Source organism: Spirosoma validum, assembly GCF_014699035.1.
Classification (GTDB): Bacteria; Bacteroidota; Bacteroidia; order Cytophagales; family Spirosomataceae; genus Spirosoma; species Spirosoma validum.
Genome location: NZ_JACXAA010000024.1, coordinates 1 through 57,671 on the forward strand (window position 1 = coordinate 1; position 57,671 = coordinate 57,671).

Annotated in this window: 47 protein-coding genes (1 of these 47 running past the window's edge); 24 read left to right on the forward strand and 23 right to left on the reverse strand. The window is 47.9% G+C overall.

The genetic code is table 11. The features are described 5' to 3' along the window. Window positions 1–150: 150 nt before the first annotated feature. Window positions 151–861, reverse strand: a complete 711-nt coding sequence (locus IC230_RS31850) for a GNAT family N-acetyltransferase (RefSeq protein ID WP_191043131.1) — start codon at window positions 859–861, stop codon at window positions 151–153. A 364-nt stretch (window positions 862–1,225) separates the two neighbouring features. On the opposite strand from IC230_RS31850, the gene IC230_RS31855 reads away from it, so the two are divergent. Further along, window positions 1,226–2,536, forward strand: a complete 1,311-nt coding sequence (locus IC230_RS31855; RefSeq protein ID WP_191043132.1) for an MFS transporter — start codon at window positions 1,226–1,228, stop codon at window positions 2,534–2,536. 10 nt (window positions 2,537–2,546) lie between these two features. On the opposite strand, the gene IC230_RS31860 is transcribed toward IC230_RS31855, so the two are convergent. From IC230_RS31860 to IC230_RS31875, 4 genes are all read right to left on the reverse strand, one after another. Beyond that, entirely contained in the window at window positions 2,547–3,857 is a 1,311-nt protein-coding gene (locus tag IC230_RS31860) for a hypothetical protein (protein WP_191043133.1), read from the reverse strand. Window positions 3,858–3,955: 98 nt separating this feature from the next. Next, a complete protein-coding gene (locus IC230_RS31865) occupies window positions 3,956–4,768 on the reverse strand; it encodes a carbohydrate ABC transporter permease (protein WP_191043134.1) in 813 nt (270 codons plus the stop codon). A gap of 7 nt (window positions 4,769–4,775) precedes the next feature. Then, the gene (locus IC230_RS31870) at window positions 4,776–5,630 is read right to left on the reverse strand and encodes a carbohydrate ABC transporter permease (protein WP_191043135.1); all 855 of its coding nucleotides are present in this window, start codon (window positions 5,628–5,630) and stop codon (window positions 4,776–4,778) included. Next, entirely contained in the window at window positions 5,627–6,931 is a 1,305-nt protein-coding gene (locus IC230_RS31875; protein ID WP_191043136.1) for an extracellular solute-binding protein, read from the reverse strand. Before IC230_RS31875 ends, IC230_RS31870 begins: the two co-directional genes overlap by 4 nt. 307 nt (window positions 6,932–7,238) lie before the next feature. Here IC230_RS31875 and IC230_RS31880 point away from each other — a divergent pair, with 307 nt between their 5' ends. After that, window positions 7,239–9,167 (forward strand): DNA polymerase III subunit gamma/tau, encoded by a 1,929-nt coding sequence (locus IC230_RS31880; RefSeq protein ID WP_191043137.1) that lies wholly within the window; start codon window positions 7,239–7,241, stop codon window positions 9,165–9,167. An 8-nt stretch (window positions 9,168–9,175) separates the two neighbouring features. Here the strand turns inward: IC230_RS31880 and IC230_RS31885 are convergent, their stop codons facing one another. After that, window positions 9,176–10,291, reverse strand: coding sequence for a tetratricopeptide repeat protein (locus IC230_RS31885; RefSeq protein ID WP_191043138.1), 1,116 nt, complete (start codon window positions 10,289–10,291; stop codon window positions 9,176–9,178). A 98-nt stretch (window positions 10,292–10,389) separates the two neighbouring features. On the opposite strand from IC230_RS31885, the gene IC230_RS31890 reads away from it, so the two are divergent. From IC230_RS31890 to IC230_RS31930, 9 genes are all read left to right on the forward strand, one after another. Further along, on the forward strand, window positions 10,390–11,640 hold the full coding sequence (locus IC230_RS31890) for a M16 family metallopeptidase (RefSeq protein WP_191043139.1): 1,251 nt from the start codon (window positions 10,390–10,392) through the stop codon (window positions 11,638–11,640). A 109-nt stretch (window positions 11,641–11,749) separates the two neighbouring features. Next, window positions 11,750–12,229, forward strand: coding sequence for a 2-C-methyl-D-erythritol 2,4-cyclodiphosphate synthase (gene ispF, locus IC230_RS31895; protein ID WP_191043140.1), 480 nt, complete (start codon window positions 11,750–11,752; stop codon window positions 12,227–12,229). 20 nt (window positions 12,230–12,249) lie between these two features. After that, entirely contained in the window at window positions 12,250–13,383 is a 1,134-nt protein-coding gene (locus tag IC230_RS31900; protein ID WP_191043141.1) for an amidohydrolase family protein, read from the forward strand. 91 nt (window positions 13,384–13,474) lie between these two features. Continuing rightward, the gene (locus IC230_RS31905) at window positions 13,475–14,575 is read left to right on the forward strand and encodes a mandelate racemase/muconate lactonizing enzyme family protein (RefSeq protein ID WP_191043142.1); all 1,101 of its coding nucleotides are present in this window, start codon (window positions 13,475–13,477) and stop codon (window positions 14,573–14,575) included. Window positions 14,576–14,580: 5 nt separating this feature from the next. Next, a complete protein-coding gene (locus tag IC230_RS31910) occupies window positions 14,581–15,138 on the forward strand; it encodes a GNAT family N-acetyltransferase (RefSeq protein WP_191043143.1) in 558 nt (185 codons plus the stop codon). Window positions 15,139–15,198: 60 nt separating this feature from the next. Beyond that, on the forward strand, window positions 15,199–16,488 hold the full coding sequence (locus IC230_RS31915) for a serine hydrolase domain-containing protein (RefSeq protein ID WP_191043144.1): 1,290 nt from the start codon (window positions 15,199–15,201) through the stop codon (window positions 16,486–16,488). 53 nt (window positions 16,489–16,541) lie between these two features. Continuing rightward, window positions 16,542–17,183: a cysteine hydrolase gene (locus IC230_RS31920; protein ID WP_191043145.1), complete on the forward strand. Its 642-nt coding sequence runs from the start codon at window positions 16,542–16,544 to the stop codon at window positions 17,181–17,183. Window positions 17,184–17,304: 121 nt separating this feature from the next. Beyond that, the gene (locus tag IC230_RS31925) at window positions 17,305–18,351 is read left to right on the forward strand and encodes an aminopeptidase (RefSeq protein WP_191043146.1); all 1,047 of its coding nucleotides are present in this window, start codon (window positions 17,305–17,307) and stop codon (window positions 18,349–18,351) included. Between the two features lie 30 nt (window positions 18,352–18,381). Next, a complete protein-coding gene (locus tag IC230_RS31930; protein WP_191043147.1) occupies window positions 18,382–19,173 on the forward strand; it encodes a DUF3108 domain-containing protein in 792 nt (263 codons plus the stop codon). A 33-nt stretch (window positions 19,174–19,206) separates the two neighbouring features. Here IC230_RS31930 and IC230_RS31935 read toward each other — a convergent pair whose 3' ends face one another. Both IC230_RS31935 and dnaA read right to left on the reverse strand, forming a co-directional pair. Then, window positions 19,207–20,211: a GNAT family N-acetyltransferase gene (locus tag IC230_RS31935; protein ID WP_223860994.1), complete on the reverse strand. Its 1,005-nt coding sequence runs from the start codon at window positions 20,209–20,211 to the stop codon at window positions 19,207–19,209. A 120-nt stretch (window positions 20,212–20,331) separates the two neighbouring features. Further along, the gene (gene dnaA, locus IC230_RS31940) at window positions 20,332–21,741 is read right to left on the reverse strand and encodes a chromosomal replication initiator protein DnaA (RefSeq protein WP_191043179.1); all 1,410 of its coding nucleotides are present in this window, start codon (window positions 21,739–21,741) and stop codon (window positions 20,332–20,334) included. A gap of 323 nt (window positions 21,742–22,064) precedes the next feature. Between dnaA and IC230_RS31945 the strand changes: the two genes are divergently transcribed. The 5 genes from IC230_RS31945 (at window position 22,065) to IC230_RS31965 (ending at window position 28,673) form a co-directional block, all read left to right on the forward strand. Beyond that, complete coding sequence (locus tag IC230_RS31945; protein WP_191043149.1) at window positions 22,065–23,384, forward strand: methylmalonyl-CoA mutase family protein; 1,320 nt, start codon at window positions 22,065–22,067, stop codon at window positions 23,382–23,384. A 14-nt stretch (window positions 23,385–23,398) separates the two neighbouring features. Then, entirely contained in the window at window positions 23,399–25,549 is a 2,151-nt protein-coding gene (gene scpA / locus IC230_RS31950) for a methylmalonyl-CoA mutase (RefSeq protein ID WP_191043150.1), read from the forward strand. Window positions 25,550–25,621: 72 nt separating this feature from the next. Continuing rightward, window positions 25,622–25,795 (forward strand): hypothetical protein, encoded by a 174-nt coding sequence (locus IC230_RS31955; RefSeq protein WP_191043151.1) that lies wholly within the window; start codon window positions 25,622–25,624, stop codon window positions 25,793–25,795. Window positions 25,796–25,833: 38 nt separating this feature from the next. Next, window positions 25,834–26,241 (forward strand): putative toxin-antitoxin system toxin component, PIN family, encoded by a 408-nt coding sequence (locus IC230_RS31960; protein ID WP_191043152.1) that lies wholly within the window; start codon window positions 25,834–25,836, stop codon window positions 26,239–26,241. Between the two features lie 200 nt (window positions 26,242–26,441). Next, a complete protein-coding gene (locus tag IC230_RS31965; RefSeq protein WP_191043153.1) occupies window positions 26,442–28,673 on the forward strand; it encodes a S41 family peptidase in 2,232 nt (743 codons plus the stop codon). A gap of 59 nt (window positions 28,674–28,732) precedes the next feature. Here the strand turns inward: IC230_RS31965 and IC230_RS31970 are convergent, their stop codons facing one another. After that, entirely contained in the window at window positions 28,733–30,811 is a 2,079-nt protein-coding gene (locus IC230_RS31970; RefSeq protein WP_191043154.1) for a tetratricopeptide repeat protein, read from the reverse strand. Between the two features lie 96 nt (window positions 30,812–30,907). Between IC230_RS31970 and IC230_RS31975 the strand changes: the two genes are divergently transcribed. Next, window positions 30,908–31,789, forward strand: a complete 882-nt coding sequence (locus tag IC230_RS31975; protein WP_223860995.1) for a DNA/RNA non-specific endonuclease — start codon at window positions 30,908–30,910, stop codon at window positions 31,787–31,789. Between the two features lie 105 nt (window positions 31,790–31,894). On the opposite strand, the gene IC230_RS31980 is transcribed toward IC230_RS31975, so the two are convergent. From IC230_RS31980 to IC230_RS32030, 11 genes are all read right to left on the reverse strand, one after another. Further along, window positions 31,895–32,983, reverse strand: a complete 1,089-nt coding sequence (locus IC230_RS31980) for a fatty acid desaturase family protein (protein ID WP_191043155.1) — start codon at window positions 32,981–32,983, stop codon at window positions 31,895–31,897. Between the two features lie 147 nt (window positions 32,984–33,130). After that, window positions 33,131–34,027, reverse strand: coding sequence for a phosphogluconate dehydrogenase (NAD(+)-dependent, decarboxylating) (gnd, locus tag IC230_RS31985; RefSeq protein ID WP_191043156.1), 897 nt, complete (start codon window positions 34,025–34,027; stop codon window positions 33,131–33,133). A 74-nt stretch (window positions 34,028–34,101) separates the two neighbouring features. Then, window positions 34,102–34,458 carry a VanZ family protein gene (locus IC230_RS31990; RefSeq protein WP_191043157.1) on the reverse strand — a complete coding sequence of 119 codons (357 nt, stop codon included), beginning with the start codon at window positions 34,456–34,458 and terminating at the stop codon, window positions 34,102–34,104. An 8-nt stretch (window positions 34,459–34,466) separates the two neighbouring features. Continuing rightward, window positions 34,467–35,192 (reverse strand): gliding motility-associated ABC transporter permease subunit GldF, encoded by a 726-nt coding sequence (gene gldF, locus IC230_RS31995; RefSeq protein WP_191043158.1) that lies wholly within the window; start codon window positions 35,190–35,192, stop codon window positions 34,467–34,469. 111 nt (window positions 35,193–35,303) lie between these two features. Then, the gene (locus IC230_RS32000; protein ID WP_191043159.1) at window positions 35,304–35,825 is read right to left on the reverse strand and encodes a DUF4199 domain-containing protein; all 522 of its coding nucleotides are present in this window, start codon (window positions 35,823–35,825) and stop codon (window positions 35,304–35,306) included. Between the two features lie 23 nt (window positions 35,826–35,848). Next, the gene (locus tag IC230_RS32005) at window positions 35,849–36,400 is read right to left on the reverse strand and encodes a DUF4199 domain-containing protein (protein WP_191043160.1); all 552 of its coding nucleotides are present in this window, start codon (window positions 36,398–36,400) and stop codon (window positions 35,849–35,851) included. Beyond that, window positions 36,397–37,710 (reverse strand): dihydroorotase, encoded by a 1,314-nt coding sequence (locus IC230_RS32010; RefSeq protein WP_191043161.1) that lies wholly within the window; start codon window positions 37,708–37,710, stop codon window positions 36,397–36,399. Before IC230_RS32010 ends, IC230_RS32005 begins: the two co-directional genes overlap by 4 nt. A gap of 114 nt (window positions 37,711–37,824) precedes the next feature. Beyond that, window positions 37,825–38,208 carry a glycine cleavage system protein GcvH gene (gene gcvH / locus IC230_RS32015; protein WP_191043162.1) on the reverse strand — a complete coding sequence of 128 codons (384 nt, stop codon included), beginning with the start codon at window positions 38,206–38,208 and terminating at the stop codon, window positions 37,825–37,827. Window positions 38,209–38,335: 127 nt separating this feature from the next. Next, window positions 38,336–39,394, reverse strand: coding sequence for an aldo/keto reductase (locus IC230_RS32020; protein ID WP_191043163.1), 1,059 nt, complete (start codon window positions 39,392–39,394; stop codon window positions 38,336–38,338). A 62-nt stretch (window positions 39,395–39,456) separates the two neighbouring features. Beyond that, entirely contained in the window at window positions 39,457–47,055 is a 7,599-nt protein-coding gene (gene sov, locus IC230_RS32025) for a T9SS outer membrane translocon Sov/SprA (protein WP_191043164.1), read from the reverse strand. A gap of 313 nt (window positions 47,056–47,368) precedes the next feature. Continuing rightward, window positions 47,369–48,859: a cellulose synthase family protein gene (locus tag IC230_RS32030; protein ID WP_191043165.1), complete on the reverse strand. Its 1,491-nt coding sequence runs from the start codon at window positions 48,857–48,859 to the stop codon at window positions 47,369–47,371. Window positions 48,860–49,050: 191 nt separating this feature from the next. Between IC230_RS32030 and IC230_RS32035 the strand changes: the two genes are divergently transcribed. The 6 genes from IC230_RS32035 to IC230_RS34700 all read left to right on the forward strand — a co-directional run bounded on the left by IC230_RS32035 (window position 49,051) and on the right by IC230_RS34700 (window position 54,537). Continuing rightward, window positions 49,051–49,851 (forward strand): Rossmann-like and DUF2520 domain-containing protein, encoded by an 801-nt coding sequence (locus tag IC230_RS32035; protein WP_191043166.1) that lies wholly within the window; start codon window positions 49,051–49,053, stop codon window positions 49,849–49,851. Window positions 49,852–50,066: 215 nt separating this feature from the next. Further along, complete coding sequence (locus IC230_RS32040; RefSeq protein WP_191043167.1) at window positions 50,067–50,516, forward strand: hypothetical protein; 450 nt, start codon at window positions 50,067–50,069, stop codon at window positions 50,514–50,516. 11 nt (window positions 50,517–50,527) lie between these two features. Continuing rightward, window positions 50,528–51,025, forward strand: coding sequence for a hypothetical protein (locus IC230_RS32045; RefSeq protein WP_191043168.1), 498 nt, complete (start codon window positions 50,528–50,530; stop codon window positions 51,023–51,025). 87 nt (window positions 51,026–51,112) lie between these two features. Continuing rightward, the gene (locus IC230_RS32050) at window positions 51,113–52,138 is read left to right on the forward strand and encodes a WD40/YVTN/BNR-like repeat-containing protein (RefSeq protein WP_191043169.1); all 1,026 of its coding nucleotides are present in this window, start codon (window positions 51,113–51,115) and stop codon (window positions 52,136–52,138) included. Window positions 52,139–52,249: 111 nt separating this feature from the next. Next, the gene (locus IC230_RS32055) at window positions 52,250–53,365 is read left to right on the forward strand and encodes a glycosyltransferase family 4 protein (RefSeq protein WP_191043170.1); all 1,116 of its coding nucleotides are present in this window, start codon (window positions 52,250–52,252) and stop codon (window positions 53,363–53,365) included. Further along, window positions 53,362–54,537 (forward strand): glycosyltransferase, encoded by a 1,176-nt coding sequence (locus IC230_RS34700; protein ID WP_191043171.1) that lies wholly within the window; start codon window positions 53,362–53,364, stop codon window positions 54,535–54,537. The genes IC230_RS32055 and IC230_RS34700 overlap by 4 nt, the downstream gene beginning before the upstream one ends. Before the next feature lie 43 nt (window positions 54,538–54,580). Here IC230_RS34700 and IC230_RS32065 read toward each other — a convergent pair whose 3' ends face one another. Further along, the gene (locus tag IC230_RS32065) at window positions 54,581–55,459 is read right to left on the reverse strand and encodes a hypothetical protein (RefSeq protein ID WP_191043172.1); all 879 of its coding nucleotides are present in this window, start codon (window positions 55,457–55,459) and stop codon (window positions 54,581–54,583) included. Window positions 55,460–55,667: 208 nt separating this feature from the next. Here IC230_RS32065 and IC230_RS32070 point away from each other — a divergent pair, with 208 nt between their 5' ends. Continuing rightward, on the forward strand, window positions 55,668–56,711 hold the full coding sequence (locus IC230_RS32070) for a M48 family metalloprotease (RefSeq protein WP_191043173.1): 1,044 nt from the start codon (window positions 55,668–55,670) through the stop codon (window positions 56,709–56,711). Between the two features lie 69 nt (window positions 56,712–56,780). Here IC230_RS32070 and IC230_RS32075 read toward each other — a convergent pair whose 3' ends face one another. Next, window positions 56,781–57,116, reverse strand: coding sequence for a hypothetical protein (locus tag IC230_RS32075; RefSeq protein WP_191043174.1), 336 nt, complete (start codon window positions 57,114–57,116; stop codon window positions 56,781–56,783). Between the two features lie 48 nt (window positions 57,117–57,164). After that, window positions 57,165–57,671: the end of an ornithine--oxo-acid transaminase gene (gene rocD / locus IC230_RS32080; protein WP_191043175.1), read on the reverse strand. It continues 747 nt past the right edge of the window; the window shows 507 of its 1,254 coding nt (coding positions 748–1,254); its start codon lies beyond the right edge, outside the window; the stop codon is at window positions 57,165–57,167.

The window sequence follows — 57,671 nt, forward strand, 5'->3', positions numbered from 1 at the left end:
CCCGCTGAGTGCGTTTAACTTGTTGATTGACTGGGTTATCCATAAAGTAAGCTGAAGATAGTATCAACCTATTTTAGGACGGCTCATCTTAAACAAAAAAGCCCGAAGGATAATCCTTCGGGCTTTTTCAATTCGTTCTATAGTTTATCGTCAGGCTGGTTCCATTTCCCGCTCAGGTTTGCGGGAACGCGACCGGTCGGTCGGGTTGATACGTAGTAGAATACGTTTCTTAATACGCATCCATCGTTCGTACAGTTTTGATTCTTTGAGGAAATTCCACTTTTCGTCTTTTTCCTCTTTTTTATGCTCTTCCGGATCGTACAGCATACCCGTGCAGAGGCAATGTTTCCGATTTGTACGCGTCAGAATATCGAAGTTAGTGCAGGTCTGGCAACCTTTCCAAAAGGCCTCATCACCCGGCAGTTCACTGAGCGTTACGGGTTGGTAACCCAGATCGGAATTGATTTTCATGACGGCCAGACTCGTAGTAATACCGATAATCTTCGCCGTTGGAAACATCGTCCGCGACAGTTCAAACGCCTTGGCTTTAATGTGCGTGGCAATGCCGCTTTTCCGATAATCAGGATGAACAATCAGACCCGAGTTTGCCACGAACTTACCGTGGTCCCAGGTCTCAATATAACAGAAGCCAACCCACTCGTCTGCCAGCGTTGTGGCAACAATGGCTTTGCCTTCAAGCATTTTTTCCATCACGTAAATAGGTGAACGCTTGGCAATACCGGTTCCCCGGGCTTTCGCGCTCTCTTCCATTTCATGGCAGATAGTTTCGGCCAACCGCAGATGATTTTCATTGGCGACCTGAATGATGTATTGATTTTTAATTATTTCTGGGGTGACCATTGTCGTTTATTGGGCGGTTGTGAAGCCGCAAAAACGGAGACAGCGCAATCCGAGCTGGTTTGTTGTGAATACTAAAACGAGAAAAAATGTGAAAACGTCTACCGCATAGGCAAACAAAAGAGGATAGTCCTTTCGGACCTAAACCGAAATGGCGTAGTATGGAAGAAAGTCGGTAGGTAAACGAGCTTTGCCATTGGTTTTGTGCGAAAACGCGGACAATGTTAGACAGTTTATCCGGGTCTTGCAATATCATAACGGTTTTTTTTTAGGATAGTTCGTCAGTGGTCAAAACATAGTTATTAATCATTGAGTCCTATAATCCTGGTCGACCTTGTAATGATTCGTTGACGTACTAATTCGACGTATGCTAAGCTCCTTACCTTCATTGTCTTATCCGCTGGCGCTTAGTCGTAGTCGACCCTTACGGTACGGTGTCTTTTTTTATCTATACGTCATGCAGGGAATCCCAGCAGGATTCTCCTTGACAGCCTTGACCAACTACCTTACGGCTGAAGGCGTAAACCCTGCGACGATTGGTTCCTTCACCGCCATCGTCGGTTTACCGTGGGCGTTTCAGTTTGTCTGGGGACCACTTATTGACCGCTATCAGCATTCGGCGATGGGTCGACGAAAACCCTGGGTAGTGGGTGCTCAACTTCTGGCATTTGTGGCATCGCTGGGTGTTTTATTTGTGCATAATCCCTTAACACAGGTCGCTACGCTAGCCTGGTTTTTCTTTGGACACAGTGTTTTTGCGGCTATTCAGGATGCCAGTGTGGATGCGATGGCCATTTCAACTATACCCGAAAATGAGCGGGGACGTGTCAATGCGTTCATGCGGGCGGGCTTTCTGATTGGTACAGGCGTCGGTGCTGCCGTGTTTTCCCAACTTCTACGTAACTATGGATTCTTCAATGCCGCCCTTACGCAGTCGCTTTGTTTACTCACCTTAACCGTACTTACCTTTTTTATACGCGAACGACCAGAAGATCGCTTATTACCGTCATTCAACCATCGAGAAACCGCACTAAATCGGCCAATACCTCTTCAACGTACTCAACAGACGGATCCTAGTTTTCAGTGGCTGTTCACTGAGTTATTCAAAGGCTTATTTTCGAAACGGAGTCTGTTCCTGTTTGGGTCTGTGGTTGCGGCTTATGTCAGCATCAGCCTTTTTCTGCGGGCTTACAACTACCATCTAATTCAAAAGCTCGGCTGGGCCGATACGTCGGTTTCGTTGCTTACGGGCACGTATGGCATGATCGTCGCGACAATCGTGGCGCTGACCGGTGGTTTTATCGCTGACCGAATTGGCCCCCGGCGTCTGCTGGTCATTGTACTGAGTTTGGTAGCCGTCTATCTACTCACATTCAGTGCCTTGTCTTCTTTATGGATTCGTCGGGACGTAGCGCAGGTGGGGTTAGTAGCACTGTATTTCATGGACCCCAGCATTAGTATAGCGGCCATGCCCGTGCTGATGCTCTTATGCCGAAAAGGCGTCGAAGGTTCGCAGTTTACAACGTATATGGCGTTCATTAATCTATCCGACATTGCCGGATCATTTCTGGCTGGTCATGCATTGAGCTATGTCCAGGCACCGACCATTGGGCTGTTTGCTGGTGGCTTGGCAGCGGTGGCTATGATCGTTACGTGGTTTACGTTGCGTCACACATAAAGACCCGCCTTCACTTGTCTAACAATTTCATAACATCAGGATATTGCTCGATACGTTGAAATGTCCAGAGTGATTCAATCGTGGATTCAGCCCCTGAATTACGGTTTACCTGGCCGTTTGCTCCAATACCATCGTAACCCCGGCCCGATTTCCGATCATACATCGACGTATTGGCCGCATTTTTTCCTAAAAACCAGTTTGTGAGTTGACCAGCCAACGCAGCATATTTAGCATCTTTCGTTTGATCATACGCTTCTAATGCGGCCCAAACCATCGGCCGAATACCGTACGCAATTTGCGAAAACCGACTGATTTTAACCGGTTTCACGTCCCCACCCGACTGTTCTACTTCAAACGATTCCAGCAAACCCTGCTGAATCAGATAGGGATAAAAATTGTCAATCTCGCGCCGGGCGACGACAATCCAGGTAGGTTTGCGCAGGGCTTTCCCGACACGTAATAGGGCGTATGACTGGTCACTGGCGTAGGCATGCCAGTTGTTCTCAAAACTCATAATAGCCCCATAGGGGAACTTGCCCGAGTCGCCATATTGCATCGCTACAATTCCTTCACCCAGTTGTTCTATTAGTTTCAGAATGTCGGCGTTGGGCGTTTGCTGATAGATGTTGTTCAGGCAGAGCAGCAGGATGGCCGCCTGATCGGTACCGGAACCGAAAGGCAACCATTTTGGAATCTGAATGCCTTTGATAACCTTGTATTCTCTGGGTTTGCTGCCGAAATCACGTACCATATTGGCAACGAGTTTCTGAATGGCCATTTGCATACGTCCCGCCAACGTAGCGTCAGCTTTCTGGTAATACGGATAAGCTTCGCTTAAGAGCCACAAGGCTCGCCATGACCAGAAATTCGGCTGCGCTACGCTGGTCTTAAAGGTCTTATTAATTGTTCGGTCGGGCCAGAGAAAGTTATAAAAGTACCCCGCGCCAGCGTCTTGATTGTCGGCTTGTAGTTGCAGGACAAATTCCGTTGTGGCTCGCAACATTGCCTGTTTTGTTGTGCTGGTCGACAGATCGGGTTCGCGCAAAAGAAAAAGGGCCGCCCGTGCTACGTCGTCGATGCAGGTGAACCCTTCGTCGGCATCCGTCACCAAGTGATAGTCTGGTGCTTCGCTGTAAATGGCAATGGTTCCGACTTCGGTATTAGTTGTCGCCAGCTTCATCGTCTGATAAAGGTGGGTCAAATGATCCAGATTGACGTAGCGCGTTGGTCTAGGCTGGGCAGCGAGTTGATCTTCTCTGCACAGAAAGGCAACGAGGAGAATTTGCAATGCAAATAGCCTTAACAAGGCGGGGCGAGTCATAACGTATTGGAGTTCGGTAGCACGGACTTTAGTCGGTATTTCTTAGCCTGAAAACGTATACGGACTAAAGTCCGTGATACCGTGATGCTAGGTAAAAATCAATCTTTCATGCCCGAAGACGCCATGCTTCGGATAAAATGTTTCTGAAAAAACAGGTATAAAATTACAATCGGAATGGCCAGCATGACAGCAGCGGCAATCTTAACGCCCAACTGCCCCTCAGCCCGTCCTCCCACCGAGAAGAGCGTCACCAACTGCGGCATCGTCATCGTCGATTCATCGCGAATAACAATCAATGGCCACAGTGCTTCATTCCATATCCCCATGAATGTCAGGATCGTGATGGTTAGTACTGTTGGTAGAATATTCGGAACCAGTATCTGAAAAATAATCCGAAACTCACCCGCGCCATCCATCCGAGCCGCTTCGATCAACGCATCGGGTAAGCTTTGAAACGCTTGTCGAAACAGCAGGATGGAAAGCGAATTCAGGGCAAATGGCACTATCAGGGCCAGATACGTGTCGACCCACCCCAATTTTACCATTGTGATGTAATTCGGAATCAGCGTGATCTGAAACGGCAGGGTCATCGTGAAAATGATGAGGTAGAAAATCAGATTCCGTCCCACGAAATTGAACCGAGCCAGCGCATAGCCAACCATCGCCCCCGATACCAGAACCAGACTCGTTGTTACGACTGCCACAAACGCACTGTTCAGAAATGCCCGGTCAAGGGGGATTTTGGTGAATACTGTTACGTAGTTGTTCCACGTAAAGTCCACCGGCAACAACGTTAAATCGCCTAGTCCGCTCTCCGACGACAACGACGCACTTACCATCCAGATAAACGGATAAATGAACGACAAAGCCGCCAGAATCAGAAGCGTATATTTTAAAATGGTTTGGAACATTCAATTGTCATTCTATTTCCTGTTCAACGTAGCGTCGTTGGATCACGACCACAAACAAAATAATCAGGGCAAAACAGAAACCCAACGTGGCTGAATACCCCATGTGGTAGTATTGAAAGGCCTGTCGGTAAATATACATGACCGCCGAAAGCGTCTTATTCATCGGGCCGCCTTCAGTCATAATGTACGGTTCGACGAAGAGTGAAAAGCCTCCAATGGTTGAGAGAACAACAACCGTAAAAATGGTTGGGTTGATAATCGGCAACGTAATGTACCGGAACTTCTGCCAGTCGGTAGCGCCTTCGAGATCAGCCGCTTCGTAATACTGCGTCGGGACGGATTGCAGCCCCACCAGAAACAGAATAACATAAAGGCCGACGTTTTTCCAGGTAGCCATAACGGCAATGGAGTACATCGCTACGTCCGGATCGATGAGCCAGGGTATTCGCGGCAGACTCAGTGCGATCAGCATCCGGTTCAGAATACCCGAATTGAAGCTCAATAGCTGCTGCCACAAAATGGTGACCACTACACCCGAAACGATGACCGGCAGAAAAAAAGCCGCCCTGAAAAACGATAGTCCCCGTATAGTCCGGTTTAGTAACTCCGCCAGTAGGATCGCTACGCCAATTTGCAGAGGAATGTGCACAATCAGAAAACGTACCGTATTCCAGACTGCCTGCCAGAACAATCGGTCTTTAAACAAGTGCTCGTAGTTCGCTAAACCGACGTATTTCATCGGTGCAATGATGTTCCAGTTATGGAATGTCAGCACAATCGAGAACACAACCGGAAACGCCACAAACACCGAGAAATGTAGGATGTAGGGCGAAACGAGCAGGTAAGGTGTCCACTTTTTCATTTTACGCGTTCAGCCTCCAGCAAAACATCTACCGCCTTCGCGGCATCGGCAATGGCCGCTTCGGGTGTTTTTTTATTAAAAATGACACAGGCTTCGTATTCCTGTGAGATAATATCAAAGACTTCCACAATTACCTCCGAGTTATCCACACCTTTGATGTAGCGGGTTTGCTGGGCAAAAGGGCGTAGTCGTGGATTTTTGGTTAAGAAGGAAGCAAAATAAGGATCAGTATCGACGTTTCTTCGACGGGGAAACTGACCCGTTAATTCCATCAATTGCAGATCGCCGGGTTTATCAACGAGGGTTCTCACGAACTCCCAGGCAGCTTGCGGATCACGGCAGGTATTGAAAATCACAATATTTTTCGGATCGCCGTAGGTGTACGTTGGCCCCTGATGATTGTCGGGAACGGGCATGGGATATGTATTGTATTCAAAACCGGGGTCTTTGAATTTCTCAACAAACTCAACCGTCCAGGGACCAGTAAACTGTGTAGCAATACGTTGCGACAGAAACGGATTACGGGTAGCTGATAATCGTTCTCTGGCGAAATACTCTTTTTTGTACAAATTCTGTAAAAACCGAAATACCTCGATAGCATACTTGTTATTAAAAGCGGCCCGGGATGGACGTCCACGATTATTTGCAATGAGCGGAGCCCCGTTGGAAGCCGCCAGATAAAGCGGGTAGAAATTGAACAGCCGTTCGTACCAGATGGCTTTCACTTCAGTATAGCCCAGCCATTGATCTACGTAGCCGTCGCCGTCCTTATCCTCTTTAAACTGCCGTCCGGCATTCAGATAGCTTGCGTACGTGTAAGGCGGGCGGGCGTTTTGCAACCCATCGACAGCACGCGTATTACACATCAGCATAATCGGATTCACTTTCCACGGCACCTGATAAATATGCCCATCCGCCGAGGTGATTTCCCGAATTACGGCACTATCGCAACGCGTCATAATAAACTCCCGGAATCCTTTCAGCGTGTCTAACGGAATCAGTACGCCCGCTTTGGCGTACATTTCCACACTGCCCTGCCACATATTGGCGTAAATGTCGGGCGTGGTTTTTCCGACGACTGATGCCAGAATAATTTCCTCGCTCGACTGTCCTTCGGGAATGGGCTGATACCGTAACGGTTTATCAGGACGCTGTTTCTGCCAGCTTTCCGTAAACGCCTTCGCAAACGCAATTTCCCCGGCATTGTTCGAACACCAGAACGTAAGCGGACGTGATCGGTTAGCCTCGTTACGCTGGCAGGTAGTAAGCAAAAAAAGAAATAGCGGAAAGAATTTATGCATTGAACACAGTGAGAGATCCTGATATTAATCTCCCCAGCTATATAGAATAGAGAAAGAGAATGTAATAAAACGTTGGCGGATTAATTCTAAACAAGGCTTAGCCTGCATAAGCTAATTCCAAAGATGAAGTACATATTCTTCTACCAATAATACAATTTTCAACCTCTAATGTACCACATAATAAACAGATTCAATAGCTTTTCTTGAAAAGCTGCTCACGTTCTATTTTACAGAATATTTGTAAGCGTTTTGGGGAAAGCCCATTTTTTGGGTTTGCCTTTCAGCCCCGACCGTGCTAACTTGCAGTATGGAAAATTTCGTGGTCTCGGCCCGCAAGTACCGCCCCGCTACCTTCGATACGGTCGTTGGGCAAGAGCATATTACTACCACACTCAAGAATGCAATCAAGACCAATCACTTAGCGTCGGCGTTTCTGTTCTGCGGTCCGCGCGGGGTTGGCAAAACGACCTGTGCCCGTATTCTAGCCAAGACCATTAACTGTCAAAACCTGACGCCCGAAGGGGAAGCCTGCGATCAATGCGAATCGTGTGTGAGCTTCAACCAAAACGCGTCGTTTAATATTCACGAACTGGATGCCGCTTCGAACAATTCCGTTGAAGACATCCGCAATTTGATTGATCAGGTACGGTATCCACCCCAGTCGGGCAAATACAAAATTTACATCATTGACGAGGTGCATATGCTCTCGTCGGCGGCTTTTAATGCGTTCCTGAAAACGCTGGAAGAGCCTCCCTCCTACGCTATTTTCATTCTGGCTACAACCGAGAAACACAAGATTCTGCCAACGATTCTGTCTCGCTGTCAGATTTTCGATTTCAACCGGATTCAGCCACAACACATTGCCAATCATTTGGCGACGATTGCCGATAAAGAAGGCATCACCGCCGAAACCGAAGCTCTCGACCTGATTGCCCAGAAAGCGGATGGCGGTTTGCGCGATGCGCTGTCGATGTTCGATCTGAACGTTACGTTCGCGGCTGATCGAATCATTCGCTACAAAGAGGTGCTGGATAACCTGCACATCCTCGACTATGATTATTATTTCAAACTGACCGATTTATTGCTGGCGGGCAACTTGCCCCAAAGTCTACTGACGGTCGATGAAATTCTACGCAAAGGCTTCGATGGACATCAGTTTGTGGTTGGGTTATGCCGCCACTTCCGCGATTTGCTGGTCTGTAAAGATGCCGCTACCGTACAGTTGTTGCAAGTGACCGAAAACGTCCGTCGGCAATACCTCGACCAGGCCGTTCGGGCACCTATGTCGTTTTTGCTATCGGCCCTAAGTACGGGGAGTCAGTGCGATCTGAACTACAAGCAGGCCAAAGATCAGCGGCTGCATACGGAGCTATGGCTTATGAAGCTGGCGAATCTGCGCAATCTGCTTAACTGGGATACATTGCCTGAGCTACCGGTTAACGGGGCACGGAACGGAGAGAGTTTTTCACAAGCGCGACCAACTGAGCCAGCGGCCGAAAAAAAAAACAACATCCCCACCCATACACAGCCCTCGCCTGACCAATCCGACAACTCAGCCGATGATAATCCAATAGCGGAGAAGCATCCCATTACGAGCGAACCGGTCAATAGCTATCGACCAGCCGTACCACTAACCAACGGCGCAGCGGTCAACGGAACGATAGCTAAAGAAACAACGTACCAGAACGGTCATACGAGCACGCCCAATGGAACGGCCACCGTTGCTGCTCCGGTAAAGCCGCAAATGGCTCCACCAACACGTCCGGCGAGTAGCCGCCTGCGCTCAACGATTTCGCTAACAGCGGGCCCGGCTCAGGCTGTTGCAGAGACGGATGACGCCGTGACGGTGAAAACCCCAACCCGACCCGATAAACCATTTATTCTCGACGACTTACAGGATGTGTGGAATACGTTCGCGCGGATACGTCGTCAACAGAATGACATTACGTCGGAGCAGGTCGTGCTAAACCGGGAATTGGTACTCGAAGGCACTACTATTCATCTGACTCTCGATAACACCTTGCAGGTCGGCTTTCTTACTGAGCTAAAACCCGATCTACTAGGCTATTTACGTACTGAACTTCAGAACAGCCAGATTCAGTTGGAGCACAAAGTAACCGTGCAGGAAGTCAAGAAAATGATTTACAGTTCGCAGGACAAGTTCAACTACCTGGCCGAGAAGAACCCAGTTCTGCATGAGTTACGGAAAGTACTTAATCTGGAAGTTGATTATTAATTCTGGTCTTACTTATACGCCTTTGCTTCCCGAATCAGCGATTTGTATTCGCCTACAGCAAGCGCTTTCTTATACAATGTTTTAGCACTGTTTCGGTCGTTGGCGCGAGCCGCCACACGGGCTAAACCAGCATAGGCAAAGGCATGATACTCTTTTGTATAGCCTTCGTTGGCTGGTTGCTTTAACGCAATCTCGTAGAATTGAGTGGCTTCCTTATCATCTTTATCCGCAAACTCAGCCAGCATTCCCGAGAAGGTGTTGTAAGCTAGTGGGACTAATTTATTCGGCATTTGTTTAAGCCGCTGAACCTGCGGCCGAGCCTCGGCGTATTTGCCCGAGAGTAACAGAGCCTCGGCATAACTCATAGCAAACAGAGGATTGTTTGGGTATTTTTCGACTAAATATTTCGTGTAGCCAGATGCCTTTGCCGGGTTCATTTCGTGCTTGAGCAGCAAATGGGATAAGTAATAATTGGCAACAGGCCGCATAAATACGGCTTTACGCGTTGCTACGTCCATTTGTTTAAGGCCCAGCGCAATGTCGCCATCAGCGAAGAAAAACATGAATGGACGCACAATGGGGTGATCCATGGGGTAGCGCTCAACGTAGTAATTATAAAGACCGCTGGTGAAATAAAAATCTGGGTTTTTATCCATCAGCTTAAACCCGTCGCGCAGGTAGCTATAAGCTTTTTTTGACTCCCCTACTGCCTTGAGCGATTCACTCTGATTGTGATAGAGCGAGGCCATGTAACTGTGACAGGTCAGCATAAAAAACACAGCCTCCGGATCAGCTTCGTTTTTATCGAGCATCCGCTTCGATAGCTCCATTCCCTGATTGACAGCCTGTGTGAATTGAGCCGTAGCGGTCTTATTTTCCGACAGCGGTAGATTTTGTATATCCAGTTGCGTGGCCCGTAACAGGAAGCCAACCGGGTGTTGTGGATAACGAGCCATAATCTGCCGAATCTGAGCATCCGCTTCCGTGAATTCCAGATTATAAATATCGTCCAGCGCTTTCACAACCATCTGCTGAGCAGCCGGATCGTTCATAACCTGCGCCGGGGCGATAAGTGGCAACCATAAGCCAATAAGTAAGAGTACCGTATTTTTCAGAATGGACAATGCTGTGTTAAGGTTACGTTGTTTGATTCTATACCGCCAGAAGCGTACTTTTGTTCAGTGTGCACTAACGAATAAAGGACACACGCAGTCCTTTCCTTATGATTCATTACGAACAGTTTGTCTTAGATAATGGCTTGCGGGTATTTGTCCACGAAGACGAATCGACCCCGATGGTTGCCGTCAATATTCTGTATAATGTCGGTTCGCGCGACGAAGATCCTGCCAAAACGGGTTTTGCTCACTTGTTTGAGCATTTGATGTTTGGCGGGTCACGCAACATTCCGAGCTACGACGAACCCTTACAAAAAGTTGGGGGCGAAAATAACGCTTTCACCAGCCCTGACATTACCAATTACTACATTACCCTTCCGGCCGCCAATCTGGAAACGGCTTTCTGGCTCGAATCCGATCGAATGCTTAGTCTTTCGTTCGACCCACAAGTGCTTGATGTCCAGCAGAAAGTAGTGATTGAAGAGTTCAAGCAACGATACTTGAATCAACCCTATGGCGATGTCTGGCTAAAATTACGTCCATTGGCTTACAAACAGCATCCGTATCGCTGGGCAACGATTGGGAAGGACATTAGCCACATTGAAGAAGCGACGATGGACGATGTAAAATCGTTTTTCTTCAAATATTACTTACCCAACAACGCTATCCTGGTGGTAGCAGGGAATGTAACGGTTGAACAGGTAAAGCAACTGTGCGACAAGTGGTTTGCCCCAATTCCGGCCGGTGAGCCTTACATTCGTCAACTGCCTGTAGAACCGGTACAAACCGAGGCCCGTAAACTGGAAACGTCGGCGAAAGTCCCGCTGGATGGACTCTATAAAGCGTATCATATGCCAGGTCGATTTGACGCCGGTTTCCATACCGCTGATCTCCTGAGCGACATGCTTGGCCGGAGTAAATCCTCGCGTCTCTATCAGCAGTTGCTACGTAAGAATCCATTGTTCAGCAGCATTAACGCTTACATTACGACCTCCATTGATCCTGGTTTGCTGGTTGTGCAGGGCAATCTTAATAAGGGCATTACGCTGGAAGAAGCCGATGCGGCTGTCGAATCCGTTATGCAGGAATTTATTGATCAGGTAGTATCGGACGAGGAATTAGCCAAAGTAAAGAACCAAGCCGAAGCCACCCTGGCGTTCTCAGAAGTCGAACTACTGAATCGTGCCATGAACCTTGCCTATGCTGCCAATGCGGGTAATCCTGACTTAGTTAACGAAGAAGCAGCTCTAATACAGGCCATTACACCCGCTGATGTACAGGCGATGGCCCGGCAAGTCTTACGAAAAGAGAATTGTTCAACCCTGTATTACCGGCGAGCCGACACATCGGTAGCTTAGTCCATATAGATTTCGATATTTCTTTAGAAGATGACTAGGATGCGGTTGAGAAAGCCGCTGAATTTCTTCGTCAGGTCGAAGCGTGTCTTCGTCAAAATGGTTTTGCTTTATGAAAATTCGCGTAGGACAAGGCTACGATGTTCACCGGCTGGAAGAAGGTCGGCCGTTCTGGCTCGGTGGTATCCAGATTCCCAGTACGTTCGGGCCGATTGGGCATTCGGATGCCGATGTGGTTTGCCACGTACTATGCGACGCCTTACTGGGAGCGGCCAACATGAGGAATATCGGTTATCATTTTTCCGACAAAGACCCGCGCTGGAAAGGTGTCGATAGCAAACTTCTGCTAGCCGAAGTACTACGTATGGTGCGGGGCGCGGGGTACGAAATCTCGAATGTTGACGTAACGGTGGTGTTGCAGGAGCCGAAACTCAACCCGCATATCCCAGCCATGAAAACCTGCCTCGCAGATGTAATGGCCATCCCCAAAGACGATATTTCGATTAAAGCCACTACGTCTGAGCACATCGGTTTTGTGGGCCGGGGCGAAGGCATTGCCGCTCATTGTGTGGCGCTTATCTTTAGGAGTTAGTTTGCAAATACAATCTGTCTATGAAATATCTGCTTTACCTCCCGGCCCTCCTCTTGATGGGAACCGTTGCCTGTGGCCAGTCTGCAAAATCGAATCAACCCGCAGAGCCACTGGGCTTTGAAGAATACGATCCCGTTTCGACCTTAAAAGTACCGGAACATAAATTGACCCGGTCTAAATATCCCTTCATTGATGTGCATAACCATCAGTATCAGATGGACAATGGGGATTTGCGCAAGCTAATCGCCCAAATGGATAGTCTGAATATGGGCCTGATGATTAACCTGAGTGGACGCGGATTCAGTGACAGCGAGGCTGAGAGCAGCAAGTTTTTTACCAATGCGCTCACTAACATTCAGAAAACCAATCCTAAACGACTGGCCTTGTTTACGAATCTCAATTTTAGCGATGTAAACAGCAACGGCTGGACAGCCCAAGCAGTGAAAACCCTTGAAGAAGATGTAAAGAAGGGAGCCAGAGGCTTAAAGATCTATAAAAATCTGGGGTTCAGTGTTAAAGATGATAAAGGTACGCGGGTTCGGGTAGATGATCCCCGCTTAGATCCTATCTGGGCCAAGTGTGGTGAGTTAGGCGTTCCTGTTCTGATTCATACCGCCGACCCAAAATCGTTCTGGGACCCGATGGATCGCTACAACGAACGCTGGCTCGAACTCAAACTCCATGCCGGTCGGAAACGCTCAGCCAATAATCCAGTTCCCTGGGAGCAACTCATTGCTGAGCAGCATAATGTGTTTCGTAAGCATCCGAAAACCGCATTTATTGCCGCGCACATGGGCTGGTATCCGAATGATCTGAAAAAACTCGACAGTTTGATGACGGTTTTCCCGAACATGAACGTCGAGATCGGTGCCGTCATCGCCGAACTGGGTCGTCAGCCGAAAGCCAGTCGGGCGTTTTTTGAGAAATACCAGGACCGGATTCTGTTCGGAAAAGATAGTTGGGTGCCTTCCGAATACGCTACGTATTTCCGCGTTCTGGAAACCGACGACGAATATTTTCCTTACCACAAAAAATATCACGCGTTCTGGCGAATGTATGGCATGGGTCTACCCGACGGAGTTCTGAAAAAAGTGTATTATAAAAACGCGTTGCGACTTATTCCGGGATTAGATAAAAGTCAGTTTCCACAATAATTTTAACCGCAAAATCGCGGAGGATAGCGCAAAGAACGCTATGAGACTTTGCGACCTTTGCGTTAACCTCTGTGACCTTTGCGGTTGTGCGATGAAAATTACCCGGATTAACCTTTACCAATACGATATTCCGCTTAAAGCGCCCATTGCCATTTCACTCGGCACGATCGAAAACGCCCGAAATATACTGGTCGAGATTCAAACTGACGAAAGCATTACGGGCTGGGGCGAAGGGTCGCCGTTCTGGATGATCGTCGGCGAAACGCAGGCATCGGGATTAGCAGCAGCGGACGATATGGCCCGACTGCTGATCGGTCATGATCCACTAGATATCGAAGGTTGTCTCACTACGTTAATTCGTTACCTGCCCGGTCACCCGACAACGCGCTCGGCCTTCGATATGGCTTTGTATGATATTGCCGCCAAATCCGCCCGAATGCCACTATACCAATTCCTGGGCGGCTCGAAACGATCCCTTGTAACGGATGAAACCATTTACATCAACACACCCGAGCGGATGGTTGACGATGCGCTACGTATCCAGGAAAAAGGAGCCGAAGCCATCAAAGTAAAACTGGGAACGAATCTCCGCAGTGATATTGAGCGCGTGGCAGCGATACGTAACGCCATCGGTGATGCAACGCCCATTCGCACCGACGCCAATCAGGGCTGGGACGTAGTGACGGCATCGGCGGTTCTGCGGGCCATTGGCAGTTGGAATGTTCAATATTGCGAGCAGCCTATCAAACGTCACGACATTGCCGGTCTACGACAGATTCGACAAAGTTCGACTGTCCCGATTATGGCCGACGAAAGTCTGTTCGACTCGACCGACGCTATCCGACTCGTACGCGAAGAAGCAGTTGATTACTTCAACATCAAACTTTCCAAAAGCGGAGGGATCTTTGACGCCCTTAAGATCAACGCCATTGCTGAAGCGGCTGGAATTCCGTGCATGATTGGCTGCATGTCAGAGTCGCGGCTGGCGCTGACGGCAAAGGCTCATTTTGCCTCAGCCCGACAAAACGTTCGTTTTTACGATTTAGACGCTTGTTTTGAACACGCCAACGATCCTGTCTATGGCGGCATTACGTATACTGGCTATCAGATTGACCTGCCCGAAACACCAGGAATCGGTGCTGAAGTCGATTCAACATTCCTGAAGACACTGCCAATAAAGACTATTTCCTGAACGTAATGCTTACCATTACCACTGTTCAATCCGACGCGGACGTTCGCGGCATTCTAACGCTCCAACACGCCAATTTGCGCAAAAATGTTCCTGTTGATGTTCAGGTTGACCAGGGCTTTGTCACGGTTGAACACGACCCAGACGTACTGACCCGTATGAATCAGGCAGCGCCGAGCGTCATTGCCAAAGATGGCGACACGGTTGTGGGTTACGCCCTAACCATGCTACCGGAATTCGGAACTGATGTACCAGAGCTACTACCGCTCTTCGACTTGATTAATACGCTGATTTACAATGAAAAACCGCTGAAAGACTATACCTGGTACGTCATGGGGCAGGTTTGTGTGGCGAATGGGTATCGGGGGCAGCAGGTATTTGATCGGATGTTTCAACACCACAAAGAAGTATACGGCGATCGTTATCAGTTGTTGATCACCGACATTTCGGCCAATAACACCCGCTCGTTACGTGCTCATACGCGAGTGGGCTTTAAAAGCCTTCATGAGTTTTATGACCCGACCATTGGCGAGACATGGGTCATTGTAGCCTGGGATTGGACGTAGTAGAATCTCGGTTCTTTGTGATTTAAGGTACAATCCCTGAAAATCATAAACGACAAAACTGTGGTACGCTTACTTCTTCCTGTTCTTTTCCTGACAACCTCCCTCCTCGCCCAACCAAACGTACCACAAACCTTTACCACAGCGAAATCGGCTGCCGACGCTGGTTTTTCGGCAGACCGGCTCAAGCGGTTAGATACCTGGCTGCAAAGTTTGATCGATCAGGGAATTGCGCCGAATGCCGTTACGTTCGTTGCGCATCGGGGCAAGGTGGTGCACTACAAAGCTTTCGGTTACAGCAATCTGGAAAAGAAAACACCGGCAAAGCGAGATGATCTGTACCGCATAGCCTCGCAGTCGAAAGCCATTACGACCGTTACGTTGATGACGCTGTTTGAGGAGGAAAAATTTCTGCTCGATGATCCTATCTCAAAGTATATCCCGGCTTTTAAAAGCCCGAAAGTGCTGGTTAAATACGACAAAAAAGACCCTGTTAGCGGAAACTACGAAACCCGACCGGCGAAAAGCGAAATTACGATTCGGCAGTTGCTAAGCCATAACGCGGGTATCCCCTACGAGCATCCGCTGGATGACCGGCCAGAATTTAAAATCCCCTTTTTCAACTCAACTGCGCCCGATAAACTCGAAGAAGTCATCAATAAACTGGCTAAGCGCCCGCTTCTGCGCGACCCCGGTACCGACTCAACGGGCACGGGCTTTACTTACGGCCTTAACATCGACATTATCGGTCGACTAATCGAAATTTTATCGGGTAAGCCATTCGACGTAGCGATGCGCGAGCGCGTACTGGAACCACTCGGCATGAGTGATACGTATTTCTATCTGCCTGACAATAAAGCCAGTCGTTTGGTCGAGTTATACAGCAAGTCAGCGATGGACAAACCGCTCACGCTGCATACCAATGAAACGTATCGAACTTTTGCCACATCAGGTGCTAAAACGTTCTTTTCTGGCGGTGCAGGTCTGATCAGTTCAGTTGAAGATTATGCTACATTCTGTCAGATGTTGCTTAACGGTGGTATGTTCAATAACAAACGGATTCTGGGTCGTAAAACCGTTGAAATGATGTTACGTAATCAGATTGGAGCCGCTGAAGTGTGGGATCGAAAAGACAAATTCGGGCTTGGTTTTATGTTGATTACGGAGAATTCTCATTATGGCGATCAGACATCATCTGGTTCGTATAACTGGGGCGGCATGTATTGCTCTGAGTTTACGATTGATCCGAAAGAAGAGCTAATCATGTTGATTTTTACCAATGTCCAGCCGTACGCTTATTACGGTGATTTCGTAAAAAAATTCCGGATTGCCGTTTATCAGGCGTTGGAGTAAACACGGGTTTCTAACTGCTTTCGTTATCAAGTAGTCATGAAAACAAAATCACTATGAATCCGCAAAAAACAGCCGTTGTCCTGATCGAATATCAGAATGATTTTACGTCGCCGGGCGGTAGCCTGCACGATGCCGTCAAGGGCGTTATGGATGCCACAAACATGCTGAAAAACACACTCGATCTGGTTGCAAAAGCGCGCGAGGCCGGAGCCGTTGTGATTCATTCGCCTATTAGTTTTCAGGAAGGTTACGTTGAAATTACGAAGCATCCGTACGGTATTCTGAAAGGCGTTGTCGACAGTCAATCGTTTCGAAAAGGCTCCTGGGGTGTTGAGATTGTCGATTCATTGACTCCACAATCCGGCGATATTGTGCTGGAAGGGAAGCGCGGTTTAGATGCCTTCGCCAGTACGAACCTGGATTTTATTCTACGTAGCAAAGGTATCGAAACCATCGCACTAGGCGGCTTTCTGACCAACTGTTGCGTTGAGTCGACGATGCGTTCGGGGTACGAAAAAGGCTTTGAGGTTATTACGCTCACCGACTGCACAGCTACGCTTAGCGAGGAAGAACAAGCATTTGCCTGCGCCAAAAACTTCCCGATGTTTTCAAAACCAATGACCCACGATCAGTTTTTAGATGAATTGACCGGCGAAGCCGTCCAGGAAGTTGAAACACGTGGCTACTCGGCTTAATTTTGTTTCTTAACTCAACGACCGGGCTGCTGTAAGTAGTCCGGTTCTTTTTTATTATTTATGCTCCATCAATCGTTAGTTAATTTTACACTTATTACTTTGGATTGAATCATTCCAACGAATGCTCAAAAAAATTGCTCTTAGTATCGTAGGGGTTCTGGCTGTTCTGATTGTCTGGCAGTGGGAATTAGTGAGTTATGGGCTAATGCAGGCACGGGGACAACTGCGAATCCTGTGGAATACCGAACCGGTAACGGAAGTATTAGCCGATCCGGCCTATCCGGATTCGTTAAAGCGGAAAATAGAATTAATCCAGGAAATCAAGCGTTTTGCCATCGACTCTCTTGGTTTGGATAAATCAGGAAGTTATGAGTCATTTTATGATCAACAGGGCAAGCCGATCTTGTGGGTAATTACGGCAGCCGAGCCGTATCAACTTGTTGGTAAACAGTGGAACTTTCCGATTATTGGTACGTTTTCATACAAAGGTTTTTTTGAAAAAGATTGGGCTGATACGACCGTAGCCGAATTGAAACGCGCCGGTCTGGATACCCGAATGAATGAAGTGTCGGCCTGGTCGACGTTAGGATTTTTAAATGATCCGATTCTGTCCAGTTTTCTGGATCGACCGGAGGGAAGCCTGGCCGAATTGATTATCCACGAACTGACGCACGGTACGTTATTTGTGAAAAACAATCTGGAGTACAATGAAAATTTAGCCGATTTTGTCGGTGAATATGGCGCTCAACGCTTTCTGACGCAGAAGTACGGCAAAACGTCTGTACCCTATCAGAACTATATGTCGACAAAAGCGTTTTATGATCGACATGACGACCACATACTGCGCGGCACCCGAACGCTCGACAGTTTATATCGGACGTTTAAACCTGCCACGCCAGTCGTGGTCAAAGATTCGTTGAAGTGGAATATGATTCGGCAAATTGTTGAATCTGCCGACACCATTCGCAACGAACAGAGTCAGAGTCTCGTACGTTCAATAAAAAAACGACGGTTGAGCAAACTAAACCTACCGAATAATGCGTACTTTATTGGTTATCTTACGTATCGGAAACAGCAAAACCGTTTTCGGGAGGAATTTGACACGAAGTTCGGGAGAAACTTTAAACGCTATCTAACGTATCTTAAACAAACCTATCCATCCTTGTAACCGAAGCCCGATTAATGGGCGGCTGTTCATATGAAAAAGTTATTGATTGGCATCGGTATTCTTTCCGTTCTGAGCACTGGCTTTATGGCTCTGAATGCGTACCGGCGCGTACCCAACAACAGTTTTGGACCAGGTGAGCACCTGGAATATCGGGTGCACTACGGTTTCCTGAACGCAGCCGAAGCCATTGTGGATGTTAGTCCTACACTCTATAAAGTAAACGAGCGCCCCTGTTACCGCGTCAATGTGGATGGACGTACGGTAGGGGCTTTCGACTTGGTTACGCGCGTTCGGGATACGTGGCGCTCCTACATCGATACGTCGGCCATTTTACCGCAGAAGTTTTATACCAATCTTCAGGAAAATAGCTACCGTAAAGAAGAGAATATTACGTTCAACCACGAAACGAATACGGTAAAAGCTGAAGAAAAAACCGAACATGATGTATTCAAAGTGCCTGATAATGTGCACGATCTGATCAGCGGATATTATTTTCTGAGAACCATTGACTTCAATAAGATCAGTGCTGGCCAGGTAATTGAAGTACCTGCCTTTTACGACGATACGGTCTATAACATGAAAGTGCGTTACCGGGGAAAAGACGTTGTAAAAGCCAAACATGGAAAAATCAATGTCATCAAGCTCAACCCTGTTTTGCCGCCGGGAAACAAGCTATTTAAGGAAGAAGAATCCATCCGAATTTTTGTTTCCGACGACACGAATAAAGTACCGGTCAAAGTCGAAGTGGATTTATGGATTGGCTCAATGGTCATGGATCTCAAACAGAACAATGGCCTGAAACAACCACTAAAATTTTTCTAAGAAGGCCAAAACGATACAGCTTTCCAGAGGGCGTCAGGTAGTAACTGGCGCCTTTTTTATTACGTTCCGTATGCGCTGAGCCAATCGTTCAAGTTTAGTCAGCCGACTCCAGTGCATTGTCCAGAACGGCTCCTCAACGGCGCCAAAACTTTGGTAGAAACGCCGTATCGACTGTTTTCCAGGACTTTCAAAATCAAATAGGCATGGTTCTCCTTCCAAGTAGTGACCTCCGGCCTTTTCCCGGATCATTTGATCGATTAGTAGCGTTCGCGCGTTTCCCTTCCGACCAATTTCTGAAGCTGCGTTGAACAAATAAATTACCCGGTTTCCTTCCTGCACAAACAAAGCACCCGCTTCGATACGCCCATCACGAGTAGCATATCGTAGTGTTGCCAAACCGCGTTGATTCAGTTCGTTTGTCAGATTCCGAAGCATTTCATACGCCCAATCAGCGACTCCTCCCGAAATTGTATCGGCGTGGTTTTCGCGAAATAAGTTTAATAACGGGTCAGGATTGGTAGAATCCACTATTACCCAGTTCATTCGCAACGCCCGGCGCAGATTCACTTTGCGATCGTAGGTGTAGTTCTGATAGATACGTTCATAATTGACGGATAAATCCAGCGTGTGTGTTGTCAGGACACGTAACGTATCAAATGATGTCGTATTAGCAGGTTTCTGGGATAAGTTGACTACAGAGCCGTATCGAAACTGCTGATTCATCAACTGGAAAAATGGCCTGCTATCAAGCTCTGGATCGCGGCTGAAAACGGCCAGAAAGTGGCAAAAAAGTGGCTGATGAACAACCCATTCATACGTGATACCAGCAATAGATTTTCGACGTAACGGAATTGGCATAACTGCCTGATAACCGCCCGCTTCATTCATAATGACAAGCCCAACCCATTTCCACCCAGGAGCGGGTAGAACAATGTCTAAATACCAGGAGAAGCCGTATGTGATTCGATGCGGAGAGGCTGTTACGCAGGTATTCCAGGCGTCAGCGTCGATTTGAGGGCGGGGCAAAATTCTCAGCATTTCTGTCATGCTGACGAAGGAGGCCATTTAAGGTAACCAAACTAATTTGCCAGGAAGAAGTATGGCACCGCTTTGGAAATTTAATCCCTTCATCAGTCAGACACAACTAGTCAAAAAGAGCTACTTAAATAGCGCTTTGAGCTTTTCAATAACGTCGCGGGTTTCGGTGCTTTTCGCTACCCGATCACTGATGGTTTGTACGGCGTGAATAACAGTGCTGTGGTCGCGCCCGCCAAAATGATAACCGATAGATTTGAGCGATAAATCCGTCTTTTCTTTGGCTAAGTACATCGCCACCTGACGTGGATACACCAGCTCCTGCTTGCGGCTTTTCGCTTTCAGGTCGGCAATCGTTACGTTAAAAAAGTTCGCAACGGCTTCCTGCACAGAGTCAATCGTAACTTCCCGCTCGGAATCAACTACGATGTTACGTAACGTTTGTTTCGCCAGTTCGAGGTCGATGTCACGCCGATTCAGCGAAGCCTGCGCCATCAGCGACACGATGACACCTTCCAGTTCACGAACATTGGTATTGACACTATGCGCCAGGTATTCAATAACGTTATCGTCAATGTAAATTCCTTCGGCCTGAAGCTTTTTCTGAATGATTGCGATACGTGTTTCAAGATCAGGCGTCTGTAGATCAGCCGACAACCCCCACTTAAACCGCGACAATAACCGGTCTTCCAGCCCATCCAAAGCTCGTGGAGCCCGGTCAGACGTCATAATAATCTGCTTGCCCGACTGATGAAGGTGATTGAAGATATGAAAGAAAATCTCCTGCGTTTTTTCCTTTTTCTGCAAAAACTGCACGTCGTCAATAACCAGTACGTCTACCTGCATGTAAAAGGCTGTAAAGTCGCGAATACCATCGCTACGTACTGCATTCAGAAACTGGTTCGTAAACTTCTCTGACGTTACGTAGAGGACAAATTTGTTATGGTTATTATTCTTGATGTAGTTCCCGATGGCCTGCACTAAATGCGTTTTCCCCAGACCAACCCCTCCGTAAATCATCAGCGGATTAAACGATGTAACGCCCGGTCGCTCGGCTACCGCGTACCCCGCCGAACGTGCTAATCGATTACAGTCACCCTCTACGTAATTATCAAATGTGTAACTCGGGTTCAGGTACGAATCAAGCGTTAGCGAATCCAGATCTTTAAGCTGAAAGGGACTTTTCAGAATGTCGGGGTTGACATTGTCCGGCTTAGCGGTCTGCGGTGTTTTTGTCGTCGGTACGTTTACTGTCAGTGGGCGATTCTGCTCGTTCCCTTTATCAACAATAATGGAGTACTCTAGTTGACCCTGTGGACCAATAGCCGTATCGAGCGCTTTTCGCAGAGCATGAACAAAGTTCTCCTCAAGCCATTCGTAAAAAAATTCGCTTGGTACCTGAATGGTCAATACATTGCCGTTAAGTCGTAACGGCACGATCGGCTCAAACCACGTATTGAAACTTTGTTCGGGCACAACTTCCCGGATGACATTCAGACAGCGATTCCACACCGTCGTTATTTCACGCTGCATGCCTGTCTGAGTGGTTACATTCACGGGGAGAATACATTTTTTGTTACGGATTGGGTCGCGAAAAAGGGAGACAAATGTAGGCAATTTTATGACCAGGCGTCACACGTAGGGTCACGTTTTTTTCACGGAACGAAGCCGGAAAATCAGCCTGTATTTATCAATCGGTAGCTTAAAAATAGTATGCTTTCTACGGAACATCAATCCTATAAAGAAATCCCTTTGAATAATCCAACGTAGTAATCTCTTCAGCGATTGGAAAGGGCTGATGTCCCCGAAAAGAGAAAAAGATTACTTTTACTAACCCGTTCGCATGACCTTTTTCGATGGAGCCACTTTTTAAAAATTCGTTTCCTTCTGCCGACAAAGCCGCTTGGCTAACCCAGGTTCAGAAGGAATTAAAAAATGAATCAGCCTACGAAGGTCTTCGCTGGCAGACGGACGAAGGCTTCCTGGTCGAGCCTTATTACACAGCCGTTGATCTGACTAATTTACCGCTTGAAATCAGTCAACAGGCGCAAAAAGCAGATCCGGGTTGGCTCAACGCACCTAATTATCAGATAACGGATGAAAAAGCAGACAATGTTGTCTTACGTAACGCCCTTACGCAAGGCGCCGAAGCGCTTCTTCTTGACCTGTCAGCATCCAACATAAACATAGTACAATTGCTGAACGGCATTAAACTTAGCGTGACCCCGGTTTTTTTTCGGGTCAATGCCTCGACCGATACCGATCTCGTTACGTTTATAAAGTCTTTACAAACCGTAGCTCCCTACTCGCTCAAAGGTGGTTTACTTATGGACGTGAGTGGCACAACGGCTGAAGTAACTCAGCTAACCGCTGACTCCCCCCAGTTTCGTACGGTTTGCATAAGCGGCCATGCTTTCCATAATGCCGGCGCCACCGCCACGCAGGAGTTAGCGTTTACGCTGGCCTCGCTGGCTGATACGTATGATAAGCTTACGGACAGTGGACTAACGATTGAACAACTCGTTCCTAAAACAATCTTGTCGCTATCGGTCGGCACGAGTTATTTTTTGGAAATCGCCAAACTTCGCGCTTTACGTATTTTGTTACTACGTTTCTTAATCGCTTATAATCCAGCATCCAGCATCAGTACCTCATCATTCAGCATTCATTGCCAGACTTCAACATTTTATGATGCTGCCGTTACGCCTTATACGAACCTGTTACGAGTAACGACTGAAGCGATGGCAGTTATTATTGGCGGATGCGACGTACTGACGGTTCGTCCATACGATGCAGTCGTTGGGGTTCCAGACGAGTTCAGCGAACGTATCGCCCGAAACGTATCGATTTTACTGAAGGATGAAAGTCATTTGGATAAAGTAGCAGATCCATCGGCAGGTTCGTATTATGTTGAAAATCTAACCAATCAGCTCGTCGAAACAGCCTGGTCTTTATTTCTGGAAGTCGAAAAACGAGGTGGTTTAGCCATGGCGGACGAATTTATTCAGTCAGAAATTGAACAAGCGTACCGGGCAAAGGTTGAAGCGGTACGTAACGGAAAAGTGCTGGTAGGCGTAACGAAATTTCGATCAGATGAAACAACGGTTGAAAAGCAGGCTGTTTCATCTGATAACTCCTGGCTTCCCAATCACCGATTAGCGGAGGAATTTGAGTAAGACCACACCCACCTATGAGACCTGATTTTAGTAAACTAACTGAGCAGAGGGCAGAGAACATGGGGCAAAGGGAGGGTTTCCAGTCCTCTACGTCCTTTATCACCGCCGAAGGTATTAAGCTCAGACCGCGCTTTAGCGTAGCTGACGTAGCAAACGCAGATCATCTGGACTATGCGGCCGGGATTCCGCCCTTTCTGCGTGGTCCCTACGCCAGTATGTACGTTCGACAGCCGTGGACAATCCGACAGTATGCGGGCTTCTCGACCGCCGAAGAATCGAATGCGTTTTATCGGCGTAACCTTGCGGCTGGACAGAAAGGTCTATCGGTGGCTTTCGATCTGGCTACGCACCGGGGTTACGACTCTGACCATCCGCGCGTCGTAGGCGATGTGGGTAAAGCGGGCGTAGCGATCGATTCGGTCGAGGATATGAAAATCCTGTTCGACCAGATCCCACTCGATCAGATGTCAGTGTCGATGACGATGAACGGGGCCGTGCTGCCAATTATGGCATTTTTTATTGTAGCCGCTGAAGAACAGGGCGTATCTGCCGAGAAATTATCCGGTACTATTCAGAATGACATTCTGAAAGAGTTTATGGTACGTAACACGTACATCTATCCGCCAGAACCGTCCATGCGCATCGTCGGTGATATTTTTGCGTACACGAGCCAGCACATGCCCAAGTTCAACTCCATTAGCATCAGCGGTTATCACATGCATGAAGCGGGTGCGCCCGCCCACCTTGAATTAGCCTACACGCTGGCCGATGGGCTTGAATACATCCGTACGGGTCTGCGGGCAGCCATGAGTATCGACGATTTTGCCCCACGATTATCATTTTTCTGGGGTATCGGGATGAACCATTTTATGGAGATTGCCAAACTGCGGGCCGGACGACTACTCTGGTCCAAAATCGTTAACCAGTTTGCCCCGAAGAATACGAAATCGCTGGCTCTCCGAACCCACTGCCAGACCTCCGGCTACAGTCTGACCGAACAGGATCCGTTCAACAACGTAGCGCGAACCACCATCGAAGCCCTTGCGGCCATATTGGGCGGCACACAAAGTCTACATACGAATTCGCTGGACGAAGCCATTGCACTGCCCACTGACTTTTCGGCCCGGATTGCCCGCAACACGCAGCTCTATCTGCAACACGAAACGGACGTAACGCGGGCCGTTGACCCCTGGGGCGGTTCGTATTACGTTGAATTTCTGACGAAAGAACTTGCCGAGAAAGCCTGGTCCCTGATTGACGAAGTAGAGCAGCTTGGCGGGATGACCAAAGCCATTGAAACAGGCTTACCCAAGTTACGGATTGAAGAAGCTGCTGCCCGCAAGCAAGCTCGTATCGACGCCGGAAAAGACGTGATCGTTGGCGTCAATCGCTACAAACCCGCTTTTAACACCGAAATTGAGCTACTAACTATTGACAATCAGGCGGTGCGTGAGACGCAGATCGAACGGTTAAACGAAATAAAGGCAATACGGAACAAGGAAAATGTCCAGAAAGCCTTAGCCGATTTGACAGAAGCTGCCATGTCCCCTACCCCCGGTGAAAAGTCTAATCTTCTTGCTCTTGCCATTGAAGCGGCTCGACACCGCGCGACACTTGGTGAAATTTCTGACGCTATGGAAAAAGCATTCGGTCGGCACAAAGCCACAATCCGCGCCATATCTGGCATTTACTCAGCGGAAGTATCCGATGATGAAAATTTCCGGCTTGCTCGTCAGATGAGCGATCAATTTGCCGAGCTTGATGGTCGTAGACCACGAATTCTGGTGGCCAAAATGGGGCAGGACGGCCACGATCGGGGCGCTAAAGTAATTGCCACAAGCTTTGCCGATCTGGGATTCGACGTCGATATGGGGCCGCTCTTTCAAACGCCTGCCGAAGTAGCCCGGCAAGCCGCCGAAAATGATGTGCATATTGTAGGCGTATCAAGTCTGGCAGCCGGTCACAAAACCCTGGTACCGCAACTTATTGAAGAACTGAAAAAAATTGGACGTGGTGACATACTGGTGATAGCCGGTGGAGTCATTCCGGCGAAGGACTATCAATTTCTGTATGACGCGGGCGTGAAAGGTATATTCGGCCCCGGTACAGTGATTTCTATAGCGGCTCAGAAGATTTTAAGCGAGCTGATGGAAGGAGGTATGTAACAACAAAGGAGGTAATAGTAAAGACAATCTGTTTGGCATATATTTGACGCATCAAAACCTATTGTGTATGCTATGCTAACTTCATTGCAACTTGAATTATTAAAAACCTTTTCTCGTCCGATTCCTGAAGAACAGGTATTAGAAATCAAACAGTTGCTGGCTGAATATTTTGCGCGAAAAGTAGACGAGGGGGTTGATACATTATTTGCAGAAAAAGGCTGGGACAGCAACACCGTAGAAAGTTAGCTAACTAATCACGACAGGACTCCCTACCACCACGATTGATGCGCGTTGTTATTGATACCAATTATTTTCTGGCAATCGTACCGAGAGTATCACCTTATCGTCCAGTGTTTGATGCCTATCGAGCCCGTCGATTTGAATTGGCGGTAAGTACCGAAATTTTGAATGAGTATGTCGAAATCTTTGGGCAACGTATGACTCCGCTCATTGCCGATAACTTACTCGAGTTAATCGATAAGCAGACGAATACAGTAAAGACCGAAATTTATTATCATTGGGGAATCATAACTGAAGACTATGACGATAACAAGTTTGTAGATTGTGCAGTGGCAGCAGGAGTTACTTATCTAATCACCAATGACCGCCATTTTGATGTGCTACGTTCAAGAGACTTTCCGCCTGTAACATGTCTGAGCTTAGCTAGTTTTATGTCTGTTCTTTCCAAATGAAATGTATTCGGCCCAGAACGGTGATTTCCATTGCGGCTCAGAAGATTTTAGGCGAACTGATGGAAGACGACGACAAGTAATGTTGTATCCTTAGCCACTCTCCTCATTACGTTAAATTTTCCTAATTCCTGGTTTGAAACGGGTAAACTTCGCTGTCTGCCATTATTTGGTTAGCTATAGCCTTATTCTAGCTGATCGTTATGGCCAAGTTGATTTTATTACTTTGCTTTCTACCCAGTCTATTTCTCTACGCGCAAACCCCCAATTTCGACTTCGAACAACGTACCGCCGATGGTAAACCGACGGGCTGGAACCGGTTTGGGTCTCAACTGGGACCATTCGTTCTCGACTCAACAATCCGTCATAGTGGTCGCTACGCCCTACGTCTGTCAGATAACGTTAAGGGTGCCTTTCAGGCCTCCGACTGGCGAATACCCGTTACGTTTCGGGGGAAGACGATTACGTTAACGGGTTACGTCAAAACGGAACAGACCGGACAGGAACCAGACGCATTTGCTGGACTCTGGTTAAGGATTGATGGAGAAGCCGGGCCGATCGAGTTTGACAACATGCAGAAGCGGGGACTGAGAGGCTCAATCGACTGGAAGGCCTACACCATCACGTTACCCTTACCTGAACAAGCTGTTATGATCCATGTCGGCGGGTTGCTGTCGGGTTCGGGTACGGCCTGGTTTGATGATTTCACCTTGATGGTTGATGGGAAGCCGTTTGATAAAGCACCCGCTAAGGTTGTCAAGTTAGCCAAAGCGGAGATTGATACGGTGTTTAATCAAGGGTCGGGTATCAACCTCACTACGTTAACGGCTCAGCAAATAGAGAACCTGACGCTGCTGGGTAAGATCTGGGGCTTCGTTAAATATTACCATCCGAGTGTGGCCGATGGTAATCACAACATAGACGCTAAATTGTTTCGGATCATGCCCGCCATGCTGAAATCGACATCAATGTCACAACGTAGTGATGCGCTCCTGAAATGGCTAAGTACGTTTGGGCCTATACCATCGAACAGACCTAAACAACCTGATACGAGTAAAGCCGTCCACAAACCCGATCTGGCCTGGCTCACGAACGGTAAACTCCTAAACTCTGCCCTACGGACGCAGCTTGAAGCTATACACCTTGCCCATCGACCAGATAAGCATTTCTACATTGGCATGGCATCACAGGTGGGAAATCCCGAATTTAAACATGAGGTTTCCTACCGCCAAATGCAAACGCCCGACGCGGGTTACCGGCTGCTGGCATTATATCGATTCTGGAACGTTATCCAGTATTTCTTTCCCTACAAACACCTGATTGGCGAAGATTGGAATAACGTACTAACCGAATTTGTCCCAAAATTTGTCTCTGCCAACGACTCCTTATCGTATCGATTAGCCACCCTTGCCCTGATCGGCCGGATTCATGACACACACGCTAACCTGTGGGGCGACCGTATTGTCCGTAATGAATATAAGGGCACGTACTTTGCGCCAGTGCAGGTCAGATTTGTTGAAAATCAATTTGTGGTTACCAATTTCTACAACGACTCGCTGGGTAAAGCGTCCGGTCTGCTACGGGGCGACGTAATCAAATCCATCGACAACGTACCAACTCAGACGCTTATTCAGCAGCGCCGACTGTATTACCCGGCTTCCAATGAACCGACCCGACTACGCGACATCAGCCGGGACCTATTGATGGGTCATGCGAGTACGGCCAAACTAGATATTGACCGCGATGGCAAACCGCTGACATTAACGTTGAAACGCTACAAAGCCGGACAGGCACGATTCAACGAACGTATCGACTACAGTAGCTTTCCGAAAGATAGTTGTTACCAATTATTGCATCCTGACATAGGGTATCTGTTTCTGGGGAATGTAAAAGCCGATAAGCTGCCACCAATTATGCGCCTGTTCAAGGATACAAAAGGATTGGTCATTGACTTACGATGTTACCCATCTGAATTTGTGGTTTTTTCACTGGGCAAATACTTAACGACACCAACACCATTTGTCAAATTTACGGGAGGCAGTATCCAGAATCCTGGTCTATTTACCTGGATCGAATCCTTAAAAGTAGGTCAGCGTGGGGTAGACAATGCCTACAAAGGCAAAGTGATTATACTAGTGAATGAACTCACCCAAAGTCAGGCGGAATATACAACCATGGCGTTTCAACAGGCCCCTGGTGCTGTTGTTTTAGGAAGCACGACCGCAGCTGCTGATGGCAACGTATCGCCTTTTGAACTGCCCGGTGGTCTGCGAACCATGATCAGCGGTATCGGTGTCAACTATCCCGATGGTCGCGAAACACAACGAATTGGCGTAAGTGTCGATATCGAAATGCATCCCACACGGAAAGGAATTCAGGAAGGACGGGATGAACTGCTCGACAAAGCCGTACTGCTCATCCGGGACGGTAAATGACAAAAAAGAAGCCCACTTCGTTTGATGGAAGTGGGCTCTCTATAATTGATAGCAATTGCCTAATACTTATTGATAATCGAATCAGGCAGTACTCTTACGTCGATACCCGTCGCTTTCAGTAGATTGGCCCGGTTGTTTTGCCCATCTACATAGGCCGGATTCACCACCATCGATCGATTGTAGTAATAGGATGCCAATTCCAGCTTCTGTCGATTATTCTGCGTGAGACCTTCATTCTGGTAGATCACTCCTAGGTTATTGTATGCTGGAGCATACGCATTGGCCGCGCGCATGGTCTGTTTGTAGTAATACTTAGCTGAGTCTACGTTCGGCGTAATTTTTTGAAATACGTAGGCCATCGAAAAATAAGCTTCCCCAAAGCTCGGATAAATGCGGGTCGACTCCTGCAAGTGATCGAGTGCCCAGCGACCGTGTTTGTTCGCATGAGCGATATTCGTATCAATTAAAGCCTGCGCTTTTTTGATTTGCTCCGGCGCAGGTTTTGGTTTTAACGCGTTTGTCGCATTGGCAATCGAATCAGCTTTTGCCCGATCTTTCAGCCCTTTTTCAATCCATTCGTTTGCTACGTGTCGCTGTACCTGACAGCTATTGGGCGCGTAAGGCAGAGCTGAATTGAAAAGCACAAAATTATTTTCCCAATCGCGGTTGCGTTCAACGGTCTTGAACGAATACAATCCAGCAACAACAGCCATCAGTCCCAGCAAAGGTGCATATCGCATTAGCAAGGGTCGCGTTTCCAACGATGCAGAGGCCGGTTCGCTGATTTGTTCACTAGCGTTACGTACCAATAGTTTCTGCAAGCCCCAGATCAGGACAAAGCCAAAGCCCATCACAGCGGCATACGTAAATCGTTCGGCAAAAATACCGCCCCGTATCCAGATGAAACCCAGGCCGGGCGCCATCGTTACGAAAAACCAGAACAGGCCAAAACCCCACAGCGTCCGTTTGACGAATCCTTTCCAGGTCAGCCAAAGCAAGCCAACGAACATAACAAAACCAGACCACGTTAACAGATCTCCTTTGCCGCCCGACGGAATAACATTGTAGGAGTAATCATACACCAACGGATGGGGTAAAAATAACAACCGAATGTAGTAGATCAGGAATTTGAACATCGTCGATTTCTGCGTCTTCTCGATGGCATAGGGGTAGTTGGCCCAGTCAACTGGTGGGGTTCCGCTTAGTGTGCCAATCATAACTTTTTTCTGATAGAAGAATAGAGCCGCTACAATCAAAAATGGCCATAAACCCAGTAGAGACTGACCAATGTTTTGACGGGCAAACCAATACTGCATCGCTGGTATGAGAGCCAGACTAACAATAGACGATTCTTTCGACAAAAAAGCGAGATAGAGCGACAGGCAGGCCCAGAGGATCCAGTTCCACTGTTTTGTTTCCAGATAGCGCCAATACGTTAGTAGCATCAGCGAAATAAACAGGAAGCTCAGGATTTCATCGCGTCCCTTAATATTAGCCACAATCTCGGTATGAAGCGGATGAGCCATGAAAACCAGACCAATCAGAAACGCTGTGATCGTTTGAGCGGTCAGCCACTTTTGGAGCAGTACACCAATCACTAAACCCGTCAGACCATACAACCCGGCATTGATCATATGGCTAATATTAGGATTGTCTTTAAAGTACTCCTGTTCCAGTGCGAATGTGATCAACGACAGTGGCCGATAGTAGCCTAAGGAAATATTACTAAAGTGCCAGAATTCGGTACGTAGTAAATCCGGAATACCGGCAATCCCTTTCTTGACGAATAAATTCTGCCCTACGGCCGCAATATCATCGAGCGCATATTGATGCCCGAACGTATTGACATAAAGTAGAAAGCCCAGAATCGCCAGAACCGTCGGTGGCCACCAGACAATAGGACGCCGTTCAATGGGTAGACTCGAGGTGGGCGTCTGAGACTTCGTCGTCAGCGGACGCACGGGCGGACGTGATGTCGTTTCGGTGGGACGGCTTGCGCCAGGCCGCACAGCACCAGTCGTCGGCGTCAATGCAGGCTTGGGTGTTGCCGCCCGCTCACGGGCTGCCCTCTCGTGGGCCGCCCTTTCGTGGGCCGGACGCGGATTTTCGTTACCCGGCAATGGTTTCTTTTTAGCCATAAAAGCAAATAACTCGTCAAGTTCGGTCTTATCTGATTCTCTATATAGTTTTAGTAGAGAATTATTACATTTACAAACGTGTAAAGTTCCGCAAGAATGTCAGCAAAATCAATGCATATGTTCAATCAACTGAAAACAATCCTCTTAGCCATTACGTTAGGCCTCGTCCTGGATGGTTGCCGCACAGTACGTCCACCGTCGCCAATTGTTGTTGCTGCTCCTCTTGATCGTGCCAACAATATGGCTCTTGGCAATCCAAGCAGTGCAGCCATCAGTGATCCAGAAAATTACCTCATCACTCGCCCACAGTATGTACTATCGTATAGCAGGAGTCGGGGCATCGCGAATTGGGTAAGCTGGCGATTGAGTACATCCTGGAAAGGTGACAGTAAGCGCACAAACGATTTTCGGCCTGACCCATTGATCCCAGCAGGCTGGTACGCGGTTCGTACCTCGGATTACACAAACACTGGCTTCGACCGGGGTCATCTCTGCCCTTCCGACGATCGCGATGCTACGCCCGAAGATAATGCGGCTACGTTTATGCTGACGAATATTGTTCCACAAGCGCCACGCCATAATCGCGAAGTTTGGAAAAACCTGGAAGACTACGAACGTCAACTAATGAGTAAAGGAAACGATGTCTACATCATTGCCGGCGCAACAGGCACTGGTGGCACCGGTCAAAATGGGTTTGCTACGTTGCTGGCGGGCGGGAAGTTAACCGTTCCGGCTACGCTCTGGAAAATACTGGTTGTTGTTCCAACAGGTACCGACAATGTGTTTCAGATTACCGCTAACACCCGCGTTATCGCCGTGAATATGCCGAACGCACAAACAACCGCTGATAAACCCTGGCAAGCTTACCTAACCAGTATTGATGCGCTGGAAACACTAACCGGCTATGATTTCTTATCAAACGTACCCGTTGACGTTCAAAGCGTTATTGAAAAGCAGATTGACGGGGGCAATAGTTAGCCATCAGACCAAACGAATTCTCCTGACTCTTTATAATTTGCTTAGCCCGTTATCGGAGACAAGAGAATTGTAAAGAACCAGGAGAATAAAATTTGCTTACTTATATTAGGCTGCCATAGGCGTAGCTATTTCAGGCTGTAGTAATACCGTAGTCTGAAGCGGAATGCGTTGGGTGCGTCGACGTAATAGGGCAATGGCTTCTTCATCACTAGCGAACGCTCCATTTACATTAACCATGTGCCGGGCCAGTACGTCGTACCGACCGCGCATCAACAGGAAGAAAATCTGCAGAAAATCTAATCCGTCGAAAATAACAGCCTGGTTCTGTGCGTATTTATCGATTGTTTTCTGAAAAAATGTTGGATGCTCTGTCCAGTGCATGGCAGGCCGGATATGGTGACTAATGTGATATCCATCGTTCCAGCACTTTTTGTTGTACTTCACATTAATGCACGTAATGCTGTTTTTATAAGCGTTACCCGGATCTTCAAAATCAACAAATGAGTGCTGAGTCCAGTTACCCACCATAGCGATCAGACGGTAAATAACGAGCGGCAATAAGAAAACCAGTACTACAGCGGGCCAGCTCACAAAGCACAACGCGACGCAGACGATACCAAATACAATTTCCCCTTTCAAAGCGCGGGTAGCTAGTTTTGGGCGGTTTTTACGACGTAAATAATTCAACAAATTCCGTACACCAACTACAAAGAAACGACCGAAGTACGCTAAAAAGCTCCGAAAGCTATCGCGCTGGAACGTCATCGTACTGCTGTCGTCATCTTCAAGGTTATTTTCGGGATGGTGCATGCCAATGTGATGGCTATAATACGTTTCCGGCGTATGACCGAAGAATGGTGCTAATACCCAAGGCAGGTAATTATTCATCCCATCGTATTCCGATTTGAAAAACTGCCGGTGACTTGTGCAATGCAGCATCAACCCGAATGGTCCTTTAAACACGAAATTGCTCACATAAAAATGGACGGCGGCCACTGTCCACCACATCCAGCCCGTTACGAACGGCATAAACAACAAGACACTTAGCGGAATCAGGATAAACGTAATGCGAAGGGTCAAATAGATGAAAGGGAGATCGCGTTCATCTTTGATATACTGGAGGAAAAAGCGATCAAGTCGGCTATACTCGCGGGGTGTGAATGTAGGGTCCTGGATTGTGCTAAGTACCTTCATGTAAATTTTACAGTGATTTGAAAAGGTTATAAAAAAAGGTTCGGACAGTTTCAATTGCGCGATGACAATCGAAACTGTCCGAACCTTCCTACAATGCTAACGAAAAAAATGGAATTAGATTGAACAAAACTCCATTACAACAGAATTTTATTTTTTCTCAACGGCATGACCACCAAACTCATTCCGTAATGCAGCGACTACTTTTCCCGTAAACGTATCGTCCTGTAAGGAGCGGTACCGCATAATCAGAGAGAGCGCAATGACGGGGGTTGGTACGCCTAGATCGAGGGCTGTTTCGAGCGTCCATTTGCCTTCACCAGACGAGAACATTTTTCCTTTGATCGACTCCAGTTTAGCGTCTTTGCTAAACGCGTCTTCAGTTAGCTCCATCAGCCAGCTTCGAATAACCGAACCGTGATTCCACATTTTGGCAACGGCTTCGAAGTCCAGATCGAACTGACTCTTTTGCAATACTTCAAACCCCTCTGCAATGGACTGCATCATACCATATTCGATGCCGTTGTGAACCATTTTGGTAAAATGTCCACTACCAGCAGCGCCTGTATACAAATACCCGTCTTTTACTGAAATGTCCTGAAAGACACCATTCAACGGTTCAATAACGTCAGGATCGCCCCCTACCATCGTACAGGCGCCACTTAGGGCGCCACTGATGCCTCCACTAGTGCCACAATCCAGGAAACCAATGCCTTTTTCTTTCAGATAAGTATGGCGTCGGATCGAGTCTTTGTAATGCGAGTTACCGCCGTCGATCACTACGTCACCCGGCTGCATAAAGGCTAACAATTGCTCGATTACATTATCGACTAACGGCCCGGCTGGAATCATCAGCCACAATACGCGCTTTTCGGGTAAATTCTTGTACAGATCTTCTAAGCTATTAACTCCTTGTGCGCCCTCCGTCCTAACTTCCGCAACTAACGTTTCGTTAATATCGTAGCCAACCACTGTATGGCCATGATCCATTAAATTTTTAACGAGGTTGAACCCCATCTTTCCCAGACCAATAAATCCAATGTGCATAATGATCAATGATTTAAGGAGTCAAATTGGTAATTTTTCCCAGTATGTCTCCTCGCGTGGTCGATAAAATATGATTAAAAATTCCGATGCGGAAACAAACGATACCAAGCCAACGCCAGGGCTGCTCCCACCACTGTTCCAACACAGTCGGCAAAAAGGTCGATCCAGTCACCAGTACGGTTGACGGGTAACGCGTATTGTAGTAACTCAATGAGTCCTCCAAAAAGAAACCCAGCAATAAGCACACTGTTTAACCGAAACCCAGATAATATCCATAAGAGAGAAAAAGGGGCGAATATGACGACATGCATGAGCTTATCATTAATGTCTGTTACCGGTCCTGGCAGTTGAGGCAGGGGTGTCAGGCAACCAATCAGCATAACAATCGTCCAGATGATAGCCAGACCACGTAGTATAATAGAATACTTCATTCGAGTTCTTATTTCGTCAGAGTAAGTCTCTGAACCGTAAGCAGCAGAAAAAAAACGAGTAGGCTAAGGAGATAAATAACGTTACGTGAGTCAATCACTCCCCGACCGAGCGCCCGGTACTGCTCATCCAGAGCAAACGAAGCTAAGTAATACGATACACTGCTCAAAACCGATAGGCCTGCCAGTGCACTTAGGCCAACGTAAAACAAAAAGCAGAAAAAGACGCCCAGTACAAAAGCTACGACCTGATTATCATTGAGCGAGGAAGCCCATAAGCCAATCGCCACAAAAACACCCGCCAGCAAGACCAGACCGATGTATGAGCCAAACACGCTCGCCGAGTCAATATTGCCGGTAGGCGAACCGAGTTGGTACAACGTTACGTAGTAAATTAATGTTGGCAGGAGTGTCAGGATAACCAGTAACCAGCTCGCCAGAAATTTTCCGCCTACTACCCCCCACCGGCTGACGGGCTTGGTTAACAACCATTCGAGCGTGCCCGTTCGCACTTCATCAGCAATGGAGCGCATCGTAACGGCGGGCACCAGAAATAACATGACATAGGGCGTCAGATTAAAAAACGTACCCATATCAGCATACCCGTTTTCGAGTAGGCTTGTATCAGGAAACACCCAAAGCATCAAGCCAATAGCGGTCAGAAACACGCCCATAATAATATAGGCAATGGGCGACGAGAAAAACTGATTGATCTCTTTACGAAAGATGGCCAGCACAGGAAGTGGTTGCAGTTTACTATTTATTTCCGTGGTGTGTAGTCAGCTGTCGTCAAAATTACTTTCGTCGGGACGAACATGATCAACTAACGACAAACACCAGAAACTTTCTTACTCAAACGGATTGGACTTGTTCCGGCGTATGAATGCCGCAATAATTAACGAAAGCAGAAGGCCCATAATGATCGTACCAAACACCCCGGCAATGAACGTAAACCCAGGCGATTGAAACTTTTGGGAGATTTCCATGGCCTGGTCAATCTGTTCGTCCGATAATTTCCCTTGCTCCTCCAGCTTTTCACGAGCCTGCTCAAACGCTCGTTGCTGAACGGTAGGATCAATCACAACATTGTAAAACGTATTGAAGGCCGATGAAATCAATCCAGCTACGGCCGACAAAAGTGCACCTACACTTATTCCCTCACCGTAACTCATGTATCCCTCATTCAATGATCGGAAATCGCGCATTGCCAGCACCAAACAACCAATCATTACGACAGCCGTTACGACACTGGCCAGTGGATTAGAAGCCTGATCAGTCAAGTACATGACCAGGGTAATTATCAATAGTCCAAGACCGAGAATAGCTCCCCATTTCAGGGCAGTGCGGGCAGTAGACGGTTTTTGGTTCATCGCTCTAAATCGGGTGGGTTACGTTATTGCAAAACACTATAATCCTGTTTGCGGAAAATAAGGGAAATAATCAGCACAGGCAATACGGCCAGCGCAGTCTTTTTGGTCAGTTCGTCGGGCAGCAGAATGGAGGGCTGCATCGCCAGCACTTTGTTCCATTGCTCAGCAAACGTTTCGGGGCCAAACTGATCGGTGATTTGCTTTTTTCCATCCAGCAGAAGTTTCTTGGAATTCGTTACGTATTCCGTGAAAACACCCGGATCAATCTGCGTGACGAAAAAATAAATAAGCCATCCGGTCACTAAAGCTGCGATGGTATTCAGCACGTAACCAATCGTTAATCCTTCCCATAAATGCAGCCGTCCGTGACCGACATACTTCCGGTAGTACCAAACGGTCCCGATCATTACGATGATATGAATACCATAGTCAAGCACACGAATATTTCCCAGCGCTGGTATGCCTAAGAAATACAAACCTAGAAAATACAGGAAACATAACACCCCCGTTAGTAGACCGGCCAGAAGCGGAAACTTCAACAAGGGATGAGAAAAATACTCAAGGATACGCTTCATAGAGCTGAATTAAATTGTCCGTGATGGACGGTTCCGATCACACGACCGGTAAGGGTCTGACCCAGAAATGGTGAATTTTTTGACTTAGAGCGTGTTCGCTCGTACAGCCATGTGCCAGCGGGATCAAAAAGAGTTAGGCACGCAGGTTTCCCCTCGGCAATCAGCGCGGCAGGCAGTCGCAGAATCTGTCGGGGATTACGGGTGAGTTTCTGGATGAGCTGCGCTAATGGGAGCTCCCGATTATAGGTAATAGCGGCAGCAAATACCGTTTCCAGGCCAATCATGCCAAACTCTGCCTGATCGAATTCCAGATTTTTACTTTCGGCATCCTGCGGCATATGATCCGACACAATGGCGTCGATCGTGTCATCGGCCAGACCCGCCCATAGAGCCGCTACGTCGTCTGGAGACCGGAACGGTGGACTGACTTTCAGATTCGTATCAAAGCTGGCCAACGCTGAATCATCAAAAACCAGTTGATGCGCTGCTACGTCACAACTAACGGGCATACCCTGCTTTTTCGCCTGCCGGATCAGTTCAACCGACCGCGCTGACGAGATGGTAGAGAAGTGAAGAGCAGAGGGTAGTATGACCTCTCCACCCGATGCCCCATGCCCCATGCCCTCTGCCCCTATTACATACTCAAGCAGCCGCAAATCGCGCTCGACAATCAGTTCCTCGGCTAAAGCAGGTATGCCTTTTAGTCCTAACAACGTACTCTGGACACCCTCGTGCATCTGACCAAAACGTGTCAGCAAGGCTTCTTCGGGCCGGTTCATAAGCAACCCGTTGATGGGCTGCAGGTACTGTAAGGTTTTGAGTAATAAATCAGGATTCTGAAGAGGATGCGTACCATCGGAAAACGCAACGGCCCCCGCATGGTGCAGATCAAGCATTTCCGTAAAATCCTCACCCTCCCCTTTCTTCGTGACGGCAGCGATGACGTGAACACTCACGGGCTGCCCTTCGGCCATCCGCCGAACGTAACCCAGTGTACCTTTGGCGTCTACAACCGGCTGCGTATTGGGTAGTACGGCAATGTCCGTGAAACCACCCGCTGCTGCTGCCAGACAAACACTGGTCAACTCTTCTTTATGTTCATAGCCTGGGTCCTGAGCCGATACGCGCAAGTCTACCCAACCCGGTGATACGTGCAGATTATCAGCTTCAATCTCACGAACACGATCGCTCACGTCCAGATTAATACCGATTTGGCTGATGAGCCCATTGTCGACCAGAATATCAACGATCTGTCCATCAAACGACGAAGCAGTATCAACAACACGAGCAGAACGGATAAGAGTTTTCATAAATAACATCCCTCAACTTTTGGCAGGCGAAAGGACGAGGACGTCGGCTATTGCCGAACAATAATTCTAAAAAAAAGGCCCCTCTCGGAGCCTTGTATTAAAAAAATGAATGAATCAGGCACCTACCAATTCCTGGTATGCATCAGCCGTTAGCAATCCTTCCTTTTGCGACTCATCGGCGGGTTTCAGTCGTATGATCCAGCCTTCGCCATACGGATCGCTATTCAGCAATTCGGGGCTTTTTTCAATGACTGGATTGAGTTCCAGAATTTCGCCTTCGATCGGCAAAAACAGATCCGATACGGTTTTGACGGCTTCAACGGCGCCGAACACATCGCCTTTCGCCAGCGACTGACCAACGGTCGTCACGTCGATGTAAATAATATCGCCCAATTCGTGCTGAGCAAATTCAGTAATGCCAATCACGGCTGTACCATCGTCTTCTATCCGAATCCACTCGTGATCCTCTGTATAGCTCAGTTCTGCGGGAAAATTCATTCTAGGGGTCGTTTATGATGGTCACAAAAATACGGCACATCAGGCCGTTTTGCAAACGGTATCGAGATCGATCATTCGTTACGTTAGAAAGCGAGTCCTTACGACTCTCCAACGTAGTGACGGGTAATCACTTGGTTGCGGCCGACTGACCCGGATTAAAATTATATGCACCAAACCGATCACCACTCTGCCGCTCAATCATCCATTGCGGATACGGCTTAGCTGTAGCGCTTACCTCATCCAGTTTTTTTAGCTGATCCGTTGTCAGGCTCAGATCGGCAGCGCTGATATTGTCCAGCAGTTGTTCGGTATTTTTAGCACCAATGATTACGCTGGTTATACCTGGCTTGGCGAGTACCCAAGCTAGTGCAATTCGGGCTACGGATACGCTGTGAGCGTCAGCAATGGGCTGCATCGCTTCGATGATGTCATAAGCTCTTTCCTGATTGACGGGTGGAAAATCGAAATTCATCCGACGCGAATCATCCGCAGGTTTATTATCCCGTGTGTATTTTCCCGACAGAAAACCGCCAGCCAGTGGACTCCATGGCAGAATCGCCATCTGCTGATCCTGCACCATCGGCACGATTTCGTTTTCGAGATCGCGCCCAGCAATAGAGTAGTAGTTCTGGGTCGATATGAATTTGGTCCAGCCGTTTTTCTCAGCTATGCCATTGGCTTTCATAATCTGCCAGGCTGCTAAGTTCGAACAGCCGATGTAACGTACTTTCCCGCTTCGCACTACGTCCTCCAGACCGCGCATGGTTTCTTCCAGAGGAGTGATCGGGTCAAATCCGTGAATCTGATACAAATCGACGTGATCCAGTTGCAGACGCTTCAGGCTACCTTCGAGTTGCTGCATAATCTGGAGCCGACCCAACCCTACCTGGTTTTTGCCTTCGCCCATACGGCCACGGACTTTCGTAGCAATCACAAGCTCATCGCGCGATAGCCCGAGCGACTTGATTGACTCGCCCAGTAGCTTTTCCGATTCACCAAACGAATAAACATTCGCGGTATCGATAAAATTGATACCATGATCGATGGCTGTTTTAACGATGTCGTTAACCTCGTTCTGTGGTAACTCGCCGATGGCTTTCCAATGGCCGCTACCGCCAAACGTCATGGTGCCCAGGCAAATTTCGGAGACCAATACACCAGTATTCCCGAGTGGGTGATACTTCATAATCTGACTAATTAGGTTTCAGATTAATTAACTGGTTCGCCAAGGTATTGTTACTACCCGTCTTATTCAGCCAGATTGAATTTCACCTGCACACCACCCGACGTAGTAGCCCGGCGGAACGAGTTCGAAACGAGCGGATCGTTGAACGTCCGATCAAAATAGAAGTTCAGATTTAACCGGCGGTTAACAATGTAGCTTACCTGCGGACGTAACTGGAAGTTTACGTTCCCTGCCGTAATGATCTGTTCCGCATCCAGCTTTCGCTGAATTGCCCGCGTATCGCGCAGGGTCAGATTGCAGGAAAAGGTCAAGTCGTTTTTCAGGCGTTTATTACCTCCCCCAATTCCGAACGGAACGCGCATGTTCTGCTTGGTAAACCCGATGGAACCCGTTAGATCTTTATTGGTTAGCTCAGCCACTTGCGAGTTCGACAGACTTAAAGCAATGTCGCGGCTCTGGTTGTATTCCAGCCGGCCCGTAACCCGGCTTTTTGTCTGAAACTGAACCCCAAACATGGGCGCAAATTTCTCCGACATCGTAATAGTGCTCATCGCAAAAACCGGTACAAACTGGCCCTGCTGATTGATGGACGTTGCCATCGGATAACCCTGCACCGCTAAATTGACGTAGGCTGCCGTATAATCCAGATTTGAAATGAAGTTACCCACACTGTATGTGGACGAGTAGCTGTGATTGATGGTAAACGCACTAAACTTCTTCTGAACAAACCGCAAACCAGTTACGCCATTATACGTGATCTGCCAGTTCGGCAGCGGGAAATTATAGAACGGCGACAACTGCGCTTTCTCGATGGGCTGACCACTATAGGCAGCAAAGAAAGCCGGAATCAGGACATCCTGCGAGGTTCGATCATATCTACCAACTTTTTCAGGATTGGCAGCTGTTAGTTTGTTAACGAAGTACTCCCGGTACTCTTCAAATCGATCGAAAATAGGAGACGTATTATCGCCCCGTAAACCAATAAAGGCTGTGCGGAACGACCAGAACGACATACTGAACTGTCCGTTACGTACCGGCGAGAACGTTTCGAACGCGCCCCCCTGCGAGCCGGGTCGGAAATATTCCTGATAGGCATCCGTACGGTCCAGACGCCAGTTGATCTGCATCCGAAAATCTTTAAAAGGCTCCAGGGTGGTATTGGCCGTAAATTTTTTCGTCAGGTTCTGCTGGAAGGCCGTATTCAATACCGTACTGGGCGTAATCCAGCCTTTAGCAGCCGCTTTGTAGATAATATCGTGGTCCTGATTACCCAATACAAAGCCAAGCCCTGGCGCATTCCCATTGCGGCTGTCTATACCAAAAAAGGTCGGCGTCGGCAGGAAACCCGGCAGAATCGTAGACTCCTGTACGGTGTACGAGAAATTGATTCCCCGAACCGTTAGCAAAGCCCGCGTAAAATTTTTGAGTACCGTGTTCTCACTCCGCACAATGTCTTCAATATCACCGGGGTTACGGGCGAAGTTTTTCCGGATTGGCGACGGTGTATTGGCAAAGCGCAGGTAACGAATTTTGTTATACAGCCGAATCAGATCGACGCGCCCCGTAATCCCTCGTTCACGGTTGTTACGTAGTACATTCCCAAACGGCACCCCTAACGTATCGGCAACTCCGAATGAGTTAGCCTGAAACTGGTAGCCTACGCCATAGACAGCATCAGCGGCAATCCAGTCGAGCAATGGAATTTTGTCGAGCGGCAACCGATACGTAGCGCGAATGTCCTGCACGAAATTTTTCATCCGACCGAGTTGCTTGACACTGTTCCAGATGGAATCGCGTTTGGCCTGCGTATTGATGTCGCCCGCGGGTTCGTCGATGATCGCGTTTGCCTGTGCGTGATAGGTTAATACCAGATTGCGCGTCAGGTTCCAGGTTAGGTCGTAATAACGATTGAAGAGGAAATACTTCTCAAACTGAGGCACGATCCCATTGGTCGTCAGATCCGACGAACGAAGCTGAGTTTTAATAAAACTCCGGTCCATATCAGCCCGAACCGATACTAGCGACGGCAGTAAGGTCAGGTTAAAATCTTTCAGCCAACGCAGATATGGCGCTTCAAACGACTGCACGTTTCGGAATGGCTCGAACGGCTTCGGCTGACCCGCAAATGTATAAGCAATCCCCCCCTTCGTCTGTTGTTGAAGGTATTCCTGCGTCAGAATATTGGTGCGTTTCATGTCGTTGAAGGCATACGTAAACGCAAAATTTTCAATATCCCAGAAGTGCATCTTCGCGTTCGGGTTGGTCTTTACCTTCCGAACGTTCGAGAAATTATACCCCCGACGCGTGGTATTATCTTCAACCAACTGCCGATAGCTGTTCCGGTCCGCTTCCGATTTCGTCGACAGTGACGTTTCGAGCGGCATATCGGGATCGAGCGGATCGAAATGGGGCGTTACGTTCCGATGATCTAAATTGATGTAGAATGGAATCCGAAGTCCCCAACTGGCTGGCATGAACTTGTCGAGCGCCAAAGCCGTCGATAGCCCATACTCCGACGTTGTTTCGAGGGCACGATCACCAATGCGTGTCTGTACACCCCCAAAACCAAAGGTTGTAATCCGGCCCGACGCCGTCAACGTACCAATATCGGCCAATTTCATGTTGACCGATCCCACGGCAGCCGTACCCGCATGCTGGTCATACCCGTTTGCCCGCAGTTCATCGACCCAGATCGTAAATGTTTCCGGTCGCTGACCATCGCCGTCCATCTTCGGATTACGCATCCCAATCATGATCGACTGTACTGAACTCAAATCCGGGTTACCGACTATCGTCAGCCGATAAGGAAAGTCCATTGTCGGCTCCCGAACATAAGGTAACGAGTACTGACGTCCCACATCCCTGTTCCGATCTGCTTTGAGGCTAATTAAATCTGCAAAGGCAATATCCAGATCATTAGCCGCAGGCCAAACCGTTTCGGGTAGTTGATTGCCGGGGGGTGTAGCTGTGAGTTTTGGAACTTCAATCTCATAGTAGTTGTCCGTGTAATCGGTGCCAAGACGCACAAAGGCGGATACTCTACCGCTTTCGTTCCGGTCATTGTGCATGTGGATGAACATCTTGAGCCGCTCCCGGAATAGCAAATTAAAATTAGTATTTCGGAAGGCTCCCCGAGAATCACCATCGCGCAGGTTCGTTACGCTCATGCGCATGGATTGCTCGTTCAGTTCCACCGTACTTACCTGCGTATAATCGCGGTCACGTACGTAGTCCCTTGGTACCGAGTAAACATACTTGTCACCCCCCTGAGCGGAAATCTGCGCACCGCTGTTTTCCTCAATGTTGACTGTCGAGACAGTGAAGTTGGCATCATACGGTTCGGGCACTTCCTGTAACCCGCGCTGGGTCAGATCGCCGGTGTATTTGCGGTATTGGTTGGCTTCCATCTGCAACTGCGCAAATCGCAGGACAACCGGCTGATCAAAATCAGTCAGGTACATGCGCATGAAGCGAATGGATTTAAATCCATTGATACTCCCGACTTTACGTAGTGGCTCCCGAACCGGAATCCGGAATTGATACCACGTAACGCCACCCGTTATACCATCTGAGGGTACGGTTACTTTATCAACAATATAACCCTGGCCAACTTCCAGCCTATTCGGGCGCAGGTCCAGTTCATACTCATAATACGCTTCGTTATCGTTGACGGTATTGTCAATGTTCAAATCTTCAATGTCCGGTAGCGTTGACGAAGCGGGAGTCAGAAATTGGTTTGTACTGGTATTTTCGGGCGAGTTGTTTTCCATGCCCATATACTGCTTGTACCGCGCCACTACGTATCGCTGCTGATCAGCTTCTTCGCCGAGATAGAATTTAAAGTCGTCGTTAGAAGGGTCCTGCCGAATTTGGTTCAACACAGTCGGGTTTGTCACCCGGTTCTGAATGGTATTCAGATAGGATTGAAATTTGGTTGCTTCTGCATCATTTCTCAATCCATCGAGCCCAACGTCCTGCTGATCACGGCCGCCACTCTGAAACGCGTTTGTAACAAATTGCTGTAGCGGAGCACGGCCCCAGGCTGTCGATTCAGTTCCCTGCTGGCGTCCGTTTGCGCTCGAGACTGTGTCACCATTAGCCGGAAAGCCGTTCTCAAACTCGTAACGACTGTCTTTAATTACATCCTCAGAAATATCGCCGAGGTTAAAAACCAGTTTACCGCCCGTTGTATTGTTTGTATGCTGACTGGGATCAGCACCTGCCCGAATTTTTCCGGATTCGCCCGCTACAAACGGGTCCATCAGCCAGAAGGTTATGTTTTCGATGTTGGCATTGTCGAAATCATTATCGGAAGCGATTGCCCGCGTCACAGACCCGAAATTACCTTTCGGATTTGGCAACAAACCCGCTGCCGTTAGATTCGGATTGTAGTTGTACATGCCCCGTTCGCTGGGGAAATAGGCAACGTCCAGAATAGTTTCGGGTAACTGCACGGGCCGCACTGACCGTCCGGGGAACAGATCGGTCGGCAGAAAATAGCGTTCGTATACGTGCCGTTTTGCATCGTCCGGATCAACATTTGATACGCTACCCAGCGCACCGCCGACTGAGTATAGACTAGGGTCGACCGAGTAAACGGAAATCTGCGCCCGGTTATAGGCGTACGGTAACGGGTCGGCAAACGTACCCTGGGGAAATTGCTGGGGTGTCGCGCCCAAACGCCAGCGTATTGGTTGCCGGGTCAGGTCGAAAATGGTACGGGCCGCTTCAAAATCATCCAGGTAACTTTCGTTTCTGGCGCGTGGATTCGTTCCTGGAAATAATTGAGCTACCTCACCATTGAACTGAACCGTCGACATTTCCTTGGTCTGCACCATGGGTAAGGCATCTAACAGGCGCGTCAGACCGGGAGCGTCTTTTCGGACAGTCGCGTTCAGCCCCAGAATCGTGTTATTAACCGGCTCGTTACCAATCGCCACACGGGTCAGGAAACCAGCAGGGGTTTCTTTCATGTGCATGGCTGTTAATCCGATGCTTATGTCGCGGTTAATGGCGTAATCCAGCCGGGTACCAATGAGTGTACGGATCTGATTCTGAAACAGATCAGGCTGTTCATAACTAATGCGAATCTCGCGACCGGAATTCGTTACGCTCTCGTTAATGATTCGTAGACGACCTACTGACGCATCGAGCACATAATCCTGACCAGCTACCAGAGGAACTCCACCGGCGGTTACCGTAACCGACTGTTCGTTCACGCCAAATGGTAGTGTCACCTCCGCGCCGTTGCCCGACTGAAACGACCCCCGCAGGAAGAATTTATTCTTATCCGCAATCTGCTGAGCATCGGCCAGCGTGGTACGATACAATTGATTAAAGACGTATTTCGATTTATACGTATCTTCATCGGCGTCGAATTGTCTTTCCAGATAGGATCCGAAAGGCTCCAGCACTGGGAAGATGATTTTTCCGTAGCGGCTATCGATGGTGATATTCTCAACATAGTCAAAGTTACCATCAGGCTGAGCGTCTAACTGCTGGTTCAGCCGGTCCATGCCGAAGAGTTGCACCAACGGTCGGTTTTGCGTTCTCCGTCCTTCCTGAAGGTTCGGGTTATCGATCCCCGTTACGTCATCTTTATAAACGATACGTAGCTGAAAGCCTTGCCGAGTAATCTGCGCCGTATTGAGCGAATAGATGTTTTTCATCATCAGATTCCACATCGGCAACTGGAGGTTATTCCGCAATGTAGCTGACTTCAACAGCTTCAATACCAGCACCTCATCATCTTTGCGCGATTGATAATCTTCAGTCAATTCGCCCACTTTATAGCGTCGGCCTTGATACGTATATTCGTAGGCAACGGCCAGAATTTCGTCGTTCCGCAGGGGCGTGACCAACGAGATATACCCCAGTTCGGGCTGAAGTTTGTATTCACGGTCGGTAAGACGTTTGGCACCACGTAGCAGATCGTAATCCGTGCCTTTGGCTAACCCGAACGTACCCGTCAATACGTCGTTGGTCTGGTTTACCTGCCGGAATGGATTACTGGCGTTGGACGTCAGTTTGCTGTAAAGTCCGTTAGCCTCATTTGCCGTTGGTGTCCGGTTGTTACGCGAAAAAGGCGGCAGGTTCGGATTCGTTTGAGCGTACGGATTGCCTTCCCCTAAATCCTGAAAGCCCGCGATGTTCCGTAGCGTTTCCGTCGTATTGGTCCGGTTCGTTACGTACACTTCAATACGCGTTACGTTCACACCCGAGGTCACCTGTGGCAGTGTTTTCAGCGAGGCTTCATAATTGGACCGAAAGAATTGGGACAGGAAGAAGTGGCGGTTCTCATCGTACTGGTCAGCCCGGATTTCAAACGGACGATTCGACGTTCCTCCACGTAGCACAATCTCATTTTTACGTGACCGTTGCTGCGACGCGACCAACGTAGCATTCAGTTTACCAAAACGTAGCTGGGTTTTGATCCCGAAAAGATTTTGCACCCCCGGAATCAACTGACTGTTAACAGCCCAGTTAATATTTCCCACTTCGAGCCCCTGCAAAATACTTTCGTTCTGGGGCGTAAAACCGGGTAATGTTGTGCCATTTGCACCAGGAACTCCGGGCAAATTTGGCGTACTTGGTAAATTAGGTAGGCTGGGCAACCCCTGGCCAGAACCAAGGGCGGGTAGATTACCACCCGGCTTATAATTGAGCTTTAATGCATTCTCAAAATTAAAACTGGCTTTCGTATCGAAGTTGGCCAGAACGCCTAATTTCTCTCCGATTTTACCATTGAAGTTAATGCTGATCTGCTCATTGAACAGGAAATTCCCGTTCCGGCGCTGACGTACCGGCAGAACCGGGTTGTCGATAAACTGATAGAGATACCCGAAATCAAGGGTAACGAAGCCATTCGGCTTAAAATCAACCTGACTGCCACCAAAAAGCCGGTCGATAATTGGCGGCAGTTCGAGCTTAGGAATCAAGCCGCGCCCACTCAGCGCACTCTGTCCATCGCGCCTTGCACTGTATTCACGCCAGAGACTTTGCTCAACGCGCTGGTTCTGAATCTGGTTATAGGTCGAGTAGGGAATTGTTTCGGCCGGACGATACGGTAACCCATACTGCGAGGGTGGTAATGTTGATGCAGGAGCTAGTTGCCCAGGGGGACTCGTACCCGAAGCGGCCGTTCCAGATACCGCAGGTGCTGTTCCGGCAACGGCACTAGTTGACTGTGGCAAGGGGACGCCTACACCAACCCGCTCGGTGATGCCAATATTCCCGCCGGGCGTAAGACTGAAATCGGTTGAAAGTCCCCTCGGATCACGAAGGATAAATGGGGACTTCGATGGGCGCTCCGAAAAGCGCGTTGCCCGGCGATCGGGCCAGTTGACCGTTGGCCGACGATTGGCGCTACGTAGTGCCCGGATGCTGTCGGTGCGATTTTGAAGAGCCTGTTTGGCTGAATCAGCACGCATGGTCGCCCGACGGCGAGCGTTGGCCCGGGCCGAGTCAGCAGCAGCTTGTTGTTGTCGTCTCGTCGGTCGGGTCGGAGCGGGCGTCGGTTGGTCCTGCCCAAAACTCATACCTAACCCTAGCAGCAGCCAGCACCCCAACACTTGCCACCCGTTCGAAATAAACAGGAGTCGGCTGATGGCGGGAAGGATAGGGTTATTAACTGTATTGTGAACAAAGTAGGGGTTCACCATTGAGGGTACTTTCAGGTTCAGTATTTGGTAGCGTACGGTGTATTCTTCTATCAAACGGCCGAAATCGGCCTAATCGTCTAATAAGAGGATAGATTTTTTAAACGGTAGTCTCTGTTTTACTTTATTATTTTTTGGCTAAAATGAATCGTAAAAGTACGAATTAAGTATATGTTCTGCCAATACTATTATCAACCGTAGTGTATTTTCTATAACTGTCTGCACAGAATCAGGGCTTTCACGTAGCTATCGTGATACGACGCTACGTAAAAGCCCTGACGTGATTTATGCGAACAAATTAGTTAAGATTCTCCCGTCAGATACGTACCGCTGCCGACCGGGGTCCGGATTGAAGAACCGAATAAAAGAAGACCATGCCAAAGCCAACCATGAGCATGATGTGGAGAAAAAACATGCGAAAATCCTGAATATAAACGGCTAACGCTAGTCCTCCCAGGAAATAAATGGACAAAAGCCCTTCTACAAGAGTTAGCCAATTTATCCGCCGACTGACATATTTGTTAGCATCCCACCGATCGGCCGCCGTTTTAACGTTGAATTTCGGCGTCCTGATGAATGGTGTCTTCCGACCCAGATAGCCCTCAATCACCGCAATTGTATTGTGCAGCGACAACCCCATCATCAGCGAGGAATACATTGGGAAATACCAAACCAGCTTGGCTTTTGTGGTTGGCTTCAGAAACCACAGGGGAATCCCATAAAAGGTAATGAGAATCAGTAGATTAAATTGAAATAGGTTAATGACAAAAAAGACCCACTCCCACTCGGGATGATGGCTGCGAATGTAAATCAGTGGTACGCTCATGATTCCCAGAATCAAAACCAGGATAAACGTAGCGCTGCTGAAGAGGTGAAAAAAGGCGTGTAGTTTCATGGTAAACGAGATACCCGGCGTTCGAAGCACCTTGCCGAATAATTTACGTGCACATTCGGCCGCCCCTTTCATCCACCGATACTGCTGCGATTTCAGCGCGTTCATGGCTACAGGTAGCTCAGCGGGCGAGCCGATGTCCTCCCGATAAACGAATTTCCAGCCCCGCAGCTGAGCCCGATAGCTTAAATCTAAATCCTCCGTTAACGTATCGCTTTGCCAGCCGCCTGCGTCGGCAATTGCCGATTTCCGCCAAACGCCCCCCGTTCCGTTAAAATTGGCCAGGAATCCGGCGGCATGACGTCCACTCTGTTCAATAGTAAAATGCGCGTTCAGGCCAAACGCCTGTAACTGAGTCATCAGCGAAAACTCTTCGTTGAGGTGTTCCCAGCGCGTTTGTACAATACCCACTTTCGGATCAGCAAAATGCGGGATGGTTTTGAGAAGAAACTCCGGATCAGGCACAAAGTCAGCGTCGAAGATGGCAATGAACTCGCCTTTCGCAATCGTTAGTCCATACGCCAGCGCCCCTGCCTTGAAGCCCTTTCGCTCAGGTCGGCGAATGTGTTCGATGTCAATACCCTGCTGTTTGTAGTCAGCTACTTTCCGGGCTATTAGCTCGACCGTTTCATCCGTCGAGTCATCCAGGAGTTGAATTTCGAGTTTGTCCTGGGGATATTGCAACTGCACAACTGCGTCGATAAGCCGTTCTACTACGTATAGTTCGTTGTAAACGGGTAATTGTACTGTTACGTAAGGAAGTTTATCAGGCTGAATCGTTTCCGTTGCCAGAGCGGCCATCCGGCGTTTTCGCTCAGAACGTATGTAAATAATGATGAGGCTTAACTGACCGCAGTTGTAAAAAAACAACAGCATCAACGCCAGTCCGTATAAAAACAGGACTAGAATTTCCATATAGATGAAGAATAGTGTTTTATAACGTTACGTATGGCCAGGTTGGCCGACTAACCAACGTAACTGACTGCTTAAGCAAATAGTTAAGCGGATTATGATCTAATTGATGGATAGAGTAGCAAATCGTAACCCATTATTAAGTAATCGTGAGGCTATGGTTCACATTCCGCCAAAATAGCCTATACTTGATCATGGAAATTTCATTTATCGGCGCCGGAAACCTTGCCTGGCATCTCGCGCCAGCCCTTGAAAATGCTGGTCACCACATCAATGAAATCTATAGCCGTCAGCTCCAGCACGCCCGCCAGCTAGTGAGCAATTTGTATGACGCCCGTACTCATTCGGAACTGAACTTTGCCGAGAGTCCATCTACGCTGTTTGTGCTGGCGGTTCCCGATGATGCGCTCGAAAGTGTTTGTTCGCGGTTGGTCCTGCCTGAAAATGCAATTGTTGTGCATACGTCAGGGAGTAAAAGTCTTGATTCGCTGGACCAGTGGATGGCTATTTACAGCGACGTACCCGTCCAGACTGGCGTATTTTATGCCCTTCAGACCTTCTCACAGGGGCAACCGTTTATGGATTTTGACGAGATTCCACTTTGCATCGAATCGGCCGACAAGCCTACTGAAGATGCGCTGGTTCAGCTTGGGCAGGATATCAGCAACATCGTTTACCTCATTACGTCTGAGGAACGCCGGTCACTGCACGTAGCAGCTGTGTTTGCCTGCAATTTTACGAATCATCTATTAGCTCTCGCTTATGATCTAATTGCCCAGCAGGATTTAGAATTCGATCTGCTCAGACCACTCATCACCGAAACCTTTCGCAAGGGATTATCGGCCAGTAATCCGGCTGACGTGCAAACTGGACCTGCCCGCCGGGGTGATCTAACGACGATCAGCGATCATCTGGCCTTGTTAACCAATCAACCAAAACTAGCTGAAATTTACCAGATTATGACGACCAGCATTCAACAACATCCTAAACAGTAGCTACTTTGTTTACTAAAACGCTTGTAAACCTTTATATATCGAAATTTCAATCGTTTAAAGCTACTAAAACTATAGAATCAATCATTTAGTTGACCTATATTTGCTAATCCGTTAACTAAAACCTTTATCTTGATAAATAAAAATAACTTATATATCTGTAGCTGGATGTAAATTCACTAGCGCTACTTAGTATTTCTTCATTTGTATTTACTGAGATGTGGGCATTGAAACAAGCAAATAAACCATCTATTTCTCAGGAAGCTCTCATCTTTATGGACAAAATCGCTCTATACGATCGGTACGGCTCGATAGCATATGGCATTATTTTACACGTAATCCCGGAACCGGAATTGGCGCAGAAAGTGTTAGTCGATCTGTTTATGTCACCACAAATACAGGCCTGCACTGAAATACCTACTACAGGAGAAATTATTCGACTGGCAAGAGCCAAAGCGCTTGCTTCCAAGACAGTATCAAACAATTCGTCATTAGCCTCAACCGCACTTATAGCAACGAACGATACTACCGACCTGGCCAAACTCGTTTTTAACTTATCTTTCTGTCAGGGTTGTTCTACAGACATAATTGCAGAAAAATTAAACCTATCTCCTACAAACGTATTGAAAGCGTTTTACACATATTTTAAGTATCTTCGCTCCTCTTAACTGTATAAGCCTTGAAGACCCATCATTATTTAACAAGCGGTATTCTGGAAGCGTATCTGTTAGGTGTGATCGCTGAAAAGGAGAAAGACGAATTAGAACGGGAGCTTGCTACCGATCCAGATCTGCTTGCCCAGTTAGATGAGCTTGAAGCGAATATGGAAGATTATTTCATCAGAAATTCAGTTACCCCACCACCAAGCGTCCGGGAAAAAATCGAATTACGTCTCAGCGAAACAGAAATCGAGAAATGGGAAGACGTAAACACGACGGAACCCAATCCAAAAGCAAAAAAATCGCAGTCGACCGAATCGCCATACGTACAGGTCGAAATTGACGATACGCACATCCGGGTCCATAAACTTTGGCGTACTGCGTTCATCGCTGTCTTTATCCTGTCGAAGGTATTTTTAATCCTTGGTCTTTATTATTATTTTAAGTCGAGCAGTCTGGAGCAGGAAGTTGATCGGCTCAAGGCGACCACGCAGTCAACTCACTCAGCGCCCCGCTGATTCTCTGCATAAAGTCTATTTAGGTTTATTTACCTGATCATAATTTGATCGGACTGGATCATCTACGTCATAACTCACCCTTTCTTAATGAAACGCGCTGTATTCAGCCTCGCTATCGGCCTGGCTTTTGTTCTTTCGTCATTAGCACAATGGCAACCGCAGTCCGTTGGTACTGACGCCAGCTTTCGAGCCGTGAGTGTTGTTAATGCCGACGTAGTCTGGATTGGCGGCACGAAAGGTACGTTTCTCCGAACGACCAATGGCGGTAAAACCTGGCAAACGGGTACTGTACCTGATGCGCAAGCCTGCGATTTTCGTGATGTACAGGCCATAGACGCACAAACGGCCTATCTCATGAGTGCCGGACCTGCCGAAAAAGGATTGGCCCGACTATACAAAACGACAAACGGCGGGCAAACCTGGTCGTTGCAGTATCAGACCCAGAAAGCAGGTGTATTTTTTGACAGCATGGACTTCTGGGACAAACAACACGGTATTGTCGTTAGTGACCCGGTAGATGGAAAATGGTTCGTCCTGACTACCGACAACGGCGGTGAAAGCTGGCAACCTATTTCGCCAGCCGTACTTCCTCCAATGGAATCGAATGAAGGGGCTTTTGCCGCCAGCGGAACCAGTCTTGTTGTACAGGGAAAACGGAATGTCTGGATTGCCTCAGGAATGGCTAAATTCGGTCGCGTTTTCCGCTCCACCGATCGGGGGCAAACCTGGTCGGTTACCAACACGCCACTTCCCGGTGGCGAAACGACTGGGTTGTTCGGTATGCACTTCTTCAGTGAAAAAAACGGCATGGTCGTCGGGGGAAATTACAAACAGGAACAGCAGGCGGGTCCGAACGTAGCGATTACCCATGATGGTGGCCAAACCTGGCAACTCACCGCTCAAACCGACCCTCCCGGCCTGAAAGAAGCGATCGTTCTGCTACCCGGCGACCGCGTGTTAACGGTTGGTCCCTCGGGAACCAGCATTTCGGCTGATCAGGGGCAAACCTGGCAGAGGCTTGATACAGAGGGCTTTCACTCGGTTGCCTGTGCGAAAGGTACTTGCTATGCGGTAGGAGCAAAAGGGAAAGTAGCCATGCAGCGATTCAAATAGTACAAGCAACGTAGCCAGACTACTTACCAGTACCTTACTGCTCATTATTAACAGGACATTCTTTTTGCCCTTAACCAACAGCAGGAGTTTATGCGTAAACTTGTGCCGTATATGAAGATACTCTACGATCATCAGGCTTTTGCGGCATCGCGGTTTGGAGGGGTAGCCCGGTATTTTTACAATTTAATGACAGCGCTTCACCAAAAAGGCGTCGATGTCAGGCTGTCAATCCGGTACTCCAACAATTATTATTTACTCAACAATAATCAATTCCAGGCGCAGCCGTTCCGGTACTTTTTGGGTTACATGAAAACCAGCATCCTGATTTCGCAGATCAACCGGACGTGGAGCTGTCTTCAGGTAGTAAGACGAAATTACGATCTGTTTCATCCAACCTTTTTCCATCCTTATTTTTTGTGGTTCATTGGCGATAAGCCCTACGTAGTAACTTACCACGACGTAATTAAAGAGAAATTTGGGGATCGGTTCGGGCATGTTGATAACGAGCCCAAACGGAAAAAACAGAAAATATTAGACCGGGCGGCTCATATCATTGCGGTATCAGAAAATACAAAGAATGATTTGATCGATATTTTTCAAATCGATCCGGTAAGAATTACGGTCATTCATCACGCTACGAATTTCCTGGAATTATCAGTACCTGATACGTTCCAGATTCAGACTCCCAATACGTATTTGCTCTATGTGGGCTATAGAAACAGCTATAAGAATTTCAACCCTTTTCTTAGCGCTATTGCTTCTGTTTTAAAGAAATACGACCACATTCAATTGGTCTGCGCTGGCGGTGGATCATTTACTGCGGAAGAAATTCAACTTATTGAAAAACTAGGATTAACCGATCAGGTATTTCATTATTCCGCCGATGACTTCACCTTGTATCGCTTGTATCAACACGCCCTGGCTTTTGTTTATCCGTCACTTTACGAAGGCTTCGGCATGCCTATTCTGGAAGCCTTTGCCACGGGCTGCCCGGTAGTGCTGAGTAATACGTCGTGCTTCCCAGAAGTAGCCCAGGATGCAGCCCTTTATTTTGATCCTGAGTCCGAAACGTCGGTTCGGGAACAGATCGAAACAATAATTCTGGATGAACAACTGCGCCAATTGCTACGCAAGAAAGGTTACGAGCGGCAATTGGCGTTCTCGTCTGAAAAAATGGTAAACCAAACGCTACAAGTCTACCAGCGTGCCATCGCGCAAGCATCGTGAGAAAAATTCTGCTTTTTGATACAATCATTGATGGCCACCATGCTGATTATCTGTGCCATCTCGTCAATTACTGGCTTCACACGAAACCTGAGGGCGAATTAATCGTGGTCGCTCAGGCGTCGTTTGAGCCTATGTTTCACCAGTTACTGGAAAGTGTTCCATCGGTGGATACCGTTCGATTCGTTCCGATTTCGCAGCAGGAGATTGACGATACGCACAAAGGATCACTTCTGGGACGCCCGTTTAGGGAGTGGAATCTACACCTGGCCTACAGTCGGAAATACAAGGCAACGCATGTTTTGCTGATGTATTTCGATATTTTTCAGTTAGGCTTTTGGTTAGGCAAAAAGGCCCCTTGTGCTGTTTCAGGCATTTATTTTCGGCCCGATTTTCACTACACAACTTCATCCGGCCTAAAAGCTCGTTTGAATGTATTACGTAAAAAAACAACGCTGCGTGGGGTTCTTCGAAAAAGTATGCTGCTAAATCTGTTCTGCCTGGATCATTCTGCCGTTACGCTGGTACGCGAAATGAATCCGCGCGTGAACGTAGTGCCTCTCCCCGACCCCGTAAAATCGTATGTAATTACGTCGGCGGAACGCGAAAAGCTTCGCGACGAATTGCAGCTTGATCCGAATCGGCGGGTTTTTATCCTGTTCGGTCATTTAGATCAGCGTAAAGGTATCGAGCCTTTTCTGGAAGCCATCAACCAGTTGGCTCCGGAATTGCAACAAAAACTTTGCTTTTTGCTGGTAGGAGCTATCAGCCCTGATTATCAAGCACAAATAGAACAGAAGATTTCTCAGGCTAGCCCGAACCTTCAGATTGTTGGGGTTTTTAAAGAAGTCAAAGGAAGAGAAATTCAGGTCCATTTTGAGCTTGCTGATTACGTATTGACCCTTTATCAACGCCACGTCGGCATGGCTTCCGTTATCATCCGGGCGGCTGTATCAGATAAACCTTTGGTATCGTCCGATTATGGCTATATGGGCCATTTGGTACAAACTGAGCAATTTGGGAACGTAACGGATTCAGCCTCGCCAGCAGCTATCTGTCAACTCCTCGAACAGATACTCGTTAGCGGAATTTCTTATTCGAAAGCGAAGCTCAGAAAGTTAGCGGAGCAGAATTCGGACGTATCGTTTGCCAAAACGATTTTTGACCGTCTTTAGTGGCAACCGAACCAGGCCAGCGACTGTCCTCAACGAAAGTAGGTTACTGTTTCATACCGTACTCATACGTAAAGCGACTCACGTAGTTCTGAGCACTCTTCCCATCGGTATAAGTGGCTGTTTTGCGACTCAGCTGACCGTCGCTGTTGTGTTCATACATGTACGTCGTCGTACCCGGCGTAAAAGGCATCCGTACTGAAGAAGAATACCCTCCTGACGTACTGATCACGTACCAACCATTGCTGTAGCGTCTGGGCTTATTCTTGTCGTCTGAAATAGCAACTAACTTAACCATCATCCCTTTGTCATCGTAGGTGTAAGTCGTTTTGTTAGTGTGCAGATACGTAGCGGGAGCTTTAGTTAACATTGTACTCCCGACTGGAATATCATGCGTGATGAATACCGAATCCGTTTCTGAGGCAACCCTATTTTGCGAATCGTAGGTAAAGGTCCGTTTTGTGAGCCACAGGGGAGAGCTAAATGCGTACTGCCCACCATCCACTTGGAAGAAATAATCTTTATGCACCTGCATGGCCAGTTGGTTTGCTGCATAAATCAATGAGTCAGCATCGTAAGTAAGCCAGACATTTGCTGTGAAGAAATATCTTTTTACCGATATTTCCTGATTCTGCATATTATAACTATGAATCCGACACTGATCAGCGTATACTTGAGATAGATCTTTGGACTCGTATAAATCGACAATACGTCCAGGTGCGAATGGCTGTTTCCGCTCTTCGCGCTCTAATCGATTCGTTTGATCATAATGATACGTGATCGTTAAGCTATCGTCAGGCGTATACCGGGATTCCGTCATCGTTTTCAGGAAAAATGTCGGTTCAGCAGGCGTCATCGGTTCTTTACAACCCAGCCAGAGTACGGTAAGACTGATTAATCCACAGCGAAACAATAATGTATTCATGGCGAATCGATTAGCTTATAACATCTGCACTCAATACAAAGAGTTCGGTTTATGAATTATGGTTGTAAATGTGCCTGTTCACTCTCTGAATTCATTAGGAAAGTTAAGCGTTTTAACTAACTTTTGTCCATCAGCTACGTACGTATTACAATCCCTACCCCTTTTCCATCGTTATTGAGCCGTGTTGAACGATTAACCCCATTCGGTTATGCCTGTGAGAGCGGCTTTATCCCTCCCTATTCTCTTCGTAACTGCGGCTATAATTAACCCGCTATTTGCGCAAATTCCGGCTAGTCCCGGTTCATTTATTTGTAACTACACGGGCGGCAAGGTCAGCTCAGAAGTTGTCTGCTCGCCTACGACAAAGTCCAACGGTCATGCTGAAAAAGTTGTTGACCGCATTTTAAAGCCAATCGGGTTGATGCGTAATTTCAAAGTCATTGAGTGCTCTAATACGGACAACTGCTTCGCTACGGTTCTGAAAGGCCAACGATTCATTGTCTACGACGGCGCTTTCATGGCGCAGATTGAAGAAGAAACCGAAACAGACTGGTCAGCGATCAGCATTATGGCCCACGAAATTGGACACCATTTGCAGGGCCATACGATCGACGGGCGGGGTGGTCAGCCACAAAAGGAAATCGAAGCGGATAAGTTTTCAGGGTTCGTGTTGCACCAACTAGGCGCATCTTTGGAAGAATCTATGATCGCCGTACGCGCTCTTGGCGATGAGCATGCTACGTCGACTCACCCCGCCAAACCTGCCCGTCTTGATGCCATTCGTAAGGGCTGGCTGGAAGCAGAAGCTATGTATCCTAAAAGCCGAACCTTGGTGAAAACGCCCACTGCGATGGCCCCAAAGCCGGTTGTGAGTACTAGTAATCCTGTGGCAGCATCGCGTTCGGTCATTGCTCCTAAGGCACCCGTTCGGGCCAGCGTAGGTTGCGTTTCAGGAGACTGTGAAGATGGAACGGGTTCATTTATCTATCCAACAGGCGAACGCTACACCGGTGAATTTGAAGAGGGCGATAAGCATGGCGAGGGCACCGAATACTACGCCGATGGTAAAATAAAGTACAAAGGAAATTTCCGTGATAACTTACGCTGGGACTACGGAATTTATTTTTACCGGAATGGTGATAAGTATGCCGGATGGTTTCAGAAAAACGTACCAAACGGTAAAGGAACGTACTATTTCTCCGATGGAGAGCGCTTAGTTAGTACATTCAAAAATGGCCAACCCATTCAATAGGTCGTCAACACTGCTTAGGAAATTCTTTCGAAACTTTCCTAAGCAGCGTTAACCCTTCAACCAGCAATTTTACGTCAGGCGGGTCTGAATAAGCGTAACAATCTGATCGAACCGCTGATCTATTTTCTGAAATCCCTTCTGCATTTCTTTCCTCAGGCTGTCAATTTGCTGCTGTTGCTTCTCAAATCGATGATCGATTTGTTGTTGTTGCTCATCAAAACGCTGGTTTACGTTGATTGTCAATTCAACTAAGCCAGTAGCAATTGTGCTGACATTCTTTTCAATACCGGGTATTTTGGATACCTCGTGGATAATCTGGCCATTGCCCTCGATTGAGCGATTAACCTTTTGCACTACCTCAGCGACTACAGACTCGAATTGATTTAGGCCTTTATCTGGTGTCATGCGAGCGAATGTAGTCAGGTTTTCTTTTTTCTATACTTGTAGCCTTTCTCAAAAAGCCAGCATTGTCTTTTCAATTATATCACAAGCTTCATGCATTTGATCTTCGTTGATAACGAGTGGAGGAGCAAATCGAATTTTATCGCCATGCGTTGGTTTAGTCAGCAGACCGTTATCCTTTAGTTTGAGACAAATTTCCCAAGCGGTTTCTTCGCCAAGATCAGGTCGTTCGGCAATAACAATGGCGTTAAGTAATCCTTTACCACGTACCGATTTAACCAAGTCGGTTTTCTGACTCAGAGTCGTCATACGCGCCCGGAAAATTTCGCCCATTGCCGTTGCGTTTTCGGCCAGTTTCTCGTCTTCAACGACTTGCAAGGCTTCCATCGTTACGGCACAGGCCAGCGGATTACCGCCATACGTAGACCCATGCTCACCAGGCTTGATCGTCAGCATCACCTCATCCGATGTCAGGACGGCTGATACGGGCATGGTACCTCCGGAAAGAGCTTTACCAAGTACAAGAAGATCCGGTTTTACGTTTTCATGGTCGCAGGC

What these genes read in the sequence shown, in the direction of transcription:
- IC230_RS32005 (WP_191043160.1), bottom strand. Translation starts at nt 36,400, where the DNA reads ATGAAGCGTATCCTTGAGTATTTTTCTCATCCCTTGTTGAAGTTTCCG.
- IC230_RS32070 (WP_191043173.1), top strand. Translation starts at nt 55,668, where the DNA reads ATGCCTGTGAGAGCGGCTTTATCCCTCCCTATTCTCTTCGTAACTGCG.
- IC230_RS31890 (WP_191043139.1), top strand. Translation starts at nt 10,390, where the DNA reads ATGATTCATTACGAACAGTTTGTCTTAGATAATGGCTTGCGGGTATTT.
- IC230_RS31850 (WP_191043131.1), bottom strand. Translation starts at nt 861, where the DNA reads ATGGTCACCCCAGAAATAATTAAAAATCAATACATCATTCAGGTCGCC.
- IC230_RS32065 (WP_191043172.1), bottom strand. Translation starts at nt 55,459, where the DNA reads ATGAATACATTATTGTTTCGCTGTGGATTAATCAGTCTTACCGTACTC.
- IC230_RS32040 (WP_191043167.1), top strand. Translation starts at nt 50,067, where the DNA reads ATGTGGGCATTGAAACAAGCAAATAAACCATCTATTTCTCAGGAAGCT.
- IC230_RS32055 (WP_191043170.1), top strand. Translation starts at nt 52,250, where the DNA reads ATGAAGATACTCTACGATCATCAGGCTTTTGCGGCATCGCGGTTTGGA.
- IC230_RS32030 (WP_191043165.1), bottom strand. Translation starts at nt 48,859, where the DNA reads ATGGAAATTCTAGTCCTGTTTTTATACGGACTGGCGTTGATGCTGTTG.
- IC230_RS31865 (WP_191043134.1), bottom strand. Translation starts at nt 4,768, where the DNA reads ATGTTCCAAACCATTTTAAAATATACGCTTCTGATTCTGGCGGCTTTG.
- gnd (WP_191043156.1), bottom strand. Translation starts at nt 34,027, where the DNA reads ATGCACATTGGATTTATTGGTCTGGGAAAGATGGGGTTCAACCTCGTT.
- IC230_RS32075 (WP_191043174.1), bottom strand. Translation starts at nt 57,116, where the DNA reads ATGACACCAGATAAAGGCCTAAATCAATTCGAGTCTGTAGTCGCTGAG.
- IC230_RS31955 (WP_191043151.1), top strand. Translation starts at nt 25,622, where the DNA reads ATGCTAACTTCATTGCAACTTGAATTATTAAAAACCTTTTCTCGTCCG.
- IC230_RS31960 (WP_191043152.1), top strand. Translation starts at nt 25,834, where the DNA reads ATGCGCGTTGTTATTGATACCAATTATTTTCTGGCAATCGTACCGAGA.
- IC230_RS31990 (WP_191043157.1), bottom strand. Translation starts at nt 34,458, where the DNA reads ATGAAGTATTCTATTATACTACGTGGTCTGGCTATCATCTGGACGATT.
- IC230_RS31920 (WP_191043145.1), top strand. Translation starts at nt 16,542, where the DNA reads ATGAATCCGCAAAAAACAGCCGTTGTCCTGATCGAATATCAGAATGAT.
- IC230_RS31900 (WP_191043141.1), top strand. Translation starts at nt 12,250, where the DNA reads ATGAAATATCTGCTTTACCTCCCGGCCCTCCTCTTGATGGGAACCGTT.
- dnaA (WP_191043179.1), bottom strand. Translation starts at nt 21,741, where the DNA reads ATGCAGCGTGAAATAACGACGGTGTGGAATCGCTGTCTGAATGTCATC.
- gcvH (WP_191043162.1), bottom strand. Translation starts at nt 38,208, where the DNA reads ATGAATTTTCCCGCAGAACTGAGCTATACAGAGGATCACGAGTGGATT.
- IC230_RS31880 (WP_191043137.1), top strand. Translation starts at nt 7,239, where the DNA reads ATGGAAAATTTCGTGGTCTCGGCCCGCAAGTACCGCCCCGCTACCTTC.
- scpA (WP_191043150.1), top strand. Translation starts at nt 23,399, where the DNA reads ATGAGACCTGATTTTAGTAAACTAACTGAGCAGAGGGCAGAGAACATG.
- IC230_RS32010 (WP_191043161.1), bottom strand. Translation starts at nt 37,710, where the DNA reads ATGAAAACTCTTATCCGTTCTGCTCGTGTTGTTGATACTGCTTCGTCG.
- sov (WP_191043164.1), bottom strand. Translation starts at nt 47,055, where the DNA reads ATGGTGAACCCCTACTTTGTTCACAATACAGTTAATAACCCTATCCTT.
- IC230_RS31975 (WP_223860995.1), top strand. Translation starts at nt 30,908, where the DNA reads ATGTCAGCAAAATCAATGCATATGTTCAATCAACTGAAAACAATCCTC.
- IC230_RS32050 (WP_191043169.1), top strand. Translation starts at nt 51,113, where the DNA reads ATGAAACGCGCTGTATTCAGCCTCGCTATCGGCCTGGCTTTTGTTCTT.
- IC230_RS32000 (WP_191043159.1), bottom strand. Translation starts at nt 35,825, where the DNA reads ATGAACCAAAAACCGTCTACTGCCCGCACTGCCCTGAAATGGGGAGCT.
- ispF (WP_191043140.1), top strand. Translation starts at nt 11,750, where the DNA reads ATGAAAATTCGCGTAGGACAAGGCTACGATGTTCACCGGCTGGAAGAA.
- IC230_RS31930 (WP_191043147.1), top strand. Translation starts at nt 18,382, where the DNA reads ATGAAAAAGTTATTGATTGGCATCGGTATTCTTTCCGTTCTGAGCACT.
- IC230_RS31855 (WP_191043132.1), top strand. Translation starts at nt 1,226, where the DNA reads ATGCTAAGCTCCTTACCTTCATTGTCTTATCCGCTGGCGCTTAGTCGT.
- IC230_RS31935 (WP_223860994.1), bottom strand. Translation starts at nt 20,211, where the DNA reads ATGCTGAGAATTTTGCCCCGCCCTCAAATCGACGCTGACGCCTGGAAT.
- IC230_RS31910 (WP_191043143.1), top strand. Translation starts at nt 14,581, where the DNA reads ATGCTTACCATTACCACTGTTCAATCCGACGCGGACGTTCGCGGCATT.
- IC230_RS31870 (WP_191043135.1), bottom strand. Translation starts at nt 5,630, where the DNA reads ATGAAAAAGTGGACACCTTACCTGCTCGTTTCGCCCTACATCCTACAT.
- IC230_RS31980 (WP_191043155.1), bottom strand. Translation starts at nt 32,983, where the DNA reads ATGAAGGTACTTAGCACAATCCAGGACCCTACATTCACACCCCGCGAG.
- IC230_RS31875 (WP_191043136.1), bottom strand. Translation starts at nt 6,931, where the DNA reads ATGCATAAATTCTTTCCGCTATTTCTTTTTTTGCTTACTACCTGCCAG.
- IC230_RS32035 (WP_191043166.1), top strand. Translation starts at nt 49,051, where the DNA reads ATGGAAATTTCATTTATCGGCGCCGGAAACCTTGCCTGGCATCTCGCG.
- IC230_RS31860 (WP_191043133.1), bottom strand. Translation starts at nt 3,857, where the DNA reads ATGACTCGCCCCGCCTTGTTAAGGCTATTTGCATTGCAAATTCTCCTC.
- IC230_RS31970 (WP_191043154.1), bottom strand. Translation starts at nt 30,811, where the DNA reads ATGGCTAAAAAGAAACCATTGCCGGGTAACGAAAATCCGCGTCCGGCC.
- IC230_RS31925 (WP_191043146.1), top strand. Translation starts at nt 17,305, where the DNA reads ATGCTCAAAAAAATTGCTCTTAGTATCGTAGGGGTTCTGGCTGTTCTG.
- IC230_RS31945 (WP_191043149.1), top strand. Translation starts at nt 22,065, where the DNA reads ATGGAGCCACTTTTTAAAAATTCGTTTCCTTCTGCCGACAAAGCCGCT.
- IC230_RS32020 (WP_191043163.1), bottom strand. Translation starts at nt 39,394, where the DNA reads ATGAAGTATCACCCACTCGGGAATACTGGTGTATTGGTCTCCGAAATT.
- IC230_RS31905 (WP_191043142.1), top strand. Translation starts at nt 13,475, where the DNA reads ATGAAAATTACCCGGATTAACCTTTACCAATACGATATTCCGCTTAAA.
- IC230_RS31965 (WP_191043153.1), top strand. Translation starts at nt 26,442, where the DNA reads ATGGCCAAGTTGATTTTATTACTTTGCTTTCTACCCAGTCTATTTCTC.